The sequence below is a fragment of the Oceanobacillus oncorhynchi genome, from assembly GCF_000821065.1.
GTDB lineage: Bacteria > Bacillota > Bacilli > Bacillales > Amphibacillaceae > Oceanobacillus > Oceanobacillus oncorhynchi.
In genome coordinates this window covers 4437057-4494727 of the sequence record NZ_CDGG01000001.1, presented here as the reverse complement: position 1 = coordinate 4494727, position 57671 = coordinate 4437057, and the positions used below count along the sequence as shown (strand labels likewise).

Sequence of the window (57671 nt, the reverse complement as noted above, 5' to 3'; positions counted from 1 at the left end):
TTGACTGAAATTGCGAGAACGCCATTTCAAACGGTAGAATATCCATTAATGGAAGTAATCATCCGGGACGAATTAGGGAAAAAAGAAGACAGGCATCTTGCGTTAAATGAAGCGATGATCAAAACGGCAGATGGTTCATCTGTTGTCTTAGATGTGGAGTTGAAGGGGGAGCATTTTGAGACATTCCGCGGGGATGGGATATGTATATCGACCCCTTCCGGCAGCACAGCATATAATAAAGCGCTTGGAGGAGCAATTATTCACCCGTCTCTGGAAGCTATTCAGATAACGGAGAATGCATCGATTAATAACCGTGTTTTTCGGACGATTGGCTCGCCGTTAGTTTTACCGAAGCACCATACATGCTTTCTAAAGCCGATGGTGGATAATTCCTTCTTGATTCAGATTGATCATTTCACAAAGAATTATCATGAAGTAAAATCGATTCAATGCCGTGTGGCCAATGAAAAAATCCGTTTTGCGCGATTTAGACAATTTCCTTTCTGGCATCGTGTACGGGATTCCTTTGTTACTGAGGTGGATTAAGTGACTGCAGCGATACAAAAAAGCTGGGTAATTCCGGAGGATAGTGCTCAGCTGACGATAAAGGAATTTTTACAGAAAAAGCAGGGCTTTTCAAGAAGACTGCTGACTGCTATGAAACAAGAGGGCGGAAAATTTTTAATCAACGAAAAGAAGAGATATATAACCGAAGCACTCAGGAAAAATGATACGTTAACCGTCATTTTTCCTGATGAAGTGTCAGGCGGTATTGAAGCAACAGAAATGAATTTGGCAATTATTTATGAGGATGAAGATCATTTAGTATTAAATAAACCGGCTGGTCAGGCTTGTCTTCCAGCAATGAATGACCGCCGTGATTCATTAGCAAACGGGATTCAGGCCTATTATAATGCATCAGATCATCCGGCAACGGTGCATATCGTAACAAGATTAGACAGAGATACGTCTGGTCTTGTTTTAGTTGCGAAAAACCGGTATGCGCATGCGCTGTTATCCAAAGCGCAGAAAAAGAATCAAATCCATCGTACGTACGAAGCGATTATTACTGGAGAAATGACTCCTTCAGCCGGAACGGTACATGCGCCAATCGCCCGCAAGAAAACATCTATTATAGAACGTGAAGTGAACTGGGAGGATGGAAAGGAAGCAACGACACATTACCAGACTGTATCCAAACTTTCTGGAGCCTCTCTTTTGCGAATTCAATTGGAAACAGGGAGAACGCATCAAATTCGTGTTCATTTCAGCCATTTGGGGCATCCTCTTCTGGGTGATGACCTGTATGGAGGAAGCACAGATGCCCTCGAGCGTCAAGCGCTGCATTGTACAGCAATTGAATGGGAGAATCCTTTTGAACATAAGAAAATGCAATTCCACTGTATGCTTTCCTCAGATATGGCTGCATGTAAAAAAAGCTTGTCTATGGATTATCCGGGAAATCTGTAAACCGCTCAGGCTGAAAGGATTGGTTGGATGGCACGGAAATGATTGTCTGCTCGGGAAATTGAAAAGCAGTCAGTTTATTTCCGAACACACAACCTGTATCTATATTGATTGTCCGGTTGATTTGACGCGGTTCTATAACAGGTGTATGCCCGTAAACAATACATGGCTCTCCCCGGTAATGCTTTGCCCAGTCCCGCCGGATTGGTTTTCCCTGATGGTCTGTTTGGCCAGTGACATCTCCATAAAGGACAAATGATTTTGTGTGCCCGGCTTTCTGTCCAATTAAATGTTCCTTTATTCCTGCGTGAGCAACAACTAATTTCATGTCTTCAAAATGTAAATACAAAGGAGCTTTCTCATAAAGCGTCATAAACTTTTCCTGAATGTCCATTTGTTGAGATTCATTTAAGCTTTTCCATTCAGCAACCGTCGTTTCTAAACCATGCTTTTCCTGTACCCGGTTTCCTAAAAAAAAACGGTATAATTTATTGCAATGATTTCCCGGGACATAATAAGCTATTTTTTGTTCCATAACTAACTGATAGACCAGCCGTATAACAGCGATGGAATCTGGTCCGCGGTCTGTGATGTCTCCTATAAATACGATTTTGTTGCCGTGAGGATGAGAATAGATGCCATTATTCTGATGATATTTCAGCTTGTCCAGCAAGTCTAAAAGCTCGTCCAAGCATCCATGTATGTCGCCGATAATATCTAATTTCATCGTCAAACCTCCTTGTACATATAAGTTCATTTCATTAAAATATAGGCTCATCTTACAGTATAACTTAATTTTCTTTGAAGTATGTGATGGTGAATGAAATCTTTTTTACCGGTCCATTATGTATTGGATTTTTTCCATTTTTGAAGCGTATTTTTTTACCGTGCTTTTTTGAACACGCATGTAAATTAAAATAATAGATATAGTAATCTTCCTGTACACGTGAACTTCAAATTGGAAAAATTTAATGTTTCCCTAACACAAAATAATATATTGAAGGAAATTTACTTGACAACAAGAAAAAACACATATAAAGTGAGTGCTGGGTAAAAAAGTTGCCTTCAGGAAAATAAATAGCATCGTAACCTTTTTAAGTGTATAGCCAGCAAAGAAAAAGCTGATTATCTATATAAATTGAAATTAATAGCTACCGCTACAACGGGTTTCATGGGGTGAGTAATCGCAACCCCAGAAAAACACTACGCTTTCCGTGGGCCCCGAGCTCATCTCCTTTAAAGAAGACTTGCCCCGCGGGTAGAAAAAAAGAAGTTCGCTTTTTTTCTGCGGGGTCTTCCCTCCGCGCTTTCCCACGACGGACAGGACGTCCTAGTGTCGGTCGTTGGTCACAGGACGTGACCGTTCTTAGCCGACCAGGAGTCTCCGTGTTTTTCTTCCGGGACTGGGACTGCGGTTACTCGCCCCACCGAAAACCATTGCGATTACTCGCCCCATCAAAAACCGTCGCTAGTTACTGTTTTCAATCATTATTTCGTCATTTTTATAAGAAAAATAAAGTGTAATTTCTTACTTCAATTTATATAGTGAGATAAAGTTCTTGTTTGCTGCTATAAGACTTGCTATTTGTTTCGCATCTTGTAAAATAGGGAAGGATGTGTAAGAATAAGAAAATCAGTGAAAAGAAAGGGGGAATTGCTATGAAAAAGGATCAATATGATGTTCAATATAAAGAACAGTTTCAAGAACATATTGATAAAGTTCAAGAAGCATTGGAAATGGAAAACATGGAGGAGTTTCGGACAGAGTTTCTGGAAAACCATCCATATGATCAGGCTGTATTTTTCCAGCAGCAGGATGAAGAAAGAAGGTCACAGATATACACGTATTTATCTCCTGAAGAAATGTCAGAGATATTAATCAATATTGATTTGGATGATGTCGTTGAGTTTTTTGAGGAGATGGATCCGAGATATGCTGCGATGATTTTTGCTGAAATGCCTGTCGATGATGCAGTCGATATTTTGAATGAGCTGGATAAAGAAAAAGTGGTCAGTTATTTAACAATCATGGATAAGGAATCTGCTAACGATATTAAACAGCTGCTTCATTATGAAGAAAAAACCGCTGGTAGTATTATGACAACAGAATATGTCGTCCTCTTTGAAAATCAAACGGTTGCGGAGACGATGAATCAGTTAAAAAAAGAAGCTCCAGACGCTGAGACGATTTATTACTTGTTTGTTCTCGATGATGATAAACATTTAGTCGGTGTCTTATCAATAAGAGATTTAATTATTGCGGACCATGATACATTGATTAAAGAAGTCATGAGTACCAAAGTTGTCGCTGTATCCGTTGCAAAGGATCAGGAAGATGTTGCACAGATGTTCAGGGATTATGATTTTCTTGCACTTCCGGTAGTTGACTTTCAAGATCATCTTCTAGGTATTATCACAGTCGATGATATTTTAGACGTTATGGAAGAAGAGGCCAGTGAGGACTACTCCAAATTAGCCGCAATGTCCAACACGGATATTAAGGACGATACAGCAATTCGTTCAGCAAGAAAAAGACTTCCTTGGCTGGTTATCCTGTTATTTTTAGGTATGTTAACTGCTACATTGATTGCCAGCTTTGAAGAAACCCTGGAGCAAGTAGCGATTTTAGCTGCTTTTATCCCTTTAATTGGAGGGACAGCAGGTAATTCTGGGACACAGGCTCTTGCTGTATCCGTACGAGGAATGGCAACAGGAGAATTTGAGAATACTGGAAAATGGAAGCTTTTGGGCAGAGAAGCATTAACAGGACTCATCAATGGGGTCTTCTGTGGAATAATCCTTGCAGCAATTATTTTTATATGGCAGGGAAGTATTTATTTAGGCATACTTTTAGGATTATCTATTATGGGTTCCCTTCTTGTAGCAACATTAGCAGGGGCTCTTATCCCGATGCTGATGAATCGCTTGAATATTGACCCGGCAGTAGCATCAGGACCATTTATTACAACGATTAATGACCTTATTTCTACATTGATTTATTTTGGAATGGCCACTGCATTTATGAGTTATTTAATTTGATTATATGACTGAAAAAGGATTGTCTCACAAATTAGAGGCAATCCTTTTTCATATGTAGAGACATGGCGCTTTTGACACAAAACAAAATCTAGGTTCATACACTATACAAGATAAGCCGAGAAGGGGTGTAATGACCAATGACAGAAAAAAATAAAGCGCAAGCTCCTTTACTTTACATCAGCCAGCCTCAACTGAAAGCATCTCAAGCTCCGATGCAGGAAAATTATGTTGGCGACTATAGAAGACAGAAGAAACTCCATTCAAACGAAGTCCCGACTTTGAATAAAACACAGCCAAAAGATAAAAAAAGACCATCAGCCGAGAGCTCCCGGTCAGAAGAACAGCAATCGAGCAAGAAAAAGTTTATGGAAATGACGATTCCGGAAAAAATTAATTATTTAACCAATCGTTCTGAATTTGCTCCGTCGATAAGGTGTGAAATAATGACAGCTTCTAATAAAAAATACCGGGGCATTATTCGTGAAACAGAAAAAGATACTGTTTTTTTACAGTTAAATAACCGAAAAAACAGGGTGGAAATTGCAATTAAGGATATTGAAAGCATTCAGTTATTAGGGTTTTAAAAAACACCGTCCAGGAATATATTACCTGGATGGTGTCTTTTTGGTTCTTGCTGCTATTTTAGTGAAATGCTCTAATTGCTGGTAAGCAAGTAACATGGCAGAAACAATCTAAATCTACTGTGATACAAATACCTGTTGCTTCCAGGTCTTCGGTGTTTTGGTCAGTAGGATCCTTCATATGATCAAAACCGCAGCTTTCTCCATCACTGAGTAATAACTCAAGAATAGCACAATTGTTTTTATCTACTTTTTTCACCCTGAAAATAAAGCTTGATAAAATAGGATTCATCTTGTTGTGATGGTTTTTCGTGGTGCCAAACCCTTTAAAAGGTTTGCAATCCTTGCAGTATAGAATAACAGGTACGGTGTCTAAATCATTCGTTACTTCATTTGTACATAAAAGATCGTTGATTGATTGTTCACAGCTCGTATCACAGCAATTTTCTACAATGTCATTTTGAGCATCAACAATGTCTTTTAAAATATCTGCTACACAACTTCCGGTATCGTAATTTTTTCCACAACCCATGAGAAATTGCTCCTTTCACAATTTGAATTTTCTTTCCTTATAGGATATGTGTCTTCCTTGTGTTGGTGTGGGCGAGTGTGGTTATGATGAATGGCTATTGCAATAAAAATAAAATTCTGACTATACAAAAATTAAGAAACTGTATATAATATAGAAAAAACGGTTTCAAATTTTTGAGGAAGGGTATATAAAGGTGACTATACAAAGGAGGTGCGGGGGATGGGATATATTCTTCCGGTGCAGACTTCACAGTATGCTGATTATCATCAAAGAGTACAGCCGACCCAGAAAAAAGCGGACCAAGTAGAAAGTGCTTTTAAGGTTCAATTGGATAGAAAGCATCAGGAACTAAGCGCAACATATGAGCGCTATTACCGCAATCGGCCTGAACCTCAAAAACCAATCGACCTGCCGCTGGATTCTTCCCTCATCACGGGGAGAGGAAGGCATATCAATAAATATGTATAATAAAAGCATTCCTGTTTCCAACAGGAATGCTTCCTTATGATTAAGCAGAAGATCAGCCTCAATCATAATCTGTATATTTTTTATGATTACGATTAAAAAAGGGTACAATGTATAGAGGACTCCCTTTTATATACTCTGCATAAAAAATTTCTGAAACATCTTTATACCCCTGTTCATGGATAGACTCCTCCAGCCAGGATAATGGAAGATTTTTCTCCTCCATATTATCTTGAATGATTTCCCCGTCATTAATGAGCGTGATAGGCAAGGTAACATCCTGGGGAGATAATTTTAGATCCTTGCGTGTAGGCGTTTGATAATCCGTTTTTTTTAGAACAGAAACCGTTCCATTTGCTTCTAATACCGCAAATTCTACCTCACTGATAGAGAACACATCTTTTTCTCTTAAAAGGTGCTGCAGCTGATTAATATCCAGCTTGGTTTTTTTCATCATATCCCGGACAAGTTTGCCGCGATGGATTATAATGGTTGGACTTCCTTCAAGCAGATGTCTGGTCCGCTTATACTTTTGTGATACGATTTCGATAATATACATGAGAATAGCATATAGAGCTACGACAAACGCTATTTCCGGTATCCCGGCATTAGGATCAAATAAAGCATTCCCGACTAATTCTCCCAAGAGCAGTGCAGAAATAAAATCAAAAGGGGTAATCTGTGAAATCTGTGTTTTCCCTAATAATTTTGTGATTAAGAATAAAGCGAAAAAACCAAAGATAACTTCTGTAAACATACTCATATAACTAGACATATTATACGCTCCTTTAATGTACACAGTATTTTATAGTGTGTACATTAAAGGAGAAAAAATGTATTAAAAAAGACCCTTATCTGCCAGAGATAAGAGCCTCTATTTATACCTTTATAATTTTTTTATCATGGTGACATGAGGAATGCCTGCATCCATAAATTCTCCAGATGTCACTTCATAGCCAAGCTTTTGGTAAAAATTTTGTGCATGTGTCTGTGCGTTTAATTTGGCTTTATGAAAATCCTGTTGTATTATTTCTTGTTCCATTTTTTGCATTATTTTTTTGCCGATAGACTTTCCGCGTTGTGATTTGAGCACGCAGATGCGCTCTAATTTACCATAACCGTCTTCCGTGAATCGAAGGCGGGCGGCAGCAACTGGAGTTTCTTCATCATAGGCGATAAAATGCGTTGCTGTTTTATCGAATTCATCTATCTCTTCTTCAGAAGGCACGTTTTGTTCATCTACAAATACCTCATTTCGAATGTGATACACATCTTGTAATTCTTCTGGTGTCCTTGCAGTTTTTACGAGCATGCGTGTTTATTCCTTTCCTAATAAAAATGTTTCATATACCGTCCAAGAACCGTTATCTAATTCGTATAACAGCTGGAATCGGTCAATATAATCCTTGATTGCAAAACCTTCCATTTTTAATCTTCCTACAATATCTGAGAATTCATCATGCTCCAAATCCTGGGCAATTGTAATATGCGGTACAAAAGAATGTTTTTGGTTATTCTCAAGAATTCCTTGCTGCAGGTGTTCATTGAGCGTTTGTAACTGTTCGATTGGTTCAACTTTTAAATAAATGGTATTTGTTATCGGTTCAAAGGTACTTACCTTATTGATATGAATATAAAAAGGGTCTACGCTGCCCGCAATTTTATGGAGCTCCTGAACCACGTCATCAATCTGCTCCGGATCTGTTTCAAACGGGTACTTTAATGTAATATGCGGAGGGATTAACGCGTACCTTGGGTCGTAACGCTTTCTTAATGCATTTGCTTGATCCTGTACGTTTTTTGAAGGGAAAATAGCGATTCCATATTTCATTCATACAACCTCCTAGTATATAAATTATTATCAGCTATAAATAATCTGTATTTACATAAGTATAGCAAAAGAAATGGAAAATAGAAATTTTAATCAAATAAAGTTGTGAGCAGGCGGCGCATATCATTTTGCCAATACTTCCATGTATGGATACCATCCTCTAATTCATGATAGGTATATGCTGCTCCGGCATTTTCCAATGTCTGATTTAATTTGCGGTTCGGTTCTACAAAGTCAGCTGTATTCCCGTCGCTCATTTTTACTTCTGTTTCCTCTGTACCGATGGTGTGATAAATATCCAGTGTGGACAGGGGCTTTGCCTGCTCCACATGAGCTAACACCTTATCATCCACGTAAGGGGACTGTATTCCTGCTTTATCAAATAGGTCCGGATATTTCATTGCGGTCATCAATGCCAATGTTCCTGCCAGAGAATCGCCAATAATAGAACGTGATTTTTCCTGGTGATTTGCCGGAATCAGTTCATCTAAATATGGCACGACTTCCTGGATGAGAAAATCTGTGTATGCTTCATTCTGCTCGCCGGACGGGTGATATTTTTCTCTGCGGTCATATTTATCTTTGTAATGAATTCCCACAAAAATCACATTATGCATTTCTTTTTCATCATGAAGCTTGTCGCTTAATGTAGCGATTCGTCCCATCTGAAAGTAATCCTTTCCATCCTGCATGATGCAGATTTCATATTTATACGCTGTAGAGAAGACTTCAGGATGATAAATCTGTAATGTCATCGTTTCTCCTAAAAAGGAGCTGTTTATTTCTTTTTCAATCATTTTTCCTTTCCTGCGCAAGCTTCCCACCTCCATTTTTTATAATGAATAATATGTTTTTATCGTATAGAAATAGTTTATCATTGTGTAATGGTGCTGTCACTTGAACGTCCTTTTGCAGCTTATTCTATCGCAGTGTAACACCCTGATTCATTCAACTGATATTTAGTAAGAAAAGCAAAAATCGGCTGAATAAAGTCTCATTTTATTGATAAAGATGATAATATTTCCCTTTCCGTTTCATAAGCTCCTCGTGGCTGCCCTGCTCCATGATATTTCCATCTTCCAGCATGATAATTTTATCTGCCTCCCGAATCGTATTGAGTCTATGGGCGACAACAAAACTTGTGCAATCCTTCATCAGGCGTTTTAATGCTTCTTGAATGTGCAGCTCTGTTACGGTGTCAATATTACTGGTCGCCTCATCAAGGATTAAAATTTTCGGATTTGCTAATAATGCGCGGGCGATGGTCAACAGCTGTTTTTGTCCCTGACTAATGCCGCTTCCGTCCTGATCCAACACGGTGTCGTATCTATCCTGCAAAGACATGATAAAGTCATGAGCATTCGCATTCTTCGCAGCCTGTTCTACTTCTTTATCCGTCGCATCTAAGTTGCCGTAACGGATGTTTTCCCGAATCGTTCCGTGAAATAAGAATGTATCCTGTAAAACAAAAGCCATATGCTTTCGCAGGCTGGTCCGTTTTATTTTTTTAATATCGATACCATCCAATGTAATCTGTCCGCTATCATAATTATAAAAACGGGAAATCAGATTAATAATGGTAGTTTTCCCGGCGCCGGTGTGGCCTACAAATGCAATTGTTTCTCCGGGCATTGCTTCCAAGCTGATATCATTTAGAATGTCTGCTGATTCGTAACCGAAGCCGACATGGCCAAAAACAAGATGTCCCTTTGTATCTGGAAGCTCTATTGCCCCGTCCTCGTCAACTTCCTCTTGGGTTTCATCCATTACCTGAAATACTCTTTCTGCACCCGCGATAGCGGATAGCAGCAAGTTGAATTGGTTTGATAATTCATTTAAAGGTCTGGTGAATTGTCGGGCATATTCAGTAAAGATAACAATCGTTCCGACAGTAACCAGTGCTCCGTTTGACGTGATAACTAGCACACCGCCGACAAAGGCGATCATCGCAAAGCTTAAAAAATTCAAGGTATTCATGATTTTTGGGATGAACCCTGAGATGGTCAAAGCCCAAAAACCAGTATTCTGCAAGGATTTATTTCTTCGCTCAAACTGGTCTTTTACATAATCCTCCTGTGAATACGTCTTCACAACATGCTGACCGGAAACGATTTCTTCTACATAGCCATTAACATCTCCCAAATCCCGCTGCTGTAATTTATAAAGAGGTCCGGTTCTTCTGGTAATCCAGCGCATCGCGAAAAACATGGCTGGAATAATCGACATCGTAACAACTGTCAGGATAGGACTCAGATAGAGCATAATACTGACTGTACCGATTAAAGTAAGCACACTGGCGAAAATTTGAATCACTGATTGGTTCAGGGTGTTATTGATATTATCGATATCATTGGTTAGCCGGCTCATCAACTCCCCATGCTGACGCTGGTCAAAGTAGGAGATAGGGAGGCGGTGAAATTGTTCAAATAAATTTTTTCTCAGCGTATATACGGTTTGCTGTGCAATATCTACCATCCAATAGTTTTGAAGAAAGAGCGATAAGGAATGGATCATGTAGACGATAACCAATCCTAAAAGCAGCAGACCAAGTCCGTTTAGCTGCCCGACTGCAATAAAATGGTCAATAGACATTCCGACTAGAAAGGGACCCAATAGAGCAAATAATGAACTGATAACGACCATGAAAATAACAAGAAATAATTTCCCTTTTTCCATTTTTAAATAGTTCCAGATCCGTTTTAAGGCAGCTCCCATGTTTTCTGCTTTTTTTGAAGCACCTGTATCCACAGTTGATACATCAATTCGTTTATATTGAAAAGCAGCTTTTAAAGAATTATTTCGCATGGAGAACCTCCTTTTCCTGCTGTGATTCTGCGACAGCCCGGTATAATTCAGAGCGGTCGAGCAGCTCATTATGCGTACCGATATCCAGAATTTTTCCTTGGTCTAGCAGAAGTATCCGGTCGGACGTTTTAGCAGTAGCTATTTTTTGTGTGATTAGAAGAACTGTATACGGATAATAATTCAACGCTTGCAGAAAACGTGCTTCAGTAGCTAAATCAAGTGCACTTGTACTGTCATCGAGCATTAACATCTCCGGCTTGCGAATAAGGGCGCGGGCAATAGAGATGCGTTGTTTTTGTCCGCCAGAGAGATTTACTCCTTTCTGACCGACTCGGGTTTCATATTGATGTTCCAGCTGTTGAATCGTATCATGGATCTGTGCATCCTTCGCTGCTTGAATCACTTCATCCATTGTTGCGTCTTTTTTTCCAAAAGCGATATTATCAAAAATAGAGCCGGTAAATAAAAGCGGTGTCTGCGGAACGTAACCGATACCATCCCGTAAAGCCTTGAAGGAATAGTCCGTTAAAAGTATATCATCTACGTAAATATTTCCTTTAGAAGGCTCGTAAAGGCGGGGTATCAACTGGAATAAAGAAGTCTTCCCGGACCCTGTTGCTCCGATAATCGCCAGTCGTTCACCAGCATTTACGGAGAATGAAATATCTGATAGTGTTTCCTTAAATGCGTCCGGATAACGGAAAGAGACATTCTCAAATACGAGGCGGCCTTTCGACAAAGAAAAAACCGCCTGTTTTAACTCCTCTTGTTCTCCATCTTCCTCTGTGAGCACCTCGCTGATTCGCTCGGCAGACGCCTTTGTTCTGGAAAGTATCATGATAATAAAAGAAAACATAGAAATGGCCATCGCTACACGAAGCGCATAATTGATCATCGTAACAACTTCACCAATATTTGCCTGCCCGTTAACAGTTTGGATGCTTCCGAACCAGATAATAAAAATTAAACTTAAATTCATAACAAACAATAAAACGGGACCGGATGATTCCACAATTCGAAAGGTTTTTCGGGTCGTCACAGCAAGTGTCCGGTTGGCGTCATCAAATCGGTTTTCTTCTGTGCTGCGGCGGGTAAAGGCTTTGATGAGTCTCATACCGGCAAGGTTTTCCTGCATGACACGATTGACATCGTCTACATTGCTCTGTACCTGTTTAAATAATTTGCTTGAAATTTTTAATATCCATAAAAGAAATAAAATGAGAAGCGGCACAGTGACTAAAAAAATCAATGCCAGCTGCGCATTGACTACAAAAGCCATGATAACACCGCCAAGGACAGTCAATGGTGCTTTTGCCATAATACGAAGCACCATGAAAACGGTATTCTGAATCTGGCGGATATCATTTGTAAACCGCGTAACCAGAGAAGATGTAGGGTATTTATTTAATTTTGCATAGGTGAAGCTCTGAATTTTGGAAAATAGTTCCTCCCGCAAATCATAAGCATAGGAAAAGCTGACATGAGAGGACAGAAAAGAATTTAGAACGCCTGCAAGAAAGGATAAAAGAGCCAGGCCAATCATAATCGAACCCCAAAATGCAATATTTTGGATATCCTGATTTACTACCCCTTGATTAATCATCAGTCCCAAGAAGAGGGGAAGCAACAGCTCTACTGTAAGCTCGATAAGCATTAATGAGAATGCAATTATTGAAGGAAATGTATAAGGTCTTAAATAGGAAAACACCTTTCGCAAATCAACCACCCGCCAACTAAAAGAGTAAAAGTATTCAGAAATTAAAATGGAAATAAATTGTTTACTATATTATAGAATGAATGGTGATAAATAAGCCAGTATTTGGTTCGGTTTACGAAGTGATGATGGGGGGGAGTTATAACCCTGTAAAATCTACAATAATAACTATATAAATTGAAATTAATAGCTACCGCTACAACGGGTTTCATGGGGTGAGTAATCGCAACCCCAGAAAAACACTCCGCTTTCCGTGGGCCCCGAGCTCATCTCCTTTAAAGAAGACTTGCTGATTGGCAAGCCGTCAGGCGCAGACAGAAGCAAAGTCGCACTTATGCCCCGCGGGTAGAAAAAAAGAAGTTCGCTTTTTTTCTGCGGGGTCTTCCCTCCGCGCTTTCCCACGACGGACAGGACGTCCTAGTGTCGGTCGTTGACCCACCGAAAACCATTGCGATTACTCGCCCCATCAAAAACCGTCGCTAGTTACTGTTTTCAATCATTATTTCGTCGTTTTTATAAGAAAAATAAAGTGTAATTTCTTACTTCAATTTATATAGATAGTATGTAAAAAGGAAAACGAGCATGAGTAAAAATAAAAATAGCAACTCCTAAATGGTTAGAAGTCGCTATTTATTAATGAATGATTCCGATTGGACTCGAACCAACGACTTCCACCCTGTCAAGGTGGCGCTCTCCCAGCTGAGCTACGGAATCGTATGTAAGTACAAATTATATTATACAGCCAAATGAAGCAGAAGACAAGCTAATAAATATTTATTTCGTTCTAATTGAATCGCATCGAAAAATGAGTTTTTGATGACTGCTTTATTTTAATAGACTATTCTCTATGCTTTTGTCCGCCTATTAAAGTGGAATAAATGAGGGACAATACTTCTTAGGAATAGATAAAATTAAAATCGTAAGAATATTTAATAACTTTCCTTCAATTCTTCCTTCCTGTAAAATGAAATAGATTACATTATATTTAATTTGAAAGAGAGAGGAAATATAAAAATGCTAGAAAAATTAAAAGCCTATCGATTTCCACTTATTCTTTTAGCTTCTATTATTATTGGAGCGATAATTGGATTGATTTTTGGAGAAGATGCAACTGTTATCAAACCTTTTGGGGATTTATTTATTAATTTATTATTTATGATTGTTATCCCGCTTGTATTTTTCTCTATTTCGTCAGCGATTGCCGGCATGGATAGCATGAAGCGGCTTGGGAAAATCATGGGGTCGATGATTACCGTATTTGTCGTAACCGGGGTGATTGCTTCTGTAGTGATGCTTATTGCTACTGTTATATTCCAGCCGGGCTCAGGTGTCGATATCCCTTTAAGCACTCCTGAAAATATAGAAGAACAGAGTTTAGGGGATCAATTAGTCAATACATTTACAGTACCTGATTTTGTTGATTTATTTTCAAGAGATAATATGATGGCCCTTATTGTGATGTCCATCCTGGTCGGTGTTGCAACTGGATTGGCAGGAGAGAAGGGGAGACCGTTTGGAAGATTGCTAACGAGTGCTTCCGATGTGTTTATGAAGTTAATTAAACTCATTATGTATTATGCTCCGATTGGGCTCGGCGCGTACTTTGCATCCTTAGTAGGGGAATTTGGTACAGCGTTGATTGGTGATTATGCCAGGGCAGTGATTGTCTATTACCCTGTGGCTGTATTGTATTTTGCGATTGGTTTTACATTATATGCCTTCCTTGCTGGCGGAAAAAAAGGAGTCAGCCGCTTTTGGAAAAATATACTTGGACCGGCTGCAACCTCACTGGGGACTGGAAGCAGTGTTGCAACAATCCCGGTTAACCTGCAGGCGGCAGAACGGATTGGTGTTCCGAAAGATATTCGTGAGACCATTATGCCGCTTGGAGCCACCATTCATATGGATGGTTCCTGTTTATCTGCTATGTTAAAAATCGCCTTTATCTTTGGGGTATTTAATCAGGATTTCACTGGAATCGATACATTTTTAACTGCCATTGGTATTTGTTTATTATCTGGTATCGTGATGAGTGGAATTCCGGGAGGCGGCTTTACAGGGGAGTTAATGATTATCACATTGTATGGCTTTCCGATTGAGGCCCTGCCAATCATCACAGCTATCGGAGTGGTTGTTGACCCGCCGGCTACAATGGTGAATTCTACTGGTGATACGGTGTCGAGTATGGTTGTGGCAAGACATATCGAAGGGAAAGACTGGATGGAGAAAGCAGATGCCGCCAGGACTTAATTTATAAAATGCAAAGGTGCTGTGTCCCGGTAAGTTTGGGGCACAGCACCTTTTTTAAATTATTTAGTTTAGAAATATATTATTCGTGGAACACAAATAATATAAATAAATTGTTAGATTTCGTAGGAGGTATATTAACATGAGTGATGGTTTTAAAGATAAAATTAAAGGTGCGGGAGATAAAATAAAAGGTGAAGCAAAAGAAGCGTACGGCAAAGCAACAGATAACCCGAAAAAGCAAGCGGAAGGAAAAGCTGATAAAGCAAAGGGCGCCGCAAAAGATAAAAAAGGCGAAATAAAAGATGAGCTGAACAGTTCGAATGAAAATGATACAAAATAAAAGGCTGTTTTAACGGCAATAACATTTTGAAAATCGTTAGGTCGGCTTTTGCCTAAATATAAAAACCCCAGATACCTTGATAAGCAAGGAATCTGGGGTTTTTTGAACAGGCTTCACGCTATTAATGAGAGTAGAAATGAATGGAATATAACAGCCTTGATATAGCAAGGTTTGAATGGTCATTTTGTAAAGAGTAAGAAAGTATATAAAAAATGCTGAATATAGCCGCTCCAACGGAAAAAGCAACAGGTAGACCTGAGCAGGAAGCGGTTTTCTTACCGTGAGGCTGAACGTTGCCCGCGGAAAGCGACTTCCCGTAGCGGACATCCGGACATCGCTTCGGCGAGGACACCTGTGATTTAAAGACCAAGCGGTGTTCTTGGTTTTTCTAAAACCCGCCGAAAAAGCAGGCGAAACTGCATTCATGGATACTCCAAACTGATTAACCTGAACCAGATTGTGGTTCTTAAGATTAATAAAATAATTTTCATTTTATAAAAATAGCCCTTCACAGAGCGTGAGAGGCCTTATCAATTAAATTTACTGTTTTTCCATGTTATTAAACTCTGAAGTGTCGCGAATTGACCAACTAATTATTCCTGGTCCAGCCACAGGCTCAGAATAGATGATTTTCTTTCTGGAAATATTTTTAAAATATTCATTAGCTTCTTTTTGAGAATTAGCGACTACTGTATGTTGCGCCCCGTTCGTATAAATATCAAATGCTTCCATTTTAAAATCCCTCCAAGTTATTAAACGTATTATTCTTTCTCATGTTTAAAAACCAGTATTGCCAATCTATCTATATATTAAACAATCAATAAGGACTTTTTAAATAAAAAAGCCCTCATATTGAAAGGTTAAGCTTCCTGCTCACGCATTTTTTCTAACTAAAAAGCCACCGAAAATACAGTTCTTCAACCTATTGCAAAATGTATATAAAAAAAGCCTTGAAACATTGATTTAACAACATTTCCAAGGCTTTTCTTGTATTTAAATTCAGTTCAACCCGATTAACGAGAGTAGAATTCAACAATAAGCTGTTCGTTAATCTCAGCTGGAAGTTCAGAACGCTCAGGGAAACGAGCATACGTACCTTCTTTTTTCTCCGCATCAAAAGTAGTATATTCTGGTACGAAGTTGTTCACTTCAATCGCTTCTGTAACGATATCTAGTTTTTGAGATTTTTCACGAAGAGCAATTGCTTGACCTGGTTTTACAGAGTAAGATGGGATATCTACGCGAACGCCATCTACTGTAACGTGACCATGGTTAACCAATTGGCGAGCTTGTTTACGTGTGCGAGCAAGACCTAAACGGTAAACAAGGTTATCAAGACGAGATTCAAGAAGAATCATGAAGTTTTCACCATGGATACCTTTCATGTTACCAGCTTTATTGAACAGGTTACGGAATTGACGTTCGTTCAATCCGTACATGAAGCGTAGTTTTTGCTTCTCTTGCATTTGCAAGCCGTATTCAGATAGTTTTCTGCGTGAGTTCGGTCCATGTTGACCAGGAGCGTAAGGGCGTTTATCTAATTCCTTACCAGTTCCAGTTAATGAAATGCCAAGACGACGTGATTTCTTCCATACTGATCCAGTATAACGTGACATAGGACATTTCCTCCTTTATGTTTTATTTGCATAAAATAAAACGCGCGTGATCGTTCCGTTGTTCATTATGTTTTCATGTACCATCGCTCCAGCAGCAGAGAGTTACACGATACACCTTTATAAGCTGAAACTTACAAAGGAACAAAATGAGTGCAAGCGTCGACTCACTTAGGCCACTTTATTATTTTACACAAATTATAGTATATAATTTACATATACGCTTGTCAACATAAAATTAACATAGAGTTAAATAAATCAGGCTAAATTAGAGTGAAATTAACAAAATGTTAAGTTAGAATATTTTTTTCTCTAAGAGCAAAAATGATTTATTATGCATTCGAATCCGTTATAATGAATATATCTACAGTTACCATTTATAGTGAAAAAGGACGTTTATAAATGTTTCTCAAGCTGTGCAACAAATTTTTCTAAATTATCTTGATCGATTGCATCGAATCTGTCATAAATCGGACTGTCGATATCCAAAACACCGATAATTTCCTTATTGCGGGAAATAGGGATAACAATTTCGGACTTTGAAGCTTCGTCACAGGCGATATGACCAGGAAATTGATGGACATCTGCTATACGCTGTGTTTTATTTTTAGAAACCGCAGTACCGCAAACTCCTTTTCCAAAAGGGATACGAATGCAGGCAGGAAGTCCTTGAAAGGGGCCGAGCACTAATTCTTCGTTTTCGGTTAAGTAGAATCCAACCCAGTTAACTTCATCTAAAAATTGGTTGAGCAGAGAGGAAGCATTTGCTAATAGCGCGGTTTGATTTGATTCTCCTGTGGATAGTGCGTCCAGTTGTTTAATAAGAAGCTCATAGTCTTTTGTTTTTTCTCCAGAATAATCAAGTTGTTGAAACATGATGTATTACCTCCTAAAAGTTTATAGTAAAAGCGTGACAAATAATGACATATTGAAATTTATTGTCGATAATCGATTAAAGGATTTATCCCTTTCTTTGTCGTATGAATAGAGTAAGGAGTTGAAAAGAATGAAAAATAATATAACGAAGCAAAAAGTAGTTGATGCTGCTTCCTCCCTATTCTTTCAAAAAGGATTCCATGGCACTTCTGTGCGCGATATTGCAGAGCGGGCCTCTGTGAATGTTTCCTTGATCAGCTATTATTTTAAAGGGAAGCAGGGCCTTTTAGAATATGCTGTAACAAACTATTATGAAGCATATTTAGAAAAAATAGAAGAATCACTGGAAAAAACAGAAGCTGATGCTGCAATCTATCGATTAAATGAATTAATTTTTACAATTATACATTATAAGCAAATGCATCATCAATTAACATGTTTTATTCAGCGCGAATTATCTCTTGATTCCGTGTTTGTCAGAGAAATGACCGTCACCTATCTGGCGAAAGAAAACTATTATTTAAAAGCGCTGTTTCAGGAAACAATTGGTAAAAGCGTCGGACAGGAAGAGAAGCACTATTTATTTATGCAGCTGAAGGGGATGCTGATTACCCCTTATATTTTGCATTCAGATTGGAAGGACCAAATTGTAGGGGAATTTGCTCATGAACAATTTGTTAAAAAGTATACGAAAAGTATACAAAAATGGATACAGTTTAATACGGACGTGAGGATAGGAGGGGAGATTCAATAATAAAAAATATGTCTTTTTCTCCGTATTACAATAAAAAGTTGTTGAATCGATAAGAAAAATGTATTTTCTTTAGCCAAAAGGGCGGAATACATGATATTATAAAGGATATATTATTGTGATTTTTATAATTGTTGATATATTTATATAGAGGTTTATTGGTTGGGAGGCAAAGTATGGCTGTCGTAGTAGGGATTATTTTAGCGATTATTGTATGTTTAACCGTTGCTTTAATTGTAAGAAAACGAGTTTACGATCATGTGGACCATATAGAAAAATGGAAATTAGATATCACGGATAGAGATGTAGCAAAACAGATTGGGCAGATTAAAGCATTGAATCTTTCTGGAGAGACCTTAGAGAAATTTGAAGCCTGGAAAGAAGAATGGGAAAAAATCGTAACAAAATCCTTGCCTGACGTAGAAAAATATCTTGTGAATGCAGAGGAAGCAGCTGACCGTTTTCTTGTGCCGAAAGCAAACAAGATTTTAAAAGAGGCGGAAAGTCATCTGGGGAAAACAGAAGAAGAAATAAAAGAAATTATTGCAGAGTTAGAGGAATTACTTCGTGCAGAGGCAAATGGACGTGAAAGCGCGGAGGAATTAAAGCCTAGAATCAAAGGATTAAGAAGCATGCTTTCCCAATCCAGATACCAGTATGGCAAGGCTGAAAAGGAATTTGATAAAGAAATTGATGCATTGGAACTGATGCTGGAGCAGTACGATGAATTTGTGAATGATGGTGATTATTTAAAAGCAGATGAAAGCATTCAAGAGCTAAAGGAAAGTACTCAAACGGTAGAGAATAAATTAGAATTATTCCCTGATTTGCTCAAACAAGTAAAGCAGGATATGCCGTCACAATTAACAAATCTTTCCGCCGGTATGAAAGAGATGAAGGAAAATGGATACCGGATTAAACACTTAGGTTTTGAAAAAGAAATTATTACATATCAGGAACAATTGAGAAATCTGGAATCTCAGCTGGAAACAGCAGATATAACAGAAGTTGAAGAGCAGCTTCAGCAAATGGAGACCCGTATTTCAGAAATGTACGAAGCGCTGGAAGGGGAAGCAATTGCTAAAAATTATATAGAGAAGAAAGCTCCGGAGTATGAAGATTCAGTAAAACAAATAAGTGCTACGTATGAAGCAGCAACACTGGAAATTGAAGAAATCCAAAAAGCTTACCACGTAGAAGACGATGATATGGAACGTTTCCAAACCATGGGTAAAGCGATCAAGGCTTTGAAAAATCATGTAGAAACAATAGAGCAGAGTATAGATGATGACAAACAATCTCATTCTGAATTGAAAAAAGGAATTGAAGAAGGCTTTAAGAAGATTGAAGAGCTGGAAGAGGAACATGAATCGTTTAAAAAGTCTATCGCAAATTTACGGAAAGATGAACTGGAAGCAAGAGACAAGCTGGAAGAAATGCACGGCCAGCTTGCAGAGTTGAATCGAAAGCTGAAAAAGAGTAATATACCAGGAGTGCCAAGTTATATTTGGACGCGTTTTGAAACAGCATTGCAAAAAAACAATAAAGTAATGGAAGCATTAGAAACCTACCCTCTGGATATGAGCAGCGTACAGCACGCATTGACGGAAGCAAAAAGCTCGATTGATCAAGCTTATGAACAGGTGGATATGATGTTGGATCAGGCTTACTTGACGGAGCAGGTGATTCAATATGCAAACCGCTACAGAAGCCAAAATTCAGAGCTGGATCATAAGCTGAAGGAAGCTGAAAGGCTATTCCGTAATTTTGAATATGAGCTTTCTTTAGAGCATGCCGCCAATGCAGTAGAAGAGGTAGAACCCGGTGCTTTAAAGAAAATAGAAACGTATCAAGAGGAAAGAAACAATTAAAATAACTTTTAACAAATGGTAAGTTCCTTAGATTTTTCCGCTACGATAACATAAGAAATATAAGATGAAGGCTGTCGCTAAGAATGAAATACTTATTGCTTAGGTCAGCCTTACATTTTTGTTTATGCAAAAAGATTTAATGTAAGAAGGTGCAAATATGATATATTTTGATAATAGTGCGACGACGAAGCCGCATTCAGAAGTCGTAGATAGTTTTACAAAAGTGTCCGCTAACTACTTTGCCAACCCCTCATCCATACATCCTTTAGGGGGACAAGTTGAAAAGCTGCTGGAGGCAGCCAGACAGCAGGCAGCGGATTTAATTGATGTGCCGAGAGAAACGATCATCTTTACCTCTGGAGGGACAGAAGGAAATAATACTGCCATCAAAGGAGTTGCCCTGGAGCATCAATCACGCGGCAAACATATTATTACCACTGGAGCAGAGCATCCATCGATTCATGATACTTGCGGGAGTCTGGAAAAACTGGGCTTTGAAATTACCTATTTACCTGTGACAGAAAATGGAACTGTTTCTGCAGCAGATGTAGAAAAAGCCATTAGAAAAGATACCATCCTTGTTACTATGATGCAGGTGAATAATGAAATTGGTTCGATTCAACCGGTTGAAGAAATTGGGACTGTTTTGAAAAAATATCCGAAAGTATTATTTCATGTGGATGCCGTACAAGGTTTAGGGAAGGTTCCTTTGAAACTTACGGGTTCTGGCATTGATATATGTACCTTTTCCGGTCATAAAATTCATGGTCTAAAAGGAACCGGACTTCTGTATGTCAATCATACAGCGAAATTATATCCGCTTTTGCATGGCGGAAGTCAAGAATCGGGTATTCGTTCAGGAACAGAGAATGTAGCAGGCGCTGTTTCCTTTGTAAAAGCATTGCGGTTAATCAAAGAAAAGGAAAGCAGTCAAAAGGATAATGTTTTAAAAAGGCTGCATGATAAGCTTATAAATGAACTTCATCAGATGGAGGATGTAGAAATTAACAGTCCGGAAGATGGTGCGAATCATATTGTTCATTTTTCCGTTCCTGGAATCAAGCCGGAGGTTATTATCCACAGTTTAAGCCAGAAAGAAATATATATTTCAACAAAATCTGCTTGTTCCTCCAGGGATTTAACAGAAAGCCATGTGCTCGTTGCCTGCGGAAAACCAAATGAAGTTGCTTCTTCCGGCTTACGGGTAAGCTTTTCTTATGAGAATACGGAAGCAGAAGCGGCAATTTTTGTAGAGGAATTAAAAAAAGCAATTCAACAATTTAAAGAGGTATTGAGGTAGATAATATGCAATATGATCATATATTAATTCGTTATGGAGAGTTAGCATTAAAAGGAAAAAATGCCAAGCAGTTTATATTAAAGCTTCATGATAATATACACCAGAAGGTAAAAGAGTTTGATGGTGTGAAAGTAATGCGGACACAAGGGAGAATGTTTGTCCTGCTAAATGGCAATCCGCCGGAGCCAATCATTGAAAAACTACAAAACGTTTTTGGCATTCATAGCTTAAGTCTGGCAATTCGTGTAGAAAACGATGTGGAAGAGATAAAAGAAGCGGCTCTCTATGCATTAAAGCGGGAGCCGAATGCGAAAACATTTAAAATGAGCGTTCGCCGAACAAAAAAAGATTTCCCAAAGCATTCGGGAGAAATGAATCATATCCTGGGCAGTCATTTATTAACGAATACGGAGGATATTACCGTAGATGTACATGACCCTGATTTGGAAATTAAAGTAGAGATACGTAAGGAAGCAACCTATATTACGAGCGGAACCATCAAGTGCCGGGGCGGATTGCCAGTCGGAACTTCAGGAAAGTCGCTGCTGCTGCTTTCAGGAGGAATTGACAGCCCGGTGGCCGGATTGTTAGCAATGAAAAGAGGCGTACATTTAGAAGCAATTCATTTTCATTCTCCGCCATTCACCAGTGAACGCGCGAAGCAGAAGGTGCTGGATTTAGCGAAGCAGTTGACGACATATGGGAAATCAATCAAAGTGCATATTGTTCCATTTACCAAATTACAGCAGGAAATTTTTAGAGAGATGCCGAATGATTATGCGATGACTATTATGCGCCGTGTGATGTTTCGTGTCAGTGAGGAGCTTTGCAAGCGCGAAGGAATCTTATCCTTGACTACAGGAGAGAATCTTGGGCAGGTGGCAAGTCAAACCATGGACAGCATGCACACCATTAATGAAGTGACCAATTACCCTATTATCCGCCCATTGATTGCGATGGATAAAGATGAGGTTATTCGAATTGCGCAGGATATCGGCACATATGAAACATCGATATTACCGTATGAAGATTGCTGTACAATCTTTGTGCCGAAATCTCCAAAAACAAAGCCGAAGCGGGATAAAGTGAATTTCTATGAATCGAAATACGATTTTACTCCGTCCATTGAAGAAGCGATAGAGGGAATAGAAACCATAAAAGTAACCGAGAAGACCTTGTTTAATGAGGATTTTACAGACCTTTTCTAAGTAATATCTCAACTTTCGCACCTAAGAATAAGCAAATATATCTTGCTATTCCAGGAGGAACATGTTCTCCATTACCATGCTTGCATTTTAGTGAAATATCCGGCCAACCACTCCGCTTTCCGACGTACAAATGTTTTCGATGGGACGAGTAATCGTAGTCCCAGGACGTGCAAGTGCAGGCGTTGTGACAGGAGTCACGGGCTTAGCCTGCAAACCACTTAGGAGTCTGCGTGGTTGGCCTGTGCTCTGATAGGATTCTGCAGTGAATGAAAGAAATAACATCTCAATGAGTTGGATGAAATAGCAGCTTTCGTCTGAACAACCCAATCATAACAGCATGGATATGAAATAAAGAGGATAGCTTCGATGTACAGAAAGGAATCTTGGTCGAACATTTTACCATACAGCATGAAAAATATGTTCTATCTGATTAAACATCTATTTGGTGAGGTGTTTTCCATGTATAGAATATCCTACTAGCGGAGGAAAAACACGGAGACTCCTATGGGAAAGCGCAATGGTCTTCTGCGGGGCGAGTAATCGCAGTCCCAGTGGGAAGACCCCGCAGAAAAAAGCGAACTTCTTTTTTTGAGGAGGCTGAGCGCAAGCCCATGGAAAGCGTAGTGTTTTTCCGCAGCGGTGCTTTACACTTCACCTTCTATTCTTTGTCAAGGAAGTTATCCAAGGAACAATCAACTCCTGTTTCTATAGAGATAAAGTTACTTTTTAATGTGCGAAAGTTGAGTAATATAAAAAGGACATGCACAAGAAAAAATTACCATAAAAACAAATGCATGTTTCTCCCCTGCTTGGTGCAATCTATAGTTACCAAGGAGGTGAACAACATGGCAAACAATAACTCAAATCAATTAGTTGTTCCAGGAGTGCAACAAGCACTTGATCAAATGAAATACGAAATTGCTCAGGAATTTGGTGTTCAACTTGGTCCTGACTCAACTTCTCGTGCTAACGGATCTGTTGGTGGAGAAATTACGAAAAGATTAGTAACAATGGCTGAGCAACAATTTGGTGGAACTAAATAAATAACATGATTGGCTGGCTGCCTCCGCTGATGCGGGGGCAGCCTTTATATTTGGATCTGATAAAAAACCTGCCGCAGCTTATTAGTGCAGTGCGCGGCAGGTTTTGAATTATTTTATTAAGGAGAATTTCCCCTGGAACTGCAGCTGAGTGAAGTTACGTTTTATAAAAAAGTACGTTGTATACGATTCCAGAAAGTGTTGTTTGACATTCTGACGGTTTTTATAACGGTGTTGTCCATTTCGATGTCTACATGACGAATGCGCTGTACAGGCCATGCTTCATTATCGAGACTGATAATTGGATAATCATTGCCGTCTTGAATGACTTCCAGCTGCAGTCTTCTATTCTGATTTAATATAAAAGAGGATCCTAATGTACGATAATTATTATTATTTAAAGAGGCGACTTCAGAAACTTGAAAGCTTGACAGTAACGGGTCGATAACTGCCCCGTGAGCTGATTTGGAGTAGCCTGTACTACCTGTAGGAGTAGATACTACCATGCCGTCACCCCGGAATGTTTCAAAATGTTCATCGTCTATTTTAACATCGATAACAATCGTTTTAATAATACTGGAGCGCAGAGATACTTCATTTAAGCAATAAAAAGCTTTTTCTCCATTCACACTCACTTTAATTGTTGGAAAACGGCGGACTTCTATTTTATTATTTGTGACCGCATCAATCATTTCTTCAAATCTGGTTATACTAAAATCACAGTATAATCCAATTTGATCCCCATCCGCGATACCTGTATAGATGCAATCCTGGCGGAAACCGGTGCGGCGAACTGCCTGCAAAAAGGTGCCATCTCCGCCAATACTGACAATAATAGACGCATCTTTAGATTCGTTCACGACATTCAAACCATTTTGTTCCGCCAGCGATTTCAGGTGATTTGTTTTTTCGCCTTCCTGTCGAGGGTGGTAATAAAAGAAAATGTTATTTCGATTCTGCATATAATAACCTCCAAACAAAATATAGTGGCACTGTACGCTTCTGTCAGTCTGCTCTATCCATGATATAGAGCCGTCATGTTGTCAGACAGGAACGGATGAGCTGCTTTTTATTTCAAAAGGAAGTGCAAGAGCACCATCCTCCTTTAGAAATAAGCATTTTCTATCTTTATCATAACATTTTCTAGCTGGTATTTCTCTTTAGAATATGAACAGATAGTGAATGGTATAGGAAAGGGAACCAATTGAAAATACACATTCAGGAGCGCTGATTATGGATAGTTTATACATTATTTTAATTCTTATCGCAGGAATAGTTTTTTTCATCGCTTTTTTCCTGCAAAGTAAATGGATTATTAAAATTAAATATCAATTTCCGGAAATGCGTGATGCACAGATTTCTGTCTATCTTTATAAATGGTGTGTGATCAGGCAGAAGAATTTACGTATATCAAACCAGGCAGAGATGGAAAAAGGATTTATCCATTTTTATAAGCTGTTGCGGGAGAAAAAGCTTCATGTTTTAAAAGAAATACGATTACAAGCTTTATTAAAGGAATTGCAGGTGCTTGAATTTAAATGGCAGACCAAAGGAGGAACAGGGAATGCCTTTACTACTTCTATCACCAGCGGGACAATGTGGGCTGTAAAAGGGTGGCTGGTCGGTTACCTTTCACAGCACCTTCAGCTTTGCGGGAAACCGCAAATTAATGTTCAGCCGGATTTTCAAAGTGCCCGTCTTGAGACTGCTTTTTCGTGTATGATTTCCTTCCGCTTAGGAAAAACTATTCTAGGAATCATGCGTGTATTGAAAATAAAGGAGGTAAGAAAATGACAGAACATCCAATAGAAGGTTTGATGTCTAGCGCAATGAAAAATATACAAAAGATGGTTGAGGTAAATACAATTGTAGGAGAGCCTTTAAAAGCACCCGATGGGACTGTGATTATTCCTGTTTCCAAGGTTGGTTTTGGTTTTGCGGCGGGCGGAAGCGAATTTATGCCGTCAGAATTAAAGGCAGATGATGTGGAAGAGCACGAAATTCCATTTGGCGGCGGAAGCGGGGGAGGAGTATCGATTACACCGGTTGCTTTTCTCGTATTAAAAGAAGGAAAGATGGATTTGGTTCATATGGATCAGCATACACATCTGTATGAAAAATTAATTGATTTACTGCCAGAGCTGCTGCAGCGATCAAATATGCTGAAAAAAGAAAAAAGTGGCGAAAAGAAAGTAGAGCAGCATCATCATAAAAAAGATGAAAAAGAACGGGTAAAAACTTCAGAGAAGGAGCCTGAAAAGGAAAAGGGAGAATTAGAATCGATTCTTACCCGTTTTGAAATATAGATTGTCTACAATAGCTATAATTGGACAGTTTGTATAACAAGCCCCATAATAGGAATTGAATGATAATAGTAAAGATGGGGAGGAGAAATATCATGCCAAAACAAACTACATTTAAACAAGAACCCGTTACATTATTAGGAGAAGAACAAAAAGCAGGGAACAATGCTCCTGACTTTACGGTACTTGCAAATGATTTATCTGAGAAAACATTAGCTGATTACGAAGGAAAGGTGAAACTAATCAGTGTTGTGCCTTCTTTAGATACTGGTGTATGTTCCGAGCAGACTCGTCGTTTTAATGAGGAAGCAGCCAGCCTGGATAATGTATCGGTACTTACAATCAGCATGGATTTGCCATTTGCTCAAAAACGCTGGTGCGGTGCAAATGGGATTGAAAACGTAGAAACATTATCTGATCATCGCTCCGCAGATTTCGGCGAGAAGTATGGTGTGCTTATTGAAGAGCTTCGTTTATTAGCCCGTTCCATTTTCGTTGTGGACGAAAATAACAAAATTACTTATGTGGAATACGTTTCAGAAGTATCAGACCATCCGGATTATGATGCGGTATTGGAACATTTAAAATCAAAATAATAAAAAAAGCATGGTTTCCGCTTGAACTGTGCCCCGTCAAGTAGACAGTAAAAAAACAAAAACTCTATGCAACAGCCTGGTCCCGATATTCCAACGGTGTCAGGCTGTTTAATTTCTCCTGGTAACGTTCTTTATTATAAAATTGGATATATCGATCAATATCCTCTACTAATTCTTCAAAGCTCTTATATCGTTTTAAATCATAAGATTCACTTTTAAAATGGCCAAAAAAGCTTTCTACAGGCGCATTATCAATACATTTCCCAACACGGGACATGCTGCGTGTAATCTCGGCTTTTGTTGTCACCAAACGATATTCCCTCGATGTATATTGCGAACCCCGATCACTATGCAGTAAAGGCGTGGCACCTGGATTTGCTTCCAGTGCTGCTTTAATGGTTTCCATAACCAGCTCATTATTGTTATAATAACCAACCTTATAGGCAACAATCGAACCATCATAAAGGTCTTTAATGACGCTTAAATAAGCTTTATGACTCAAGCTGTATTTTAAATGTGTGATATCCGTTACCCATTTCTGATTTGGCTTGTCTGCCGTAAATTCCCGGTTCAAAATATTCTCCTCAATGTTGACGTAGCTTGTTTTGGTAGAATATCCATTCGAACGACGGATAAATGATTTTAAGCCTAATAAAATCATCAAACGACGAATGCGCTTCAGATTATATCGTTTTCCGTATTTGCGATCAATCACCATTCTGATTCGCCGATAGCCATAGATTCCTCCGTACTGTTTAAAAATCATTTGGATTTTCTTGATTAGCCATGCATTTTCGTCTTCTTGTTCGCCTGGTATGTGATGCAGCCACTTATAATATCCAGAGCGGGACACCTTTAAAATATCGCATAGTAATTGAATCGGCGTGCCTGTTTCTTCATGATAGGCATGAATGGCTTCAAATGCCGGGACTTGTTTCCTTAATCGTTCGATCCTCTCCTTTCGATTTCCTCTAACTTTTTTAAGAGACCAGCTTCTGCCTCCAAATATTGATTACGGTGTTCTAATTCCTTAATCCGAAGCTTTAATTTTTCTTCTTCCGTTAGATTTGGCTTAGTTTCTAATGTCTTCCCGCGGCGGTCCTGAAGAGCCTGCTCTCCGTCTTTCTCATATTTACGAACCCAGCTATAAACCTGTTGATAGGAAACTTTATACTTCTCCGCTGCTTGATGATAATTGGAATCATTGGCAATCGCATATTGGACAATCTCTATCCGTTCTTTGAATGTGGTTTTACGTCCTTCGCTCATTTTAACGCTTCCTTTACTAGTGGATTTTATTGCTTTACCACTAGTATAAAGCTTTATCCAACGACGTAAAACGGAAGTGGACGAAATATTAAATTGTTCACATGTTACCTTGAGGCTATTTTCTTGTTCAAGATAGAACGCTACAGCCTGTCTTTTTAATTCCTCTGGGTACTGTTTCCAATTCCTTGACTCCTTCAATCCATCTATCCCATTACTTTTATATTTACGAACCCATTCTTTCACCGTATTTTCATACATTTCATATTTTCTTGCGATAGCACTAATCGGTTTCTTTTCTTCCGTCACCTTTTGTACAATCTCCATACGTTCTTCTAGCGTATGTTTGGTTATTCTTTTAGACATTAAAAATACTCCCTTCCTAGTAGGAGAGAATTTTTATTATTTCTCTGTCTACTATAAAGGGAGCATATCAGCTTGGGACCATGCTTTTTTTATTGGTTATTCTACGGATTCAAATAATGGAATCATCTTTTGTGTTGCTACATCCAATAATCCTAAATCAGTAATTCGTACTTCAGGGATGACAGTTAAGGTTAAAGAAGATAATGCCATCGAAGGAGAGCGTCTGCCAACCTTTACTCCCATGGAATCTGCTGTTTGATTAAAGGAATCAATTTTTGGTGCAAGCTCTTCCACAGGTTCCGCTGCCATTAATCCGGCAATCGGCAAGTTAACTTGTGCTTTGACTTCTTGATTAGATACAAGGCAAAGTCCGCCGCCGGAAGCTTCTAATTGCTTGGCAGCTAGAAGCATATCCTTTGTATTTTTTCCAACAACGACAAGGTTATGGCTGTCATGCGCAATCGTAGTAGCATAAGCTCCTTCTTTTAATCCAGCATTTTTCAATATACCTACAAATGGTTTTCTACCTTGCCCATGTCTTCCAGTTACTGAAACATATAGGCAATCCTCTGGGAGAGATGAAATAACCCCATTTACAGCTTCCAGTTCCACCGTTCTTTTCTGTGTAGTACCGATTGGAAGCATCTCCATCGTATTGATTCTTACTTTTCCGTTCTGTACGGGTGAAGTAATTTGAAAATCTTCTTCTGTTAATACAGGGATGGAAACTGTATTTTTTGTTAGTGGCGGTACTTCACTGGATAGGGTTTCTGTTAAATGCTTCTCCTCCACCAATTGTTTTCCTTCGACAAATACATCGTTGATATCCATCTCATCAAGGGAGTTGACAAGGGAGAAGCTGGCGATATAGCCGGAGGCAATCGCTCCCTGATCTCTCAATCCGAAACGGACCGCACCATTTAAACTTGCATAGCGAATTGCTAATGGTGCGGGAATTCCTTCTTCAATACAGCGGCGGACGACCCGGCTCATTTGTCCGTTTTTCAGCATATCACTAGGTTCCACATCATCTGTACACATGGCAATATTGGAAGCGTAAGGAAGAACCTTCCATGCTTCTGCAGCAATGTCAGCAAATTGGCTGACACTGGATTCCCGGATATAGATCAGCATGCCAGCCCTTAATTTCTCAATAATTTCATCTGATTTACGGCTTTCATGATCTGTATTTACTCCAGCAGCAAGGTAGGCGTGCAAATCTTTTCCTGATACTCTTGGCAGATGGCCTTCGTTCAGCTTATTTTTTTGCAGACCAGCTTCCACAATGCCTGCCATTCGATCATCTTGGTTAATGACACCGACATAATCCATGACTTCAGCAACACCGACTGCTTCCGGCAAGTCTAATAGTTCATTAATATCTACCGGACCAAATGCTGCCCCAGCTGTCTCCACACCTGGGACCGCTGGTACGCAAGAAGGAATGGTAAGTAAGAATTGTACGGGCAGATTTCTGCTGGCGGCTGCCATGTATTCCACACCTTCTTTTCCAAGGACATTTCCGATTTCATGCGGGTCGATAACTGCTGTTGTGGTGCCATGACGTAAAACTTCGCGGGCAAACATGTCTGGTGTAACCATTGTGCTTTCGATATGCACATGACAGTCAATCAATCCTGGAATGGCATATTTTCCTTTTGCATCGATTTCTTTTTCACCCTCGATAGGAAAGGAAGGTTTGCCATTTTCATACGCAGCAATTGCACTAAAACGATTTTCTTTTATGCCGATATCGGCAGGATATACTTCTGCAGTAAATACGTTAACCAGCTGTGCATTCCGGATAACTAAATCCATTTTGATATCTCCGCGTGCTGCAGCTACGATTTGGTTGCGACTATATTTCATCATTTTTTTCCTCCTTGTGTTGCTTTATTCTGCTAAGGTTATAAAATAAATAATCAATGGGATAACAAGAACAAACAGTCCCGGATGAACTTCTTTTATCCGGCCAGACAAGCTTTTTACAACAACATACATAATAATACCGGCAGAAATTCCGTTTCCGAAATTAAAAGTGAAAATGGTGATTACGATGGTAATAAATGCCGGCAATGATTCCGTAACTTCTGTGAAATCAATGTTTTTAACAGAAGAAAGCATGGTTAACCCAACTAAAATCAAGGCTGGAGCTGTTGCTTCTGTAGGAATAATCATAATAATCGGCGTAACGAATAAGGTTGCTAAAAATAAAATTCCTGTAGAAACAGCAGTTAATCCAGTACGGCCGCCTGCTTCGACGCCAGCTGCAGATTCCACATAGGTTGTCATGACAGGGACAGAGAAGAAGGAGCCCAAGGTGGTACCGCCTGCATCCACTAAGAAAGGCTTATCAATATTCGGCAGGTTTCCATTCTTGTCCAGCATGTTCCCTTTTCCAGCAACACCCAGCATGGTGCCGAGGCTGGAGAAGAAGTCCGGTACGAAAAAGGCCAGCATAAATGGGAAATATGCCATTTTTAATGCATCCATGATATTTAATTGAAATAATACTGGTCCCGGACTTTCAGGTAATGAAAATATGGATTCAGGAAGCTGAGTTACTCCCATTGGAATACCAATAATGGTTACAAGCGCAATTCCGATTAATAAATGTCCGCGCACATTTCGTGCTAAAAGAACACTCATAATGAGAAATCCAATTAAAGCGAGTATAGCACTGGGGGAGCTGACATCGCCTAATTGCAGAGAATTTGCACCCTCATCAGCAACCACCAGCCCCGCATTTCGAAAACCGATGAGTGCAATAAATAAACCGACACCTGCACCAATAGACAATTTGATTGCCGGCGGAATAAGGCGAACTATCAATTTTCTTAAACCGAAGATGGTAAATAATACGAATAGGATACCTGAGATAAATACCATACCCATCGCGGTTTGCCAAGGAATTCCTTCAGCGAGAACCAAAGTGACTGCTAAAAAAGCAACAGAGCCCAGGCCGGGAGCAAGGGCAAACGGACGGTTACTGTATAACCCCATTAGTATAGTGACTATTCCTGTCATCAGGATGACGGAAACAGTAATAGGCCCTACAGGCATCCCCGCTTCCTCCAGCATTCCAGGAACAATGATAAGAACGTATAGCATGGTCATAAACACAGTTAATCCTGCTGTCAATTCTGTTCGTGTATCTGTTTTGTTTTCCGTTAAATGAAAGAATTGATTAAGTTTGTTAGAAAACTTCATAAGATGACGATCTCCTTCTAAATGAATTGTTGGATGTGTCTCGTAAAATAAACAAAGTTCGGAAAAAACAGGATATCCCTGTATTTCCGAACTTTGTAAGTTAAAGTTATGTGTAACAGAATTGTACCAATTCAAAACCCAAATAAATGCTATAGTTAACATAGACTTTAACTACGTAGTCCGGTTCTTTGACGGGAACCAGGTAGAAACGCTCAGACCATATTACTGAGAATATACGAGTTAAATACACTTAAGTTACTATAGCAGACAGTGGTTGAAATATCAACATAAAAAATGAACGTTTTGAGGAAAAATAGATTTATTGTTCGTGTTTTCTGGGTAAACTGCTAACATATAAGAATATGTAAGAGAAATTCCTTTTACATCTGTCTCAAGTATTGTTAAAATAGAAAGTTGTCAGCTTGGATAGGAGGACATGCCATGGAGCAATCAAATGTTGAGAAATTATTTAAATCTATAGATGAAGTTACTGAAATCATACAAAATGCAAAAAATGAAACCTATCTGGAAAGTTTGATTATCGCTTTAAATATCATCTTAGATGATGGAGCTCAAGATGAGTTAGACGATGTTACAAAGCACAAGGTTTCAAAACCGGTTCAAACAGTTAATGAAGAAGAATTTGATGCAGAAACGTATCGAAAAGCGTTAAGCCTGTCTATTTTAAAAGGGATGAAAGGGGCTTCGCAACAGCAGCATTTAATGACGCCTGATACAGTCGGCTTTTTAATCAGCTACCTGACAAATAAGCTGATTGATAAAAAAGGGCAAATAAGTCTTTTTGACCCGGCTGGCGGGACAGCTAATCTGCTTACCATCGTCTTGAATCAATTGGAAAATCCTTTTAAAGCATATGCTTCTGAAGTCGATCCCGCGTTGATAGAGCTGGCTGTGTTAAATGCCAATTTGCAGAAAAAAGAAATCAGCTTTTATCATCAAGACAGTTTACGGCCTTTCCTGATAGAGCCTGTAGATATGGTTGTCACAGATCTTCCAGTAGGGTATTATCCAGATGATGTGACAGCGGAAGAATATCAATTAAAGGCTGATAAAGGAAATTCTTACGCACATCATTTATTTATAGAGCAGAGTTTGAAATATTTAAAAGAGGGCGGCTTTTTTATCGGTGTTATCCCGGAATTTTTATTTGACAGTGATCAATCGGACAAGCTGCATGCGTTTTTCCAGGAAACTGCACATATTGTCGGAGTCATCCGCTTGCCGGAAACATCTTTCAAGTCAAAAAATCAGGCGAAAAGTGTATTAATCCTGCAGAAAAAAGGGTATGGTACAAAAGAACCGAAGCAGCCGTTACTTGTACAATTGCCTTCATTTAAGAATGCGCAAGCAATGGCAGATATTATCAAACAAATCAATGAATGGTTTACATCCTATCCAAATAGGATTAAATGAAAATATAGGAGTGGAATGAAAATGAGTAATGTATTAGCAATTAATGCGGGGAGTTCATCTTTAAAATTTCAATTGATAAAAATGCCTGAAGAGGAAGTAGCGGCAATCGGCCTAGTAGAAAGAATCGGATTACCAGAATCTGTTTTTAAAATGGAAGCAAATGGAGAAGAAGAAAAAACAGTTACAGATATTCCAGATCATAGTGTAGCAGTAAAAATGTTATTAGATGCTTTAATTTCTCAAGGAATTATTCAATCATTTGATGAGATTGATGCGGTAGGACACCGTGTTGTTCATGGAGGAGAGTATTTCTCTGATTCGGTTTTATTAGATGATGAAGCAATTCAAAAAATTGAGGAAGTATCTGAACTGGCTCCTTTGCATAACCCTGCTAACTTGACTGGAATCAATGCTTTTAAAGAAATTCTTCCAGATGTTCCAATGGTGGCAGTATTTGATACAGCGTTCCATCAGTCTATGCCGGCATCTTCTTATTTATATAGCTTGCCAAGAAACTATTATGAAGACTATGGAATTCGTAAATATGGATTCCACGGAACTTCTCATAAATATGTTTCTGAGCGTGCGGCGGAGCTTTTAGGAAGACCGTTGGAAAGTCTTCGTTTAATTTCTTGCCATATTGGTAATGGCGCCAGTGTTACAGCAATTAAAGATGGGAAATCAATGGATACTTCAATGGGCTTTACACCGCTAGCCGGAGTAACCATGGGGACAAGATCTGGAAATATTGACCCTGCCTTGATTCCTTATATTATGCAGCGTACTGGGAAAACAGTTGACGAGGTATTGCATGTATTAAATAAAGAAAGTGGAATGCTGGCATTATCTGGGTTCTCTAGTGATTTACGTGATATTCAGGATGAAGCAGATACGAATGAACGAGCTGAGCTTGCATTAAATGTGTTTGCTGGGCGTATTCATAAGTATATTGGATCGTATGCTGCTAAAATGAATGGCGTGGATGCAATTATATTCACTGCAGGTGTAGGGGAAAATAGCATTGCTATACGTGAAAAAATTCTTACCGGTTTAGAATTCATGGGCATTTATTGGGACCCAAAACTAAATGATGTTCGCGGGAAAGAACAATTCATCAACTACCCGCATTCTCCAGTAAAAGTAATGGTCATTCCGACAAATGAAGAAGTAATGATTGCCCGGGATACCGTTCGTTTAAGTCAATAACATATACAGCCCAAAAAGCCTTTTTACTCATGAAGCTTATCGAGTAAAAAGGCTTTTTCAATACATTTTTAATAGGAAAATAAAAAGATTCTTAAAAAGTTCTAGCGCGTAACAAGCACGTCGCAGCTGGCATATCTCGTAATGCTTTCAGATACACTTCCAATTAAGAAGCGCTCTACAGCATTCATCCCGGTTGCCCCGCACATGATTAAATCAGCTTCAAAATTAGCCGCTATTTCTTTAGCAATTTTGACTTTAGGAGACCCATATTCAATGCAGCGGACAATATCTGTTAATCCGGCAGCTTCAGCCTGTTTGACGTAATCATCCAATAATTCTTTCGCATACGTCTCTGCTCTTTCGGATAAAGAACGGTCATACGCTTCAGCTGTTGAGAAATTACGAGAGTCCACGACATGAGCAAGAATCAATCGAGCATTATTTCGTTTAGCAACAGCGAGCGACTTAGTAAAAGCCTTTTCAGCTGCTTTCGATCCATCTACTGCGACAACAATATTTTTATATTCCATCATGATTCATCTCCCCTTTCTACTATTATTATATACCTGATTTGTAAGCGTTACAAACGAATAAATGTAAATTACATAACATTTCGAAAAAAAGTCAAAAAAGCAAATGAAATGATTCTAAAATTCGAAAAATGCTTGACAGTCGAGCTTGAAATAATTTCAGAATGAATAAAAAACCCTGGTCTTTTGCAAACCGGGGTTTTGGTAATTGAAAAAACTAAGAAATAATTTGTAATGTTTTTGGATATTTTGTCAGTTCTAAAGGCATGTAATTCGTTGTGAATAACATATCTTCAATTCTTACGCCGCCAATATTTGGAACATAAATCCCCGGCTCAATTGTAAAGCACATTCCCGGTTCAATAGGAAGCGTGTTGTCGCTATGCATGGAAGGATATTCGTGTGTTTCAATTCCCAATCCATGCCCAAGCCGGTGTGTGAAATAGTCACCGTATCCTTGCTCTGTAATATAATTTCTTGCGATTTTATCTAATTCGCCGACTGCAGTGCCGGTTCTGCTTGCATCTATCGCTCTTTCTTGTGCTTCCAACACCGTGTCATATATCTGTTTCTGTTCATCTGAGATATTACCAAAGGCAACAGTCCTTGTAATATCAGAGCAATAACCTTGATAAATAACTCCTAAATCGAAGAGAACGAAACTATTTTTCTCTAACTGCGTTTTATCAGGATTTCCGTGAGGGGAGGCTGTTTTTGAACCGAATAAAGCCATGGTCTGAAAGGACATCTCGCGTATACCCTGTTTTTTTAAGGTGTGCTCAATGGTCGCAACTACCTCTAGTTCGGAGACACCTTCTTTTAAGGCTTCCACACCAGTTTTAACACCTAAATCTGCTAATTCAGCGGCTGTCCGTAATAAATCATGCTCTTTTTTGGTTTTAATTAAACGCAGATTTTGGATAACTGGCGTGGCATCTATATAGGCCGCATCCGGGAAGATTTCTTGAAGCTGGTTATAACGGTAAAGCGTCAGATGGTCTTTTTCCACTGCCATGACAGCTGGTTCTTTTTCTTGTTTCTTTAAGAACGCCTGTAAGGAATGCCAAGGATTTTCATGGTCATAATAGCTTACAATCAAATGCTCCCATCCGGCATTTCTTGCATCATCTTCTTCCATTTTAGGTAATAGAAATATCGGGTCGATTCCGTCCATAACAAGGATTCCGATAACTCTTTCATGCGGATCAGTATAGTATCCGCTTAAATAATATACATTTGCTTTGGAGCTGATAAAACAACTGTCCGCTTGCTGTTTTTTTAGCTCGGCAAATAAATGGTTAATTCTGTCTGACATTATTTTTTGCCTCCTAGTTGATTAGTATTACTGCTGTTTGACATGAATAAATAGTATGCTCTAAAAAAATTATAGCAGATAGAAAGAAAAAATCCGATAAAAATGAAACTTTTTGCGAAATCAATCGTATTTCATACTGTACACGGACCGTACATTACTATTACTTATTCCAAGAGGAGGATTTGTATGTTTCAATTTTTTAATCGAATGAAAACAATTGTCAGTTCAGAACTGAATGCAATGATTGATAAGGCGGAAGATCCGGTCAAGATGTTAGATCAGTACTTGCGGGATATGGGCAAGGATATTGAAGAGGTTGAAGCTGCTGTAGCAAAACAAATGGCCAATGAAAAAATGCTGAAGCGCAAAGCGAATGATGCGAAAGCGATGGTGGAAAAGCGCCAGGAACAGGCTGAAAAAGCAGTAGAAGCAGATAATGAAGAATTAGCGAGAAAAGCATTAGAAGATAAAAGACATCAGGAGAAATCGTATGAGTCTCTACAAGCTTCTTGGGAGCGCGCGGATGAGGATGTCCGAATCCTGAAAGAAAAACTATCTGAAATGAAAAAAGAATACCAAGAAATGAAATTGAAAAAAGACTCCTTAAAGGCACGTGCAGAATCTGCGAAAACAAGAACGAAAATGAACCGTACAATGTCTTCTATCGGCAGCGATCAATCTCGTCAAGGATTTGAAAGAATGGAAGAAAAAGTACTGCAATACGAAGCGGAAGCAGAAACCTCAGAAGATTTAAATGAAAGTGCGCGTACGCTGGATGATGAATTCAAAGAGCTTGAAAATAATAATGGGGTAGATGATGAATTAGCTGCTTTGAAAAAGAAATTTAATAAATAATTGCTGAAAAAGATGCATAGAAATACCTGATAGCGGGAAGACACACTACGAAATCAAAATAATAATCCAAATCGTCAAAGGAGAGATTTTCAGTGAAAGTATCTTTTCATGGACATTCTGTAGTAAAAGTAGATACAGGAAAGCATCGCATCATTATTGACCCGTTTATCAATGGAAATGAAGCATGTGATTTAGATCCGAGTACGGAAAAGGCTGACGTTATTTTGCTGACACATGCTCATAATGATCATGTCGGAGATACAGTGGAAATAGCTAAAAATAACGATGCCTTGGTTGTAGCGCCGAAAGAACTTGCCGATTATATAGCATCAAAAGGTGTGGAGGCACATCCAATGCATATCGGCGGTTCCCGTGAATTTGAATTTGGGAAAGTGCAGCTTACGCAAGCTTTTCACGGCTCATCCTATGAAGAAGAGGATGGAACAGTCATTTACGGAGGAATGCCTGCAGGAATACTTCTTACAGTAAATGGAAAGACAATGTATCACTTAGGAGATACGGCATTGTTTACAGATTTAAAAATGTACGGTGAATTAAATGATATTGATATTGCCTTTATTCCAATCGGTGATAATTTTACGATGGGGCCAAGTGATGCACTGCTTGCAGCTGAATGGGTAAATGCCAAGACAGTTGTTCCTGTGCATTATAATACCTTTCCGCCGATTGTTCAGGATCCGGAAGATTGGGCATCTAAAGTGAAGGCTGGTAATGCCCGCGCAATGAAAGTTGGAGAAACAATCGATTTAACTTCTTAACGTGCGTGTTCAAAAAGTATATATTTTGCTAGAAAACCACAGAGATAGATTATATTCTGTGGTTTTCTGCTGCATAGAAATCATCCTCGCTCATACAATTATAAAAAAGGAGGATGCCAGCCTTGAAAACAAATATTATTCTAAGGTTATTATTAGTTTGCTTTTTTATCTATATTGCATGGCCGATGGTTCCGCAGTCTTCCAGCTCTTTAGAATTCCTCTTTTGGGGGTGCTGGTTATTATTTGCCTTTGTATTTATCGGCGCAAATCTTGCAACACTATTAAAAATGTCCCGGCCCCCGGTTATGGAACAGGAGGGGATAAATAAGAAGAAACTGCGCAGCCATTGAGTTTCTCCTGTATCAATTGTATAATAAGACTAATATGTTTTATATAGTACAGTTGAAAGAGGGTGATGGCAGATGGCGACCAAGCATGAACAGATTTTACAGCATATTTTATCATTGCCAGTTGGAAGCAAGATATCTGTCCGTCAAATTGCGAAAGATTTAAATGTGAGTGATGGGACTGCTTACCGGGCGATTAAGGAAGCAGAAAATCAAGGAATCGTAAGTACGATTGAACGTGTAGGAACGATTCGGATCGAGAAGAAAAAGAAAGATAATTTTGAAGAGCTGACGTTTGCTGAGATTGTTAATATCATTGATGGACAAGTACTTGGAGGCAGAGACGGGCTTCATAAAACACTCAGTAAATTTGTGATTGGCGCCATGCAGTTAAATGCCATGATGCGCTATACGCAAGCTGATTCGCTGCTGATTGTCGGAAACCGTTTTGAAGCGCATAAGCTTGCTTTAGAAGCGGGAGCAGCTGTCCTGATTACAGGAGGCTTCGATACGGATGATTCTATAAAACAGCTTGCCAATGAAAAAAAATTGCCTATTATTTCGACAAGCTATGATACGTTTACAGTTGCGGCTATGATTAACCGCGCGATTTATGATCAATTGATTAAAAAGGAAATTATTTTTGTAGGAGATATTTCAACACCGTTTGAGTCCTCTTATTATTTAGCGGCGAAACAGCAGGTGAAGGATTGGTATATTAATAATGAAGTTTCCTCGCACACACGATTTCCGGTTGTGGACGACCGTATGAAAGTAGTAGGAATGGTTTCTTCGAGAGATATCGTCGGGAAAGACCAAACTACATTTATTGATCGTATCATGAGCCGGAAGCCGTTAGTTGTTCAGGAAAAAACATCTTTAGCCTCGGTTGCACATATGATGGTCTGGGAAGGTATCGAGCTCGTTCCTGTGGTGGATAGTTCGCATGTATTAAAAGGCGTTGTTTCCAGGCAGGACGTATTAAAAGCCATGCAGCAGATCCAGAGACAGCCGCAGGTCGGAGAAACAATTGAAGATATTGTTGCTAACAATATGTCGCAGAATCCGAGTGAGGAAGGGTTGTTTGAAGCGCATGTTATTCCGCAAATGACAAACCATTTAGGAACATTATCACATGGTGTATTTACAGCTCTCATCACAGAAGCAAGTGAAAAAATGATGAAAATAGAGAAGAAAGCAGAAATTTCGATTGAGAATATTACGGTTTATTTCAGCAAGCCGGTACCAATCGACAGTATTTTACTTCTTAAGCCAACACTTTTAGATGTCGGCCGTTTATATGCAAAGATAGATGTAGAAGTAATGCATGGACAAACTACTGTCGGACGGTCATTGATTATGGCGCAGCTGATCAATCGGTAACAGCGTAATTGATTTTTCTTTTGAAGACGAAAAAAACAACTGGAATACGATAATTCCAGTTGTTTGTAACGATCTGATTTGAAAGCTGTGCTTCTATTTTACCTAGTTTGGATGCAATCTTCTCCACTCTTTTTGATAGTGCCGTGCTTCTTTGAATCCACGAATCAATTGCATTAATCCTAATGCAAAGATAACAAGGCCGATAAACAAGCTGAGCTGTGTCAGATAAAGGGAGTATTGATTAATGGAAAAAGCGATTAAAAATGCTCCCAGGCTGGATCTCGCCCGGCCATTAAAGTATTTTTGTGTTAACGTATTTTTCTCTTTGAGGATTGCTACTTTATAATAGATATAAAAGACAGCTGAAATTATAATTATTATTGGAAAGATAACCATTTTAAATGCTCCGCTCCTAATTACATATTGTTTAATGCTACGTTTATTGTACCGTTTTTTTATCAATTAATCTAGGAAAAATCATAACTATATCATCAACAAAAAGGGAGATTGTCATGGAAATTACAAAAATTATTGAAGCGATTGAAGCAAGCGAGAGAATCATTATACATCGGCATGTCCGCCCTGATCCGGATGCAATTGGATCTCAGATGGGGTTAAAAGCATTGATTAGACATTCCTTTCCGGAGAAAGAAGTCTACGCTGCAGGAGAAGATATCCCGTCCCTGACTTTTTTAGCGCAGATGGATGATTTATCAGACGAGCTTTATCAGGGAAGCTTAGTCATTGTCTGTGATACAGCAAACCAGCCGCGGATTGATGATGATCGTTATAATAAAGGAAAACAGCTGATAAAAATCGATCATCATCCGGTCACAGATTCTTATGGAGATATCGAATGGGTGTCTACCGATGCCAGTTCTACTTCTGAGATGATTGTTGGTCTTGCATTGGAAGCGCGTCCCCGGGGCTGGAATTTAAATAATGAAGCAGCCCGTCTCTTATATGCAGGAATCGTTGGGGACACAGGAAGATTTAAATTTCCAAGTACAACTGTGAAAACATTTAAATATGCCGGTGAATTAGTTCGTTATGATTTTGACCGGACAGCTATATATGATGGGTTATACGAGGCGGAGGAAAAAGTATTGCGGTTAAGCGGCCACATTTTACAGCATTTTAAGATGTCTGAGAATGGGCTGTGTGTCATTAAATTAACTGCTGAATTATTGAAAGCATTTGATGTTACTGTGGAGGAATCAAACCAGCTTGTCCAGACGGTAGCAGATGTCAAAGGGATTAAAGCATGGGTATTTTTTATTGAAGAGCCTGACCAAATTCGGGTGCGTATCCGTTCGAAAGGAATTGTAATTAATCAAATTGCTAAGAAATATAATGGCGGAGGACATCCGTTGGCTTCTGGTGCAACCGTATATAACTGGGAGGAAGCAAATCATTTAGCAGCTGATTTAGAAAAAGTGTGCAGGGACGAAGTTTAAAACAGATGTAATTGCTGAAATTGGAGAGATATGAAACCAAGCTAAGGCTGTTATGCGAGAGGCAAGATAAAATAATTTGTCTGCGTTATAACAGCCTTATTGATTTAAAGTGGATAATGAAACGAATCATACTATCATCTTACGGATTCAGGCAGGACCACAACTCTTAATTCTGAACCAAATGCAATTTGTCGGACACGGAATTGGTAGCTCATGCCATCAAGAGTGAAGGCTTTATTTTCGATTGTTGCGATTAATAGCTTATCTGAACGTGATACAAGCTCTACTTCCTCTCCGATGACGTGGTTGATTTCTTCGCGAATCAAAGCCCGCAGCTGATCCTGCATTAATAAATCGATACGCATCGATTCCGGGTCTTCTATCTCAATGTCGATTCTTGAGATGGTGAGCGGCTGTTTGGTCTGCTCGCTTAAATCTTCTTTATCCTTCAGCAGGGTCTGATTTGTTTGCTCCAGCTCGGTTACCTCATTCGACAGCTCCATATTCTCTTTTAACATTTCTTCATACATGGTTCCGTACATATAGGTGAAGACCATATAGGAAATAATGCTGCCGAAAAAGAAACCGACAAAAATGAGCTGCCAGCTTGTTTTTTTATGATAATGCGGGATGTGCATCAGGGAGCATCTCCTTGTGAAAACCATTGAATAATAATCAGGCCAACCTTTACTCCGCCCATTGCAGATAGAATCAACAGGATCTGTTTTACTAAATCCATTGGAGTTCCGTCGAATAACCCTCTTTCAAAGTTGGCGATTGCGTCAAAGGTGCCTCCGATTGCAGCGACAATCCCCCATATTCTTAAGCGTTCTGCGATTCGATTCATAGAGGTCAGGGCAGCATCTCCGGTGGCGAAATCACCTATGCTTCCTATAATCGATCCTCCGATGATGACTCCTAACGCAATAAAAAAACAATGAATAAATGCTGCAAAAAATCTTTCCTCCATACTGTGACACTCCTCGCATGATAGCTTGTCTGCTAATTGGCAATCCTTATAATTGGAGGTTGCTATATTCTAGCTTATGAATGAAACAGACAAGTTATGAAAACTAAAACGATAGGCACATATGTACTATCTTGTTATAATAGATATAGAAATGCGTGTTCAAGAAGCAGGAAGACATTCGATTTCTCATTTTAAGGAGTTTTTTGAACATCCTCTAGAAAGAAGGCAGGGTAGAATGACGTACACACATATATCGGTGAAAAGCGGCTATAGTTTAATGGAGAGCACCATTTCTATACCAAAGCTTGTTCAAAAAGCAAAATATTTACAGTATCAAAGCCTCTGTTTAACAGATGAAGCTGTTCTTTATGGTGCTGTTTCATTCTATAAAGCTTGTATGGATCAGGGGATTAAGCCGATTATTGGCATGCGGATTTCTGTTCAGATGGATGATAATGAACAGGAGATTCCATGTATCGTTCTCGCTAAAAATAAAACAGGCTACCAGCAGCTTCTACAGTTAAGCACCTATCTGCAAACAAATCAGCTTGATAAGCTGCCGGTTGAACAGCTTGGGGAATATACAGACGGTGTCATCGGTGTACTCTCTGGAAAGGCATTCCTGAGGGCTGGCAATGATTCCTCCGAAACAGAAAGCCAACTACTCTTTCAACAGCTTAAAAAGGCAGAAGCTTATTTTGAAGAAGGTGACTTTTATGTCGGCATCGATTCAGCTTCACATCAGCTGCAAATATGGAAAAAGGCGGACTTTGCTTATGTGGCGATGCAGAATGTAGTGTATTTAGACGAACAGGATGTATTGGCTTATGATTGCCTGCAATCGATGCGGTTCGGGGAGAAATGGGCTCCAAAACGAAAGGAACAGCTGCCTGAAGGTCATCATTTTACTTCTCCGGAGGAAATGAAGCAATTATTTCATACTTGGCCGGAGCTGCTGGATAAGACTGAAGAAATCGCAGGAAAATGTACTGCCTATTTACATTTTGATGAGCAGCATCTGCCTTCCTTCCCCACGCCGGATCAGGTAACCGCAGATACCTATTTGCGGGAGCGCTGTGAAGAGGGTTTGCAGGAGCGGTACCCGGTCGTTACAGAAGCTCATCGAAAACGGATGGAATATGAGCTGAATACGATTATCAATATGAACTACAGCGATTATTTTTTAATTGTTGCCGATTTTATTCAATTTGCGAAAGATAAACATATCATGGTCGGACCGGGAAGGGGATCATCAGCTGGTTCCATTGTTGCTTATATTTTAGGAATCACAGAAGTTGATCCATTAAAATATAATCTTCTGTTCGAACGTTTTTTAAATCCGGAACGGCTGACCATGCCGGATATTGATGTAGACTTTTCTGATATCCGCCGTGATGAAGTAATTGATTATGTAAGAGATAAATATGGCAGGGAGCATGTTGCACAGATTATTACTTTTGGCACCTTTGCGACACGCTCGATTCTCCGAGAACTGATGAAAACAATGGATGTCCATGATCAGGATGTTGCTTATATTTTGCGGGAAATGAAGCGGGCATCATCCAAAAGTATTCAACGGCTACTGCAGGATTCAACGGAATTAGCATCCTATGTAAAGGCCTCTGAAAAATTAAAGGTTTTATTTACCATCGCGATTAAATTAGAAGGCTTGCCAAGAAACGTGTCTACTCATGCTGCGGGCGTTGTGATTAGTGAGCAGCCTTTAATGAGAGATGTTCCGTTGACAAGCAGCACAGGGGAAACGTACTTGACACAATATGCAATGAACGAATTGGAAGCCGCAGGTCTGTTGAAAATGGACTTCCTGGGGCTCCGAAACCTTTCGTTAATAGAAAGAGTCATGAAAGGTGTGGCATATACCCAAAACAAAGGAGAAATATTGACCCATATTCCAGAACAGGATGAAAAAACGTTTGCCATGCTGCGACAAGGGGAAACCAGCGGTGTTTTTCAGTTAGAATCAACAGGAATGCAGCGTGTTCTAAAAGAGCTGCAACCATCCTCGTTTGAAGATATTGTAGCGGTTAATGCGCTTTATCGTCCAGGTCCGATGGATTTTATCCCTGTGTATATCCGGCGTAAATTTAAGCAAGAAGCTGTAACCTATCCGCATCCAGATTTAGAACCGATTTTAAAATCAACCTATGGTGTTCTGATTTATCAGGAGCAGATCATGCAGATTGCGCACCGTATTGCCGGTTTCAGTCTTGGTGAAGCGGATATTTTAAGAAGAGCGGTAAGTAAGAAGAAAGACAATATGATGCAGCAGCAGGAGGCAGCCTTTATCAAAGGGTGCTTAAAGAATGGCTACTCTCAGGCTGTGGCTGCGGAAATTTTCAGCTGGATTGTCCGCTTTTCCAACTATGGATTTCCAAGAAGCCATGCTGTCGCCTATAGTAAAATATCCTATCAGCTCAGTTATCTGAAAGCACATTATCCAGAAGTATTTTTTTCATGCCTGCTAACGGATGCTAAAAATCAGCCCGAAAAGCTGTCTATGTACCAGGAGTCGTTAAAAGAGCTTGCAATTAAGATACTTCCGCCACATATTAATAGAAGCTATCAGCAATTTACAGTGGAGAAAAACATGATACGTACCGGGTTAGCTGCTATTAAGTCTATCAGTTATCAAGCGTTGGTTCATATTTTAGAAATCCGAAAAGAGGCTTCTTTCACCAGCTTTTTTGATTTTTGTATGCGAATCGATATAAAAAAAGTAAATCGGGCCGCTATTAAAAACCTGATTTTAGCTGGTGCATTTGATACGTTTCATCCCAATAGGGCAAGCTTGATTGAAACGATTAATCCAGCGCTGGAACAAAAGGAATTGTTTCAGGGGATGTATGAAGATGCCTCCTTATTTCAGGATGCGTTGGAATATACAGAAGCGGAAGACTACTCCAAAATACAAAAGCTCACTTTTGAGAAAGAATTGATGGGTATCTATATCTCAAATCACCCATTTGAAAGTTATCGGAATGTATTAAGAGCGAATGGAATACTTTCTTTTAAACAGGCAGAGGAGTTCATCGGGAAGAGAAAAGAAATCTATACCGTCGGAGTAGTAGAAGAGATAAAGATTATACGCACAAAAAACAGAGAAAGAATGGCATTTTTAACAGTGTCGGACGAAGATAAAAAGATGGATGCTGTTCTTTTTCCGGATTTATTTCGGCAAATTTCGAATCAGCTGGAAGAGGAACAGCTGGTTTGGATGCGTGTTACGGTCGAAGAGAGAAACCAGAAGCGTCAGTTTATTTTAAAGGAAATAGCAGCACTGGATTTGTCTGAAGTGGATATACCAGAAACGAATAAATTATTTATACGAATGACAAACCAAGATAAAAGCAGTGTTTTGAAATATTTGCAGCAAATAGCTGAACAGCATCCGGGGAAGACGCCGGTAATCGTATATGATCCTGTAAACAGAGAAACCTACCAGCTTGCAAACAGCTATTCTCTTCAAGTGACAGAGAAAGAAATGAGACAGCTGAAAAATTATTTTGGAAATGATAATGTGGTTGAGCGCTGATTTTATACGCTATTAGAAAACACCCGAAATATATTTTGAAAATAGAGGAGAAGCCAAATTTTTTACCAGAAACCGGCTTCTTCTTTATTATATATTTTGAAGAGGGGAAGGCAGCAATTTTTCATGTATTTCGAGTGATAATGGCACAATATAAAAAACTGAAATTTTACGACAGCAGCTACTTTACACAAGCATACCATCTGTTATAATAAAGGGGATAAAAATGGCTTGGCCTAATATGTAAGCGCAATAATTATACATATTACTTACTGTATTCAAAGGAGCGGAATTCAATGGCAAACCTACGAGACGAAGCATTACATTTACACGAACAAAAGCAAGGGAAGCTGGAAGTGAAGACAAAGGTGCCGGTGAGGAATAAAGAAGATCTAAGCTTAGCTTATTCTCCTGGTGTAGCAGAGCCTTGTAAAGAAATCTATGAACGAAAAGAAACCGTCTATGATTATACGATGAAAGGAAATATGGTTGCGGTAGTAAGCGACGGTTCTGCCGTTTTAGGACTTGGTAACATTGGTGCAGAAGCTTCTTTACCTGTGATGGAAGGAAAAGCGGTATTATTCAAAGGATTTGCAGGCGTGGATGCTTTTCCAATCTGCTTGGATACACAAGATGTCGATAAAATTGTAGAGACTGTTAAATTGATGGAGCCGACCTTTGGCGGGGTGAATTTGGAAGATATTGCAGCACCTAACTGCTTTATTATAGAAGAGCGGTTAAAAAGCGAAACCAATATTCCCATTTTTCATGATGACCAGCATGGCACGGCAATTGTCACAGTGGCAGGCCTGATGAATGCTTTAAAACTGGTAAATAAAGATTTCTCTAATATCAAAGTCGTAGCAAATGGAGCCGGCGCAGCTGGAATCGCAATTATCCGCCTCTTAAAGAGCCTGGGAGTTCATGACATGATTATGTGTGATTCTCGCGGTGCAATTTATGAAGGACGTCCTAAAGGGATGAACAACGTAAAAGAAATGGTCGCAAAATATACCAATGCGCAGAAGATAGAAGGAAGTCTGGAAGATGTATTAGAAGGTGCAGATGTATTTATCGGTGTTTCAGTAGGTGGCGCTTTAACAAAAGAAATGGTTGAAAAAATGAATGATGATGCAATTATTTTTGCAATGGCGAACCCGGATCCAGAAATCCTGCCTGAGGATGCAAAAGCAGCTGGAGCAAAAGTAATCGGCACCGGCCGCTCCGACTTTGCGAACCAAGTCAATAATGTGCTTGCTTTTCCAGGGATATTCCGGGGAGCTTTGGATGTCAGAGCAACGCGTATTAATGAAGAAATGAAGATAGCTGCTGCAGAGGGGATTGCATCTTTAATAGAAGACAGAGAGTTGAATGAAGACTATGTAATTCCTTCTCCTTTTGACGGACGAGTTGCACCGCTTGTAGCTAAGCACGTAGCGGAAGCAGCAATGAAATCCGGAGTTGCCCGCATTCACGTAGATCCGGAAGAAGTGGCAGAGAAGACAAGACGTCTGACAAAGGAAATCAATAAATAATTTGACATTGTAATTATCCCCTGAGACATTTTAATTTTTATTCAAAGTGTTTTAGGGGTATTTTATGTAAAAAAATAAAAACTTAAAATGAGATATTAGTTATCCTGTCTAATTTAAAATATTTTTTAATCTGTTTGTTGAATCATTTGGAAGAAGGCTTGATATAAGGTTATCAGAAAGCTTTTATATCCGTTTATTTGATATATAATGATACATTTATAATGACAATCTGATTGCGCGACTTGCAAACAGGTGGTAATCTATTTGTTGGGTTTCTATTTGATTTCTGTAGAAGAACAAGTAAGTACGTGTTCAAAAGTTGCCAAAGATTTATAATGGGACGAGTGTTTACAAATATTTTCAATGAGGTGACCGCACAAAAAAAGCGAACTTTTTCACCTGCGTTTATGGGATTGCGATTACTTGCCCCGCTATAACTCGTCCGCAGCGGTCGCATTAACCTGAAAAATATACCAGCTTTATTTTTATCATCCATTTTAAAACGCACTACTATAACTTGGGAAAATAGTTTACAATGGTAAGATAGGAAAAACGTTCTTACCTGAAAGCTCTATTTGAATGCTGGTTAATAGATGCAATTTATTTATTATATATTTTATACACAGTTAACCTGGCAGCAGAAAAAGGGGGGATAAACTTGCCACTTAAAGATTTTTTCGGCAAGCGTAAGAAGTATGCATCAATCCCGAGCGAGAAAGCAAAAGTAGATGTTCCAGAGGGGTTAATGCAGAAGTGTGATAATTGTAAGCAAATCTATTATCGAAAAGAGATAGTTAAGTCTTTATATGTTTGTCCAAACTGCGGATATCACCATCCGATGACAGCATGGACAAGAATTGAGAGTTTATTTGACGAAGGAACATTTACAGAATGGGATGCGGGCCTGACCTCTGCTAACCCGCTTGATTTTCCTGATTATGAGACGAAGATCAAGAAGGACCGTCAAAAAACAGGTCTGAACGAAGGAATTGTTACTGGTACAGGTGCGATTGAAGGAAATCAGGTTGCATTTGCTGTCATGGATTCCAATTTTCGTATGGGAAGTATGGGCTCTGCCATCGGTGAAAAAATAGCGAGAGCGATTGAAAATGCCAGAGAAGAGTCGATTCCTTTCATTATATTTACAGCATCTGGCGGAGCTCGTATGCAAGAAGGGCTTTTAAGCTTAATGCAGATGGCAAAAACATCCTTTGCTGTGAAACGATTTAGAGACAGCGGCAATTTAATGATTTCCGTGATGACTCATCCGACTACTGGCGGTGTATCTGCAAGCTTTGCATCTATTGGAGATTATAATTTTGCAGAACCGGGAGCGCTTATTGGTTTTGCCGGGCGGAGAATTATTGAACAGACAATCCGGGAAAAGCTTCCAAATGATTTTCAAACAGCTGAATTTCAATTAGAGCATGGCCAAGTAGACAAGGTTATTCACCGTCATGATATGAAAACAACGCTTGGAAAGCTTCTTTGTATGCACACGGATGGGAGGTAATCAAAAATGCCAATATTAGAATTTGAAAAGCCGATTGTGAATTTGAAAGAAAAGATCAAAGAACTGAAATCTTTTACAGAGAATAGTGATATTGATTTAAGAGACGAAATCAATAATCTGGAGGAACGTTTAGCAAAGCTGGAAGAGGATATTTATGGCAACCTGAAACCCTGGAATCGTGTGCAGATGGCCAGACATCCTGAACGGCCGACCACGCTGGACTATGTCGATAGATTATTTGAAGATTTTATTGAATTTCATGGAGACCGCTTATTTGGCGAGGATGAAGCAATCGTTTCCGGAATTGCTTATTATAAAAAGCAGCCGGTGACAGTGATTGGACACCAGCGGGGGAAAGATACGAAAGAAAATATTAAACGTAATTTTGGCATGCCGCATCCGGAAGGTTACAGAAAAGCCTTACGCCATATGAAGCAGGCCGAAAAATTTAACCGCCCAATTATTACGTTTATCGATACCAAAGGGGCATACCCTGGGAAAGCTGCAGAAGAAAGAGGGCAAAGTGAAGCTATCGCCAAAAATCTAATGGAGATGGCCGGTTTAACGGTTCCCATTGTATGTATTGTGATAGGAGAAGGCGGCAGCGGGGGCGCCCTGGGAATCGGTGTTGGAAATCATGTTCATATGCTGGAGAATGCTACATATTCTGTTATTTCTCCGGAAGGTGCAGCTTCGATTCTTTGGAAAGATGCAGGAGAAGCACAGCGTGCCGCTGAAACGATGCAGATTACAGCTCCAGATTTAAAAAAATTAGGTGTTATTGATGAAATGATTCCTGAACCAAAAGGCGGCGCACATCGAGATATTGATACACAAGCCGGTCTTATTGATCAAGTGCTAGAAAAATCACTGAACGAGCTGAAAGCATTGTCACCAGAGGATATAGTTGAAGAAAGATGGCAAAAATATAAAAAGATAGGTTCATTTCAAACGATATAATTGTTTATAAAGGCTGAGAATGAATGTCAGCCTTTATTTTAGTTTGGATTATAATGAAAGAATCATGTAAAATAGAGAATGTAGTGGACGAAAGATAAGAAACCAAGCCTTTAATGATTTTGGTTTATCATTGCAGTCTCAGATGATTTTCTTTATCTTTTATTTATGTAGGGATATGTTCAGGTGTTTTAAAAATGTAATAGAGGGAATTGGACAAACTAGTACAACAGAGCGGAGTTGGCTTGTTGTTTGAGAAACGGGCTGTATGTTAGAAGTCAGCACTTGGATATATTTAAAATAAGTTGGACATTGCAATATTTTAACTATAAGGTGGGAAAATAAATGAAAAAAATTGGTGTTTTGACTAGTGGTGGAGATGCCCCCGGCATGAATGCTGCAATCAGAGCAGTTGTAAGAAAAGCAATCTATCATGACATGGAAGTGTTTGGAGTCAAAAATGGTTATCAGGGATTAATGGATGGTAATTTTGAAAAAATGCATCTTGGTTCTGTAGGTGATATTATTCATCGCGGCGGGACGATTTTATTTTCAGCTAGAAGTGAAGAATTTAAAACTGATGAAGGTCAGCAAAAAGCAGTCGAACAACTGAAGGAAGCCGGAATTGAAGGGCTAATCGTAATTGGCGGTGACGGCAGTTTTAAAGGAGCACAAAAACTGACGGCAAAGGGAATTCCTTGTATCGGTGTGCCGGGGACGATTGATAATGATATTGCAGGAACGGATTTCACAATTGGTTTTGATACATCTCTTAATACGATTATAGACGCTGTGGATAAGGTTCGTGATACGGCTACTTCCCATGAGCGTACATACGTCATAGAAGTAATGGGCCGCAATGCAGGAGATTTAGCATTATGGGCTGGCTTATCCGTTGGAGCTGAAAGTATCCTCATCCCCGAACAAAACGATGAATTCTCTCAAATCGTTGACCGGTTAAACCGCGGACATAAACGTGGGAAAAAGCACAGTATTATCCTGCTCGCAGAAGGCGTCGGCAATGGGTTTGACGTAGGGAAACAAATTGAAGAGGCTACTGACTTGGAAACAAGGGTAACTGTATTAGGACATATTCAAAGAGGTGGTTCTCCAACTGGCCAAGACAGGGTATTAGCAAGCCGTCTGGGTGCTGCAGCTGTAGAATTGCTCTTAAATAATAAAGGCGGTCGTATGGTCGGGATTCAAAACAACAAAATTGTCGATAATGATATTGATGACATTTTAAAATTGAAGCATCATATTGATAATGAAATGTTCCAGTTATCTAAAGAATTGTCTATTTAATGAAAGATTGGTATTGAATTGAAGGAGGAAATAATAATGAGAAATACAAAAATTGTTTGTACGATAGGGCCGGCATCAGAATCGGTTGAAAAATTGGAGCAGTTAATCGATGCAGGAATGAATGTAGCCAGATTAAACTTCTCCCATGGAGACTTTGACGAGCATGGAGCACGAATCAAAAATATTCGTGAAGCAGCTGCCCGAAAAAATAAAACGGTAGCGATTCTTCTGGATACAAAAGGTCCTGAAATTCGCACAGGTAATTTTAAAGAAGGAAGAGCAGATATTGTTCAAGGGAATGAAGTAATTGTTTCCATGAATGATGTAGAAGGTACTGCTGAGCGATTCTCCATTACATATGGTGGATTGATTAATGATGTTCATCCAGGATCTAAAATCCTTCTGGATGATGGTTTGATTGAATTAGAAGTAAAAGAAATCAAGCAAGAAAGCGGAGAAATTGTAACGGTAGCGTTGAACTCTGGAGAAATCAAAAACAAAAAAGGAGTTAACGTTCCAAACGTATCTGTTAATCTTCCAGGAATTACAGAAAAGGATACCAATGATATCATTTTTGGAGTGGGGCAAGGTGTAGACTTTATTGCAGCATCCTTTGTACGCCGTCCTTCAGATGTATTGGAAATCAAAGAAGTACTGGAGCAGCATCAGGCAGAGCATATTAAAATTATCCCTAAAATTGAAAACCAGGAAGGCGTAGACAATATTAACAGCATCCTGGAAGTAAGTGACGGTTTAATGGTTGCCCGTGGAGACTTAGGTGTCGAAATACCTGCAGAAGATGTACCTCTAGTTCAGAAAAAGCTTATTACGCAATGTAATACAGCTGGAAAACCAGTTATTACAGCGACACAAATGTTAGATTCCATGCAGCGTAATCCTCGTCCGACCCGTGCAGAGGCTTCTGACGTTGCAAATGCTATTTTTGATGGTACAGACGCTATCATGCTTTCTGGTGAAACAGCAGCTGGTAATTATCCGGTGGAATCTGTTCAAACCATGAGTAATATTGCATTAAAAGCAGAATCTGCATTAAATCATAAAGTAATTTTAGAAGAACGTTCTAAAAATGTAGATATGGAAATCAGAGAAGCGATTACGCAATCTGTTTCACATACGGCATATAACTTAGGTATTGGTACAATCATTACACCGACAGAAAGCGGATCGACAGCCCGCATGGTTTCCAAATATCGTCCGAAAGCAACGATTATTGCTGTAACCGTGGATGAAGTCGTAAATCGTCAGCTTTCTCTTGTGTGGGGTGTTCATGCAGTAATGGGAACTCCGACAAAATCTACAGATGAAATGCTGGAAGTGTCTGTCAAACAGGGGCTTGAAGCGGGCGTATGCAAACGCGGAGAAACTGTCCTTGTTGTTGCAGGGGTACCGGCTGGAGAAAAAGGTACAACAAATCTGATGAAAGTTCATGTCATTGGAGATGTAGTTGCAAAAGGACAAGGTATCGGAAGAAGTAAAGCATACGGACATGTGGTCTTTGCTAAAAACAATGAAGAAGCATTGACCCGTATGAATGAGGGAGATATCCTTGTAACACATGCTACGGAAAAAGAAATGATGCCGGCAATTGAAAAAGCTGCTGCCGTTATTACAGAAGAAGGCGGTTTGACTTCGCATGCTGCCGTAGTTGGTGTCAGCCTTGGAATCCCTGTTATTGTAGGTGTAGAGAATGTCTTTGATTTATTGGAAGACGGTCAGGACATTACAGTAGACAGCAGCCGCGGACAAGTTTACGCAGGTCACGCAGGTGTATTATAATAGGTAAGCAAGCAAACAGAACCTCCGATTGTATTCGGAGGTTCTGTTTATACATTCCAAAAGTATAGCTGCACGATAGAAAGGATGTTAACAATGAGAAATAAATACCTTCTTCTGGCATTTATTATTATACCGGCAATCGAAATTGGAGTATTTCTATGGCTAAGCCAGCTTATAGGTGTGCTATGGGTAGTCGGATTAATTATTACAACAGCTATATTAGGGATTTTTCTGGCCAGATATCAGGGAATGGAAGTATTCAGACGTGCGCAGCTGCAATTACAAAGAGGGGCCCCTCCGACAGAAGAACTTCTTGATGGTCTGGCAACCATGCTTGGAGCATTCCTTTTGATTATTCCGGGCTTTGTTTTAGATATTGCAGGATTATTATTATTAATACCCTGGACAAGAAATCAATTTAAAAATCAGCTTAAGAAAATCGCTATGCAGTTAATGGGGAGAAATACAATTATTTATCGTCGCTGGTAGAGAGAGTTCAAAAGGGGTCCAAACGATAAGCGCTTTTCTCTTTTTGCTTCTAATTCAGCCCCTTTTTGAACACAGCTTAGCAGGAATCACCCTTTAATATAAAGGAATAATTGCTGAAACACCCCAGATTTTTTGATGGCGAGCATCACAACTAAACTGACCGGGGCAAAGATTAATCCCAGAACACCAAACCATTGGACGCCTAAAAACATCCCGATCAGCATCATTAAAGGCGAGATACCAATGGAAGTTGCCACGATTTTAGGCTCTATAAACTGTCTGATAATAATAATCAGGCCGTACAGCACAGATAAACCAATCGTTAAGGAATAATTAAAGGTTAAAAAGCTAAACAGAATCCAAGGTATTATAATAATGCCGATTCCTAAATAAGGAATAAAGTCTGCGATTGCAGCAAACAATACAATGGTAAATGCATGCTCCACCCGAAGGATGAGCAGACCAGTCCACAAAATAACCGCAGAAATACAAACCAGTATTAACTGTGCTTTAAAGTAACCAATCACAGCTTCTTTTAAATGAGAGACTATTTTTTGATAAAGCGTGTACCAATTAGAAGGCATCATGTCATGGATGCGGATTTGAATATTTTGGAAGTCGTAGCTGATCATAAAAGTAGCCAGTACAATAAAAATAAGAACAGTAAAAGAATTTGGCAGTATAATTAAAAAATTTGCTGTCTGCTGCATCAGTATTTGAAAGAAATGAGTAAAAGCAGACGTCATCGAATCTGTAAAGGAATGAATATATTCATAGACTTCCAAACGATAATCGACATGCAGTGTCGTCAGCAGAGAAAGCAATTTATCGTATAATGGCAGGATGTGCATATCTAATAACTGCTGAAACTGTTCCATTATATGACGGAAATAAGCAGGAAGCCTGTCCGATAAATAGCTGATACCTTGATAAACTTCGCTTATTAAAAAGTATAGAGCAATCGTAAATAAACTGAGAAAAAGACTGAATGTGCTGATTAGAGCAAGTAGCCTCGGCATTTTAAGTGTGTTTACAAACCATCTGATCAGCGGCTGGAAGAGTAAAGAAAGCAGGAATGCTATCAGAATAGGATAGATATAAGGAAATAATATATAGAATAGGAAAAGACTGCTGCATAAAGTGCTGATAACAATAAAAGAACGGATAAGTTGTCCAAGGATTTTTGATTGCATCATATTTCCTCCAGAAAAAAAGACCTAATTTAATCTATGATTGGAAGCGGCAAAGTAGAAGTAATAAGGTCTTTGCATCATGGGTAAGTAGTAAAACGCCAGCAGGAAATGGAGGAATCTAACAGTTATTTAACATAATTTAAACGGTTTCAATTCACATTCTGCTTTTTATCATTTATAATGAAAGATGGGCAGATAATAAATATTGCTATAATCAAACTGAAGGGTACAAATGGAAAGGTAAAGTATTTCTATGTTTGTTTAAAAGTAGAATAATAAATTCATTGATACGTAATGGTCAAAAGACTCTGGTTCCACGTTTACATTGTCCGCGAAGCGCACGTTCCATCACCTGAATGATACGAAGTGAATGTATAGTAATTGCTCAATTTTATTCCTACATAGATTTAAACAATCAAAAAAGTTTGTCACCCTTGTATTATTTTATTTGAAATGAATATCTAATACTTTGATTAACTGGAAAGGGAGAGGTAATATGTCAACATCAAAAAAAGGATTAGAAAATATTGTCGCAACACAATCAGCAATTAGTTCGATCATAGATGATCAATTATCCTATGTGGGTTATAAAATTGATGATTTAGCTGAAAATTCCAGCTTCGAAGAAATTATTTATTTACTTTGGAATCAAAAGCTGCCGACTCAATCAGAATTAAATGCGTTAAAGGCTGATTTAGCAAAGAATATGAATATTTCAGATGCTATTGTCAATCATTTGCGTTCCTATGATTTGAACAGTGTGCATCCAATGGCAGCTCTTCGGACAGCGGTTTCATTATTGGGGATTTACGATGAAGAGGCTGATGTCATGGACGAAGAAGCAAATAAAAGAAAAGCTGTTCGTATCCAGGCAAAAATTGCTGCTGTTGTAGCTGCATTTGCAAGGATTCGTGACGGAAAAGACCCTGTTCAGCCAAAAGAAAACTTAAGTTATTCTGCCAATTTCTTATATATGCTGAACGGAAAAGAGCCGGAAGATATTGAAGTAGAAGCAATCAATAAAGCACTCGTGCTCCATGCTGATCATGAATTAAATGCATCTACGTTTACAGCACGGGTTTGTGTAGCAACCCTTTCAGATATTTACTCTGGACTTGTAGCAGCGATTGGAGCGCTAAAAGGACCATTGCATGGCGGTGCAAATGAAAATGTAATGAAGATGCTTCTGGAAATCGGCGAAGAAGAAAATGCTATCCCTTATATTAAAGAGAAGCTGGAAAACAAAGAAAAAATTATGGGCATGGGCCACCGTGTGTATCGTGATGGAGACCCGAGAGCTAAATTCTTGAGAGACATGTCCAAACAGCTTACCAAACTGACAGGACAGGAAAAATGGTATAATATGTCCATTGCTATTGAAGATTATGTGAAAGAGCATAAAGGACTTCCTGCAAATGTCGATTTTTACAGTGCATCGGTTTATCACAGCCTGGGAATTGAAGAGGATTTATTCACACCAATTTTCGCAGTAAGCAGAACTTCCGGCTGGATAGCGCATATTTTAGAACAATATGCAGACAATCGGTTAATTCGTCCGCGTGCCGAATATAATGGACCGGATTTACAAGAATATGTATCTATTGAACAAAGAGGATAATATCGTTAAAATGTAGTAGAATAGATTAGGAATCATTAATAGGAGGTTTTATCTATGACACAAGGTGAAAAAATTGTAGTAGAAAATGGCGAAATGAACGTACCAAACAAACCAATTATTCCATTTATTGAAGGGGACGGAACTGGTCCAGACATTTGGGCTGCTGCTCGCCGAGTAATCGAAGCGTCTGTTGAAAAAGCTTATAATGGAGAAAAAGGAATTGATTGGTTAGAAGTATATGCCGGCCAAAAAGCATTTGATAAAACAGGTGAATGGCTGCCGCAGGATACGTTAGATAAAATCAATGAATATAAAATTGCAATCAAAGGACCTTTAACTACACCAATCGGCGGCGGGATTCGCTCCCTTAACGTTGCTTTGCGTCAGGAATTAGATTTATTTACCTGCCTGCGTCCAGTACGTTATTTTGAAGGCGTTCCATCTCCAGTAAAACGTCCGGAAGATGTAGACATGGTTATTTTCCGTGAAAATACAGAAGATATTTATGCTGGTATTGAGTGGCAGGAAGGCACTGACGATGTGAAGAAAGTGCTTGACTTCCTGAAAAATGAAATGGACGTAAAAAATGTACGTTTCCCTGAAACTTCAGGTATCGGTGTGAAACCAGTATCGGAAGAAGGAACAAAACGTATTGTCCGTGCGGCAATTAACTATGCATTAACCGAAGGACGCAAAAATGTTACTTTAGTACATAAAGGTAACATTATGAAATTTACTGAAGGAGCTTTCAAAAACTGGGGTTATGAAGTTGCTGAACAGGAATTCGGTGATAAAGTGTTCACTTGGGCTGAATATGACCGCATTGTAGAAGCAGAGGGCAAAGAAGCAGCAAATAAAGCAGAAGAAGATGCATTAGCTGCCGGTAAACTTCTAGTAAAAGATTCGATTGCAGATATCTTCTTACAACAAATCCTTACTCGTCCAAAAGAGTTTGATGTTGTTGCAACAATGAACTTAAACGGTGACTACATTTCTGATGCACTTGCTGCACAGGTAGGCGGTATCGGGATTGCACCAGGAGCAAACATCAACTATGATACTGGACATGCTATTTTTGAAGCAACGCATGGTACTGCACCAAAATACGCAGGACTAGATAAAGTAAATCCATCTTCTGTTATTTTATCTGCTGTATTAATGCTTGAGCATTTAGAGTGGAGAGAAGCAGCTGATTTGATTACAAAATCAATGGATAAAACAATTGGTTCTAAAGTTGTAACTTATGACTTTGCACGTTTAATGGATGGCGCAACTGAAGTGAAATGCTCTGAGTTTGCTGATGAACTGATCAAGAACATGGAAGCATAAGCACCAAAATAAAAAAGTGTAAATATAGGAAGGTCAGTATAACTGACCTGACCTAAACAAAAGAAAATGTTTGTGGTGACGAGAGGTATCGGTGCTGCAAGCATTTTCTTTAAATGTATGTTATTTAAAAACGACTAGGGGAGGTATGTAAAATGAGTTCTGCACGAAAAAAAATTTCCGTTATCGGTTCTGGCTTTACAGGAGCGACCACGGCATTAATGGTTGCACAAAAGGAATTAGGGGATGTTGTTCTTGTTGATATTCCTGATATGGAGAATCCGACAAAGGGAAAAGCGCTGGATATGGCAGAAGCAGCACCGGTTCAAGGTTTTGATGCGAAAGTGACGGGCACGTCTGATTATGCGGAAACAAAGGATTCTGACTTAGTTATCATCACTGCAGGAATTGCACGGAAACCGGGAATGTCCAGAGATGATCTGGTCAATACAAATGCCAAAATAATGAATACGATTACAAAGGAAATTGTTAGGTATTCAGCCGATGCAACGATTATTGTGCTGACCAATCCGGTAGATGCGATGACTTACAGTGTGTATAAAGCTTCCGGGCTTCCAAAAGAACGTGTTATCGGACAATCCGGGGTGTTGGACACAGCCCGTTTTAGAGCCTTTGTAGCGGAAGAATTGAATATTTCCGTGAAAGATATTACCGGTTTTGTTTTAGG

The 57671-nt window shown here is 39.2% G+C and carries 53 protein-coding genes, 1 tRNA gene and 1 riboswitch (2 of these 55 cut by a window edge); of the genes, 32 read left to right on the top strand and 22 right to left on the bottom strand.

Features of this window, described 5'->3' with window-relative positions:
* Positions 1-546 carry the 3' portion of an NAD kinase gene (locus BN997_RS21550; RefSeq protein WP_042535429.1) on the top strand. It extends 258 nt beyond the left edge of the window, so only the last 546 of its 804 coding nucleotides appear in the window; its start codon lies beyond the left edge, outside the window; its stop codon occupies positions 544-546.
* Positions 547-1470: an RluA family pseudouridine synthase gene (locus BN997_RS21545; RefSeq protein WP_042535427.1), complete on the top strand. Its 924-nt coding sequence runs from the start codon at positions 547-549 to the stop codon at positions 1468-1470.
* Here BN997_RS21545 and prpE read toward each other — a convergent pair.
* Positions 1445-2194, bottom strand: coding sequence for a bis(5'-nucleosyl)-tetraphosphatase PrpE (gene prpE / locus BN997_RS21540; RefSeq protein WP_042535425.1), 750 nt, complete (start codon positions 2192-2194; stop codon positions 1445-1447). The two genes, BN997_RS21545 and prpE, sit on opposite strands and share 26 nt — an antisense overlap.
* Before the next feature lie 932 nt (positions 2195-3126).
* Between prpE and mgtE the strand changes: the two genes are divergently transcribed.
* Positions 3127-4506 carry a magnesium transporter gene (gene mgtE / locus BN997_RS21535; RefSeq protein WP_042535423.1) on the top strand — a complete coding sequence of 460 codons (1380 nt, stop codon included), beginning with the start codon at positions 3127-3129 and terminating at the stop codon, positions 4504-4506.
* 137 nt (positions 4507-4643) lie between these two features.
* Positions 4644-5090, top strand: coding sequence for a CotO family spore coat protein (locus BN997_RS21530; protein ID WP_042535421.1), 447 nt, complete (start codon positions 4644-4646; stop codon positions 5088-5090).
* Positions 5091-5148: 58 nt separating this feature from the next.
* Here BN997_RS21530 and BN997_RS21525 read toward each other — a convergent pair whose 3' ends face one another.
* Positions 5149-5619 (bottom strand): CotY/CotZ family spore coat protein, encoded by a 471-nt coding sequence (locus BN997_RS21525; protein ID WP_042535419.1) that lies wholly within the window; start codon positions 5617-5619, stop codon positions 5149-5151.
* Between the two features lie 219 nt (positions 5620-5838).
* On the opposite strand from BN997_RS21525, the gene BN997_RS21520 reads away from it, so the two are divergent.
* Positions 5839-6087, top strand: a complete 249-nt coding sequence (locus BN997_RS21520) for a hypothetical protein (RefSeq protein WP_042535417.1) — start codon at positions 5839-5841, stop codon at positions 6085-6087.
* 58 nt (positions 6088-6145) lie between these two features.
* Here the strand turns inward: BN997_RS21520 and BN997_RS21515 are convergent, their stop codons facing one another.
* The 7 genes from BN997_RS21515 to BN997_RS21485 all read right to left on the bottom strand — a co-directional run bounded on the left by BN997_RS21515 (position 6146) and on the right by BN997_RS21485 (position 13148).
* Positions 6146-6859, bottom strand: coding sequence for a YetF domain-containing protein (locus BN997_RS21515; protein ID WP_042535414.1), 714 nt, complete (start codon positions 6857-6859; stop codon positions 6146-6148).
* Positions 6860-6970: 111 nt separating this feature from the next.
* Positions 6971-7396, bottom strand: a complete 426-nt coding sequence (locus BN997_RS21510; protein WP_042535412.1) for a GNAT family N-acetyltransferase — start codon at positions 7394-7396, stop codon at positions 6971-6973.
* Positions 7397-7402: 6 nt separating this feature from the next.
* On the bottom strand, positions 7403-7915 hold the full coding sequence (locus tag BN997_RS21505; RefSeq protein ID WP_042535410.1) for a YjcG family protein: 513 nt from the start codon (positions 7913-7915) through the stop codon (positions 7403-7405).
* A gap of 89 nt (positions 7916-8004) precedes the next feature.
* On the bottom strand, positions 8005-8730 hold the full coding sequence (locus BN997_RS21500; RefSeq protein WP_042535408.1) for an alpha/beta hydrolase: 726 nt from the start codon (positions 8728-8730) through the stop codon (positions 8005-8007).
* Between the two features lie 184 nt (positions 8731-8914).
* Entirely contained in the window at positions 8915-10720 is a 1806-nt protein-coding gene (locus tag BN997_RS21495; protein ID WP_042535406.1) for an ABC transporter ATP-binding protein, read from the bottom strand.
* On the bottom strand, positions 10710-12437 hold the full coding sequence (locus tag BN997_RS21490) for an ABC transporter ATP-binding protein (RefSeq protein ID WP_042535404.1): 1728 nt from the start codon (positions 12435-12437) through the stop codon (positions 10710-10712). The genes BN997_RS21495 and BN997_RS21490 overlap by 11 nt, the downstream gene beginning before the upstream one ends.
* 638 nt (positions 12438-13075) lie before the next feature.
* A tRNA-Val gene (locus BN997_RS21485) sits at positions 13076-13148 on the bottom strand.
* 300 nt (positions 13149-13448) lie between these two features.
* On the opposite strand from BN997_RS21485, the gene BN997_RS21480 reads away from it, so the two are divergent.
* Positions 13449-14684, top strand: a complete 1236-nt coding sequence (locus BN997_RS21480) for a dicarboxylate/amino acid:cation symporter (RefSeq protein WP_042535401.1) — start codon at positions 13449-13451, stop codon at positions 14682-14684.
* Positions 14685-14823: 139 nt separating this feature from the next.
* Entirely contained in the window at positions 14824-15024 is a 201-nt protein-coding gene (locus BN997_RS21475; protein WP_042535399.1) for a CsbD family protein, read from the top strand.
* Positions 15025-15564: 540 nt separating this feature from the next.
* On the opposite strand, the gene BN997_RS21470 is transcribed toward BN997_RS21475, so the two are convergent.
* The 3 genes from BN997_RS21470 to BN997_RS21460 all read right to left on the bottom strand — a co-directional run bounded on the left by BN997_RS21470 (position 15565) and on the right by BN997_RS21460 (position 17513).
* Positions 15565-15756, bottom strand: coding sequence for a hypothetical protein (locus tag BN997_RS21470; RefSeq protein ID WP_042535397.1), 192 nt, complete (start codon positions 15754-15756; stop codon positions 15565-15567).
* Between the two features lie 281 nt (positions 15757-16037).
* Positions 16038-16640, bottom strand: coding sequence for a 30S ribosomal protein S4 (rpsD, locus tag BN997_RS21465; protein ID WP_042535395.1), 603 nt, complete (start codon positions 16638-16640; stop codon positions 16038-16040).
* A gap of 393 nt (positions 16641-17033) precedes the next feature.
* Positions 17034-17513, bottom strand: coding sequence for a GAF domain-containing protein (locus tag BN997_RS21460; protein WP_042535392.1), 480 nt, complete (start codon positions 17511-17513; stop codon positions 17034-17036).
* Positions 17514-17643: 130 nt separating this feature from the next.
* Here BN997_RS21460 and refZ point away from each other — a divergent pair, with 130 nt between their 5' ends.
* The 5 genes from refZ to BN997_RS21435 all read left to right on the top strand — a co-directional run bounded on the left by refZ (position 17644) and on the right by BN997_RS21435 (position 23686).
* Positions 17644-18267 carry a forespore capture DNA-binding protein RefZ gene (refZ, locus tag BN997_RS21455; protein ID WP_042535390.1) on the top strand — a complete coding sequence of 208 codons (624 nt, stop codon included), beginning with the start codon at positions 17644-17646 and terminating at the stop codon, positions 18265-18267.
* A gap of 173 nt (positions 18268-18440) precedes the next feature.
* Complete coding sequence (ezrA, locus tag BN997_RS21450; protein ID WP_042535388.1) at positions 18441-20135, top strand: septation ring formation regulator EzrA; 1695 nt, start codon at positions 18441-18443, stop codon at positions 20133-20135.
* Between the two features lie 157 nt (positions 20136-20292).
* Positions 20293-21435, top strand: coding sequence for a cysteine desulfurase family protein (locus tag BN997_RS21445; protein ID WP_042535386.1), 1143 nt, complete (start codon positions 20293-20295; stop codon positions 21433-21435).
* Between the two features lie 5 nt (positions 21436-21440).
* Positions 21441-22643, top strand: a complete 1203-nt coding sequence (gene thiI / locus BN997_RS21440) for a tRNA uracil 4-sulfurtransferase ThiI (protein WP_042535385.1) — start codon at positions 21441-21443, stop codon at positions 22641-22643.
* A gap of 845 nt (positions 22644-23488) precedes the next feature.
* Positions 23489-23686: an alpha/beta-type small acid-soluble spore protein gene (locus tag BN997_RS21435; protein ID WP_040979745.1), complete on the top strand. Its 198-nt coding sequence runs from the start codon at positions 23489-23491 to the stop codon at positions 23684-23686.
* 161 nt (positions 23687-23847) lie between these two features.
* Here the strand turns inward: BN997_RS21435 and BN997_RS21430 are convergent, their stop codons facing one another.
* On the bottom strand, positions 23848-24645 hold the full coding sequence (locus tag BN997_RS21430) for an NAD kinase (protein ID WP_042535382.1): 798 nt from the start codon (positions 24643-24645) through the stop codon (positions 23848-23850).
* Between the two features lie 271 nt (positions 24646-24916).
* Here BN997_RS21430 and BN997_RS21425 point away from each other — a divergent pair, with 271 nt between their 5' ends.
* From BN997_RS21425 to tpx, 3 genes are all read left to right on the top strand, one after another.
* Positions 24917-25477 (top strand): DUF2953 domain-containing protein, encoded by a 561-nt coding sequence (locus BN997_RS21425; RefSeq protein WP_042535380.1) that lies wholly within the window; start codon positions 24917-24919, stop codon positions 25475-25477.
* Entirely contained in the window at positions 25474-25989 is a 516-nt protein-coding gene (gene ytfJ / locus BN997_RS21420) for a GerW family sporulation protein (protein ID WP_042535378.1), read from the top strand. The genes BN997_RS21425 and ytfJ overlap by 4 nt, the downstream gene beginning before the upstream one ends.
* 92 nt (positions 25990-26081) lie before the next feature.
* Positions 26082-26582, top strand: a complete 501-nt coding sequence (tpx, locus tag BN997_RS21415; protein WP_042535376.1) for a thiol peroxidase — start codon at positions 26082-26084, stop codon at positions 26580-26582.
* Between the two features lie 64 nt (positions 26583-26646).
* On the opposite strand, the gene BN997_RS22800 is transcribed toward tpx, so the two are convergent.
* The 3 genes from BN997_RS22800 to BN997_RS21395 all read right to left on the bottom strand — a co-directional run bounded on the left by BN997_RS22800 (position 26647) and on the right by BN997_RS21395 (position 31424).
* A protein-coding gene (locus BN997_RS22800) for an IS3 family transposase (protein ID WP_374705763.1) occupies positions 26647-28214 on the bottom strand; the annotation gives its coding sequence in 2 pieces (ribosomal slippage) (positions 26647-27569 and positions 27569-28214; 1569 coding nt in all).
* A gap of 96 nt (positions 28215-28310) precedes the next feature.
* A complete protein-coding gene (ade, locus tag BN997_RS21400; RefSeq protein WP_042535374.1) occupies positions 28311-30086 on the bottom strand; it encodes an adenine deaminase in 1776 nt (591 codons plus the stop codon).
* A gap of 21 nt (positions 30087-30107) precedes the next feature.
* Positions 30108-31424 carry an NCS2 family permease gene (locus BN997_RS21395; protein WP_042535372.1) on the bottom strand — a complete coding sequence of 439 codons (1317 nt, stop codon included), beginning with the start codon at positions 31422-31424 and terminating at the stop codon, positions 30108-30110.
* A 155-nt stretch (positions 31425-31579) separates the two neighbouring features.
* Positions 31580-31683: riboswitch (purine riboswitch) on the bottom strand.
* A 182-nt stretch (positions 31684-31865) separates the two neighbouring features.
* Between BN997_RS21395 and BN997_RS21390 the strand changes: the two genes are divergently transcribed.
* Positions 31866-32858 carry a class I SAM-dependent methyltransferase gene (locus tag BN997_RS21390; RefSeq protein ID WP_042535371.1) on the top strand — a complete coding sequence of 331 codons (993 nt, stop codon included), beginning with the start codon at positions 31866-31868 and terminating at the stop codon, positions 32856-32858.
* A gap of 21 nt (positions 32859-32879) precedes the next feature.
* The gene (locus BN997_RS21385) at positions 32880-34064 is read left to right on the top strand and encodes an acetate kinase (protein WP_042535370.1); all 1185 of its coding nucleotides are present in this window, start codon (positions 32880-32882) and stop codon (positions 34062-34064) included.
* Between the two features lie 101 nt (positions 34065-34165).
* On the opposite strand, the gene BN997_RS21380 is transcribed toward BN997_RS21385, so the two are convergent.
* Both BN997_RS21380 and BN997_RS21375 read right to left on the bottom strand, forming a co-directional pair.
* Positions 34166-34597 (bottom strand): universal stress protein, encoded by a 432-nt coding sequence (locus tag BN997_RS21380; protein WP_042535369.1) that lies wholly within the window; start codon positions 34595-34597, stop codon positions 34166-34168.
* 214 nt (positions 34598-34811) lie between these two features.
* Positions 34812-35909, bottom strand: coding sequence for a M24 family metallopeptidase (locus BN997_RS21375; RefSeq protein ID WP_042535368.1), 1098 nt, complete (start codon positions 35907-35909; stop codon positions 34812-34814).
* A 186-nt stretch (positions 35910-36095) separates the two neighbouring features.
* Here BN997_RS21375 and BN997_RS21370 point away from each other — a divergent pair, with 186 nt between their 5' ends.
* The 4 genes from BN997_RS21370 to BN997_RS21355 all read left to right on the top strand — a co-directional run bounded on the left by BN997_RS21370 (position 36096) and on the right by BN997_RS21355 (position 39273).
* A complete protein-coding gene (locus BN997_RS21370) occupies positions 36096-36764 on the top strand; it encodes a PspA/IM30 family protein (protein WP_042535367.1) in 669 nt (222 codons plus the stop codon).
* Positions 36765-36856: 92 nt separating this feature from the next.
* Positions 36857-37543 carry a metal-dependent hydrolase gene (locus tag BN997_RS21365; RefSeq protein ID WP_042535366.1) on the top strand — a complete coding sequence of 229 codons (687 nt, stop codon included), beginning with the start codon at positions 36857-36859 and terminating at the stop codon, positions 37541-37543.
* A gap of 122 nt (positions 37544-37665) precedes the next feature.
* Entirely contained in the window at positions 37666-37893 is a 228-nt protein-coding gene (locus BN997_RS21360; RefSeq protein ID WP_042535365.1) for a hypothetical protein, read from the top strand.
* Between the two features lie 72 nt (positions 37894-37965).
* Complete coding sequence (locus BN997_RS21355; RefSeq protein WP_042535362.1) at positions 37966-39273, top strand: DRTGG domain-containing protein; 1308 nt, start codon at positions 37966-37968, stop codon at positions 39271-39273.
* Between the two features lie 102 nt (positions 39274-39375).
* Here BN997_RS21355 and BN997_RS21350 read toward each other — a convergent pair whose 3' ends face one another.
* Positions 39376-39669 (bottom strand): YtpI family protein, encoded by a 294-nt coding sequence (locus BN997_RS21350; protein WP_042535359.1) that lies wholly within the window; start codon positions 39667-39669, stop codon positions 39376-39378.
* A gap of 116 nt (positions 39670-39785) precedes the next feature.
* Between BN997_RS21350 and BN997_RS21345 the strand changes: the two genes are divergently transcribed.
* A complete protein-coding gene (locus tag BN997_RS21345; RefSeq protein WP_042535357.1) occupies positions 39786-40730 on the top strand; it encodes a DHH family phosphoesterase in 945 nt (314 codons plus the stop codon).
* A 134-nt stretch (positions 40731-40864) separates the two neighbouring features.
* On the opposite strand, the gene ytrI is transcribed toward BN997_RS21345, so the two are convergent.
* Complete coding sequence (ytrI, locus tag BN997_RS21340; protein ID WP_042535356.1) at positions 40865-41368, bottom strand: sporulation membrane protein YtrI; 504 nt, start codon at positions 41366-41368, stop codon at positions 40865-40867.
* Positions 41368-41700, bottom strand: coding sequence for a sporulation membrane protein YtrH (locus BN997_RS21335; protein ID WP_042535354.1), 333 nt, complete (start codon positions 41698-41700; stop codon positions 41368-41370). The genes ytrI and BN997_RS21335 overlap by 1 nt, the downstream gene beginning before the upstream one ends.
* Positions 41701-41935: 235 nt before the next feature.
* Between BN997_RS21335 and dnaE the strand changes: the two genes are divergently transcribed.
* The 7 genes from dnaE to BN997_RS21300 all read left to right on the top strand — a co-directional run bounded on the left by dnaE (position 41936) and on the right by BN997_RS21300 (position 52846).
* On the top strand, positions 41936-45253 hold the full coding sequence (gene dnaE, locus BN997_RS21330; RefSeq protein WP_042535352.1) for a DNA polymerase III subunit alpha: 3318 nt from the start codon (positions 41936-41938) through the stop codon (positions 45251-45253).
* Positions 45254-45546: 293 nt separating this feature from the next.
* On the top strand, positions 45547-46785 hold the full coding sequence (locus tag BN997_RS21325) for an NADP-dependent malic enzyme (RefSeq protein WP_042535350.1): 1239 nt from the start codon (positions 45547-45549) through the stop codon (positions 46783-46785).
* Between the two features lie 658 nt (positions 46786-47443).
* Positions 47444-48298 carry an acetyl-CoA carboxylase, carboxyltransferase subunit beta gene (gene accD / locus BN997_RS21320; RefSeq protein WP_042535348.1) on the top strand — a complete coding sequence of 285 codons (855 nt, stop codon included), beginning with the start codon at positions 47444-47446 and terminating at the stop codon, positions 48296-48298.
* Positions 48299-48304: 6 nt separating this feature from the next.
* The gene (gene accA / locus BN997_RS21315; RefSeq protein WP_042535346.1) at positions 48305-49258 is read left to right on the top strand and encodes an acetyl-CoA carboxylase carboxyl transferase subunit alpha; all 954 of its coding nucleotides are present in this window, start codon (positions 48305-48307) and stop codon (positions 49256-49258) included.
* A gap of 342 nt (positions 49259-49600) precedes the next feature.
* On the top strand, positions 49601-50560 hold the full coding sequence (gene pfkA, locus BN997_RS21310; protein ID WP_042535344.1) for a 6-phosphofructokinase: 960 nt from the start codon (positions 49601-49603) through the stop codon (positions 50558-50560).
* Positions 50561-50596: 36 nt separating this feature from the next.
* On the top strand, positions 50597-52357 hold the full coding sequence (pyk, locus tag BN997_RS21305) for a pyruvate kinase (protein ID WP_042535343.1): 1761 nt from the start codon (positions 50597-50599) through the stop codon (positions 52355-52357).
* A gap of 93 nt (positions 52358-52450) precedes the next feature.
* A complete protein-coding gene (locus BN997_RS21300; RefSeq protein WP_042535342.1) occupies positions 52451-52846 on the top strand; it encodes an FxsA family protein in 396 nt (131 codons plus the stop codon).
* A gap of 86 nt (positions 52847-52932) precedes the next feature.
* Here the strand turns inward: BN997_RS21300 and ytvI are convergent, their stop codons facing one another.
* Complete coding sequence (gene ytvI / locus BN997_RS21295) at positions 52933-54039, bottom strand: sporulation integral membrane protein YtvI (protein ID WP_042535341.1); 1107 nt, start codon at positions 54037-54039, stop codon at positions 52933-52935.
* Between the two features lie 496 nt (positions 54040-54535).
* Here ytvI and citZ point away from each other — a divergent pair, with 496 nt between their 5' ends.
* The 3 genes from citZ to mdh all read left to right on the top strand — a co-directional run.
* The gene (citZ, locus tag BN997_RS21290) at positions 54536-55657 is read left to right on the top strand and encodes a citrate synthase (protein ID WP_042535340.1); all 1122 of its coding nucleotides are present in this window, start codon (positions 54536-54538) and stop codon (positions 55655-55657) included.
* Between the two features lie 54 nt (positions 55658-55711).
* A complete protein-coding gene (gene icd, locus BN997_RS21285; protein WP_042535339.1) occupies positions 55712-56986 on the top strand; it encodes an NADP-dependent isocitrate dehydrogenase in 1275 nt (424 codons plus the stop codon).
* Positions 56987-57138: 152 nt separating this feature from the next.
* A protein-coding gene (gene mdh, locus BN997_RS21280; protein ID WP_042535336.1) for a malate dehydrogenase crosses the window boundary here: on the top strand, positions 57139-57671 show its 5' portion. 406 nt of this gene lie beyond the right edge of the window; the window shows 533 of its 939 coding nt (coding positions 1-533); the start codon lies at positions 57139-57141; its stop codon lies off the right edge, out of view.

Coding starts and splice junctions, on each gene's coding strand:
- prpE (WP_042535425.1), bottom strand. CDS start 2,194: ATGAAATTAGATATTATCGGCGACATACATGGATGCTTGGACGAGCTT.
- mgtE (WP_042535423.1), top strand. CDS start 3,127: ATGAAAAAGGATCAATATGATGTTCAATATAAAGAACAGTTTCAAGAA.
- BN997_RS21530 (WP_042535421.1), top strand. CDS start 4,644: ATGACAGAAAAAAATAAAGCGCAAGCTCCTTTACTTTACATCAGCCAG.
- BN997_RS21525 (WP_042535419.1), bottom strand. CDS start 5,619: ATGGGTTGTGGAAAAAATTACGATACCGGAAGTTGTGTAGCAGATATT.
- BN997_RS21520 (WP_042535417.1), top strand. CDS start 5,839: ATGGGATATATTCTTCCGGTGCAGACTTCACAGTATGCTGATTATCAT.
- BN997_RS21515 (WP_042535414.1), bottom strand. CDS start 6,859: ATGTCTAGTTATATGAGTATGTTTACAGAAGTTATCTTTGGTTTTTTC.
- BN997_RS21510 (WP_042535412.1), bottom strand. CDS start 7,396: ATGCTCGTAAAAACTGCAAGGACACCAGAAGAATTACAAGATGTGTAT.
- BN997_RS21505 (WP_042535410.1), bottom strand. CDS start 7,915: ATGAAATATGGAATCGCTATTTTCCCTTCAAAAAACGTACAGGATCAA.
- BN997_RS21495 (WP_042535406.1), bottom strand. CDS start 10,720: ATGCGAAATAATTCTTTAAAAGCTGCTTTTCAATATAAACGAATTGAT.
- BN997_RS21480 (WP_042535401.1), top strand. CDS start 13,449: ATGCTAGAAAAATTAAAAGCCTATCGATTTCCACTTATTCTTTTAGCT.
- BN997_RS21475 (WP_042535399.1), top strand. CDS start 14,824: ATGAGTGATGGTTTTAAAGATAAAATTAAAGGTGCGGGAGATAAAATA.
- BN997_RS21470 (WP_042535397.1), bottom strand. CDS start 15,756: ATGGAAGCATTTGATATTTATACGAACGGGGCGCAACATACAGTAGTC.
- rpsD (WP_042535395.1), bottom strand. CDS start 16,640: ATGTCACGTTATACTGGATCAGTATGGAAGAAATCACGTCGTCTTGGC.
- BN997_RS21460 (WP_042535392.1), bottom strand. CDS start 17,513: ATGTTTCAACAACTTGATTATTCTGGAGAAAAAACAAAAGACTATGAG.
- refZ (WP_042535390.1), top strand. CDS start 17,644: ATGAAAAATAATATAACGAAGCAAAAAGTAGTTGATGCTGCTTCCTCC.
- ezrA (WP_042535388.1), top strand. CDS start 18,441: ATGGCTGTCGTAGTAGGGATTATTTTAGCGATTATTGTATGTTTAACC.
- BN997_RS21445 (WP_042535386.1), top strand. CDS start 20,293: ATGATATATTTTGATAATAGTGCGACGACGAAGCCGCATTCAGAAGTC.
- thiI (WP_042535385.1), top strand. CDS start 21,441: ATGCAATATGATCATATATTAATTCGTTATGGAGAGTTAGCATTAAAA.
- BN997_RS21435 (WP_040979745.1), top strand. CDS start 23,489: ATGGCAAACAATAACTCAAATCAATTAGTTGTTCCAGGAGTGCAACAA.
- BN997_RS21430 (WP_042535382.1), bottom strand. CDS start 24,645: ATGCAGAATCGAAATAACATTTTCTTTTATTACCACCCTCGACAGGAA.
- BN997_RS21425 (WP_042535380.1), top strand. CDS start 24,917: ATGGATAGTTTATACATTATTTTAATTCTTATCGCAGGAATAGTTTTT.
- ytfJ (WP_042535378.1), top strand. CDS start 25,474: ATGACAGAACATCCAATAGAAGGTTTGATGTCTAGCGCAATGAAAAAT.
- tpx (WP_042535376.1), top strand. CDS start 26,082: ATGCCAAAACAAACTACATTTAAACAAGAACCCGTTACATTATTAGGA.
- ade (WP_042535374.1), bottom strand. CDS start 30,086: ATGATGAAATATAGTCGCAACCAAATCGTAGCTGCAGCACGCGGAGAT.
- BN997_RS21395 (WP_042535372.1), bottom strand. CDS start 31,424: ATGAAGTTTTCTAACAAACTTAATCAATTCTTTCATTTAACGGAAAAC.
- BN997_RS21390 (WP_042535371.1), top strand. CDS start 31,866: ATGGAGCAATCAAATGTTGAGAAATTATTTAAATCTATAGATGAAGTT.
- BN997_RS21385 (WP_042535370.1), top strand. CDS start 32,880: ATGAGTAATGTATTAGCAATTAATGCGGGGAGTTCATCTTTAAAATTT.
- BN997_RS21380 (WP_042535369.1), bottom strand. CDS start 34,597: ATGATGGAATATAAAAATATTGTTGTCGCAGTAGATGGATCGAAAGCA.
- BN997_RS21375 (WP_042535368.1), bottom strand. CDS start 35,909: ATGTCAGACAGAATTAACCATTTATTTGCCGAGCTAAAAAAACAGCAA.
- BN997_RS21370 (WP_042535367.1), top strand. CDS start 36,096: ATGTTTCAATTTTTTAATCGAATGAAAACAATTGTCAGTTCAGAACTG.
- BN997_RS21355 (WP_042535362.1), top strand. CDS start 37,966: ATGGCGACCAAGCATGAACAGATTTTACAGCATATTTTATCATTGCCA.
- BN997_RS21350 (WP_042535359.1), bottom strand. CDS start 39,669: ATGGTTATCTTTCCAATAATAATTATAATTTCAGCTGTCTTTTATATC.
- BN997_RS21345 (WP_042535357.1), top strand. CDS start 39,786: ATGGAAATTACAAAAATTATTGAAGCGATTGAAGCAAGCGAGAGAATC.
- ytrI (WP_042535356.1), bottom strand. CDS start 41,368: ATGCACATCCCGCATTATCATAAAAAAACAAGCTGGCAGCTCATTTTT.
- BN997_RS21335 (WP_042535354.1), bottom strand. CDS start 41,700: ATGGAGGAAAGATTTTTTGCAGCATTTATTCATTGTTTTTTTATTGCG.
- dnaE (WP_042535352.1), top strand. CDS start 41,936: ATGACGTACACACATATATCGGTGAAAAGCGGCTATAGTTTAATGGAG.
- BN997_RS21325 (WP_042535350.1), top strand. CDS start 45,547: ATGGCAAACCTACGAGACGAAGCATTACATTTACACGAACAAAAGCAA.
- accA (WP_042535346.1), top strand. CDS start 48,305: ATGCCAATATTAGAATTTGAAAAGCCGATTGTGAATTTGAAAGAAAAG.
- pfkA (WP_042535344.1), top strand. CDS start 49,601: ATGAAAAAAATTGGTGTTTTGACTAGTGGTGGAGATGCCCCCGGCATG.
- pyk (WP_042535343.1), top strand. CDS start 50,597: ATGAGAAATACAAAAATTGTTTGTACGATAGGGCCGGCATCAGAATCG.
- BN997_RS21300 (WP_042535342.1), top strand. CDS start 52,451: ATGAGAAATAAATACCTTCTTCTGGCATTTATTATTATACCGGCAATC.
- ytvI (WP_042535341.1), bottom strand. CDS start 54,039: ATGCAATCAAAAATCCTTGGACAACTTATCCGTTCTTTTATTGTTATC.
- citZ (WP_042535340.1), top strand. CDS start 54,536: ATGTCAACATCAAAAAAAGGATTAGAAAATATTGTCGCAACACAATCA.
- icd (WP_042535339.1), top strand. CDS start 55,712: ATGACACAAGGTGAAAAAATTGTAGTAGAAAATGGCGAAATGAACGTA.